The 56750-nt window shown below is 60.5% G+C and carries 47 protein-coding genes and 1 other annotated feature; of the genes, 44 read left to right on the top strand and 3 right to left on the bottom strand.

Annotation, left to right across the window (positions count from 1 at the left end; genetic code table 11):
• Positions 1 to 180: 180 nt before the first annotated feature.
• The 28 genes from GXN74_RS08535 (at position 181) to GXN74_RS08400 (ending at position 29618) form a co-directional block, all read left to right on the top strand.
• Positions 181 to 975 carry a 5-deoxy-glucuronate isomerase gene (locus tag GXN74_RS08535; protein WP_162370509.1) on the top strand — a complete coding sequence of 265 codons (795 nt, stop codon included), beginning with the start codon at positions 181 to 183 and terminating at the stop codon, positions 973 to 975.
• Between the two features lie 51 nt (positions 976 to 1026).
• The gene (gene iolE, locus GXN74_RS08530; RefSeq protein WP_162370508.1) at positions 1027 to 1926 is read left to right on the top strand and encodes a myo-inosose-2 dehydratase; all 900 of its coding nucleotides are present in this window, start codon (positions 1027 to 1029) and stop codon (positions 1924 to 1926) included.
• 259 nt (positions 1927 to 2185) lie between these two features.
• Positions 2186 to 3730 (top strand): acyl-CoA carboxylase subunit beta, encoded by a 1545-nt coding sequence (locus GXN74_RS08525; protein ID WP_425481844.1) that lies wholly within the window; start codon positions 2186 to 2188, stop codon positions 3728 to 3730.
• A gap of 84 nt (positions 3731 to 3814) precedes the next feature.
• Positions 3815 to 4888 (top strand): transaldolase family protein, encoded by a 1074-nt coding sequence (locus tag GXN74_RS08520; RefSeq protein ID WP_212505740.1) that lies wholly within the window; start codon positions 3815 to 3817, stop codon positions 4886 to 4888.
• Between the two features lie 21 nt (positions 4889 to 4909).
• The gene (iolD, locus tag GXN74_RS08515) at positions 4910 to 6850 is read left to right on the top strand and encodes a 3D-(3,5/4)-trihydroxycyclohexane-1,2-dione acylhydrolase (decyclizing) (protein WP_162370506.1); all 1941 of its coding nucleotides are present in this window, start codon (positions 4910 to 4912) and stop codon (positions 6848 to 6850) included.
• A gap of 124 nt (positions 6851 to 6974) precedes the next feature.
• On the top strand, positions 6975 to 8600 hold the full coding sequence (locus GXN74_RS08510; RefSeq protein ID WP_246208641.1) for a glutamine--tRNA ligase/YqeY domain fusion protein: 1626 nt from the start codon (positions 6975 to 6977) through the stop codon (positions 8598 to 8600).
• Positions 8601 to 8604: 4 nt separating this feature from the next.
• Entirely contained in the window at positions 8605 to 9513 is a 909-nt protein-coding gene (locus GXN74_RS08505) for a DNA-3-methyladenine glycosylase family protein (RefSeq protein WP_162370504.1), read from the top strand.
• A 152-nt stretch (positions 9514 to 9665) separates the two neighbouring features.
• Positions 9666 to 9950, top strand: coding sequence for a co-chaperone GroES (gene groES / locus GXN74_RS08500; protein ID WP_162370503.1), 285 nt, complete (start codon positions 9666 to 9668; stop codon positions 9948 to 9950).
• Between the two features lie 19 nt (positions 9951 to 9969).
• Positions 9970 to 11595, top strand: coding sequence for a chaperonin GroEL (gene groL, locus GXN74_RS08495; protein ID WP_162370502.1), 1626 nt, complete (start codon positions 9970 to 9972; stop codon positions 11593 to 11595).
• A 188-nt stretch (positions 11596 to 11783) separates the two neighbouring features.
• Positions 11784 to 13244 carry an IMP dehydrogenase gene (gene guaB / locus GXN74_RS08490; RefSeq protein WP_162370501.1) on the top strand — a complete coding sequence of 487 codons (1461 nt, stop codon included), beginning with the start codon at positions 11784 to 11786 and terminating at the stop codon, positions 13242 to 13244.
• Between the two features lie 49 nt (positions 13245 to 13293).
• The gene (locus GXN74_RS08485) at positions 13294 to 13815 is read left to right on the top strand and encodes a thermonuclease family protein (protein WP_343032809.1); all 522 of its coding nucleotides are present in this window, start codon (positions 13294 to 13296) and stop codon (positions 13813 to 13815) included.
• Positions 13816 to 13831: 16 nt separating this feature from the next.
• Positions 13832 to 14548 carry a purine-nucleoside phosphorylase gene (deoD, locus tag GXN74_RS08480; RefSeq protein ID WP_162370499.1) on the top strand — a complete coding sequence of 239 codons (717 nt, stop codon included), beginning with the start codon at positions 13832 to 13834 and terminating at the stop codon, positions 14546 to 14548.
• A 37-nt stretch (positions 14549 to 14585) separates the two neighbouring features.
• Positions 14586 to 15530, top strand: coding sequence for an AEC family transporter (locus GXN74_RS08475; protein WP_162370498.1), 945 nt, complete (start codon positions 14586 to 14588; stop codon positions 15528 to 15530).
• 118 nt (positions 15531 to 15648) lie between these two features.
• The gene (gene phoU / locus GXN74_RS08470) at positions 15649 to 16311 is read left to right on the top strand and encodes a phosphate signaling complex protein PhoU (protein WP_162370497.1); all 663 of its coding nucleotides are present in this window, start codon (positions 15649 to 15651) and stop codon (positions 16309 to 16311) included.
• Between the two features lie 28 nt (positions 16312 to 16339).
• Positions 16340 to 17056, top strand: coding sequence for a winged helix-turn-helix domain-containing protein (locus tag GXN74_RS08465; protein WP_162370496.1), 717 nt, complete (start codon positions 16340 to 16342; stop codon positions 17054 to 17056).
• Between the two features lie 11 nt (positions 17057 to 17067).
• Positions 17068 to 18822 (top strand): HAMP domain-containing sensor histidine kinase, encoded by a 1755-nt coding sequence (locus GXN74_RS08460; RefSeq protein WP_162370495.1) that lies wholly within the window; start codon positions 17068 to 17070, stop codon positions 18820 to 18822.
• A 114-nt stretch (positions 18823 to 18936) separates the two neighbouring features.
• Entirely contained in the window at positions 18937 to 19965 is a 1029-nt protein-coding gene (locus GXN74_RS08455) for a 3-deoxy-7-phosphoheptulonate synthase (protein ID WP_162370494.1), read from the top strand.
• A 21-nt stretch (positions 19966 to 19986) separates the two neighbouring features.
• On the top strand, positions 19987 to 20679 hold the full coding sequence (locus GXN74_RS08450) for a DUF554 domain-containing protein (RefSeq protein WP_162370493.1): 693 nt from the start codon (positions 19987 to 19989) through the stop codon (positions 20677 to 20679).
• Between the two features lie 58 nt (positions 20680 to 20737).
• Positions 20738 to 20973: a binding site (T-box leader), on the top strand.
• Positions 20974 to 21111: 138 nt separating this feature from the next.
• A complete protein-coding gene (gene leuA, locus GXN74_RS08445) occupies positions 21112 to 22773 on the top strand; it encodes a 2-isopropylmalate synthase (protein ID WP_162370510.1) in 1662 nt (553 codons plus the stop codon).
• 12 nt (positions 22774 to 22785) lie between these two features.
• Positions 22786 to 23697, top strand: coding sequence for a carbohydrate kinase family protein (locus tag GXN74_RS08440; RefSeq protein WP_162370492.1), 912 nt, complete (start codon positions 22786 to 22788; stop codon positions 23695 to 23697).
• Positions 23678 to 24646, top strand: coding sequence for an aromatic acid exporter family protein (locus GXN74_RS08435; protein ID WP_162370491.1), 969 nt, complete (start codon positions 23678 to 23680; stop codon positions 24644 to 24646). The genes GXN74_RS08440 and GXN74_RS08435 overlap by 20 nt, the downstream gene beginning before the upstream one ends.
• Positions 24643 to 25359, top strand: a complete 717-nt coding sequence (locus GXN74_RS14855; protein WP_162370490.1) for an HAD family hydrolase — start codon at positions 24643 to 24645, stop codon at positions 25357 to 25359. Before GXN74_RS08435 ends, GXN74_RS14855 begins: the two co-directional genes overlap by 4 nt.
• Positions 25356 to 25565, top strand: coding sequence for a YwbE family protein (locus GXN74_RS14485; protein WP_162370489.1), 210 nt, complete (start codon positions 25356 to 25358; stop codon positions 25563 to 25565). Before GXN74_RS14855 ends, GXN74_RS14485 begins: the two co-directional genes overlap by 4 nt.
• On the top strand, positions 25562 to 26269 hold the full coding sequence (locus tag GXN74_RS08420) for a M48 family metallopeptidase (RefSeq protein ID WP_162370488.1): 708 nt from the start codon (positions 25562 to 25564) through the stop codon (positions 26267 to 26269). Before GXN74_RS14485 ends, GXN74_RS08420 begins: the two co-directional genes overlap by 4 nt.
• Positions 26270 to 26369: 100 nt before the next feature.
• Complete coding sequence (yfcE, locus tag GXN74_RS08415) at positions 26370 to 26912, top strand: phosphodiesterase (protein ID WP_162370487.1); 543 nt, start codon at positions 26370 to 26372, stop codon at positions 26910 to 26912.
• 24 nt (positions 26913 to 26936) lie between these two features.
• Positions 26937 to 27440 carry a hypothetical protein gene (locus tag GXN74_RS08410; protein ID WP_162370486.1) on the top strand — a complete coding sequence of 168 codons (504 nt, stop codon included), beginning with the start codon at positions 26937 to 26939 and terminating at the stop codon, positions 27438 to 27440.
• Between the two features lie 17 nt (positions 27441 to 27457).
• Positions 27458 to 28081 carry a Maf family protein gene (locus GXN74_RS08405; RefSeq protein ID WP_162370485.1) on the top strand — a complete coding sequence of 208 codons (624 nt, stop codon included), beginning with the start codon at positions 27458 to 27460 and terminating at the stop codon, positions 28079 to 28081.
• Complete coding sequence (locus GXN74_RS08400) at positions 28041 to 29618, top strand: FGGY-family carbohydrate kinase (RefSeq protein WP_162370484.1); 1578 nt, start codon at positions 28041 to 28043, stop codon at positions 29616 to 29618. The genes GXN74_RS08405 and GXN74_RS08400 overlap by 41 nt, the downstream gene beginning before the upstream one ends.
• A gap of 85 nt (positions 29619 to 29703) precedes the next feature.
• On the opposite strand, the gene argS is transcribed toward GXN74_RS08400, so the two are convergent.
• A complete protein-coding gene (gene argS, locus GXN74_RS08395) occupies positions 29704 to 31455 on the bottom strand; it encodes an arginine--tRNA ligase (RefSeq protein WP_162370483.1) in 1752 nt (583 codons plus the stop codon).
• Between the two features lie 86 nt (positions 31456 to 31541).
• Positions 31542 to 34154: a transglycosylase domain-containing protein gene (locus GXN74_RS08390; RefSeq protein WP_162370482.1), complete on the bottom strand. Its 2613-nt coding sequence runs from the start codon at positions 34152 to 34154 to the stop codon at positions 31542 to 31544.
• Positions 34155 to 34322: 168 nt separating this feature from the next.
• Between GXN74_RS08390 and dapF the strand changes: the two genes are divergently transcribed.
• From dapF to GXN74_RS08325, 13 genes are all read left to right on the top strand, one after another.
• On the top strand, positions 34323 to 35156 hold the full coding sequence (gene dapF, locus GXN74_RS08385; RefSeq protein ID WP_162370481.1) for a diaminopimelate epimerase: 834 nt from the start codon (positions 34323 to 34325) through the stop codon (positions 35154 to 35156).
• 11 nt (positions 35157 to 35167) lie between these two features.
• Positions 35168 to 36406 carry an LL-diaminopimelate aminotransferase gene (locus tag GXN74_RS08380; protein WP_162370480.1) on the top strand — a complete coding sequence of 413 codons (1239 nt, stop codon included), beginning with the start codon at positions 35168 to 35170 and terminating at the stop codon, positions 36404 to 36406.
• Between the two features lie 57 nt (positions 36407 to 36463).
• A complete protein-coding gene (gene glnA, locus GXN74_RS08375; RefSeq protein ID WP_162370479.1) occupies positions 36464 to 37795 on the top strand; it encodes a type I glutamate--ammonia ligase in 1332 nt (443 codons plus the stop codon).
• Between the two features lie 25 nt (positions 37796 to 37820).
• On the top strand, positions 37821 to 38390 hold the full coding sequence (locus GXN74_RS08370; protein ID WP_162370478.1) for an ANTAR domain-containing response regulator: 570 nt from the start codon (positions 37821 to 37823) through the stop codon (positions 38388 to 38390).
• A 179-nt stretch (positions 38391 to 38569) separates the two neighbouring features.
• On the top strand, positions 38570 to 40669 hold the full coding sequence (locus GXN74_RS08365; RefSeq protein WP_162370477.1) for a glutamine synthetase III family protein: 2100 nt from the start codon (positions 38570 to 38572) through the stop codon (positions 40667 to 40669).
• Between the two features lie 186 nt (positions 40670 to 40855).
• On the top strand, positions 40856 to 41809 hold the full coding sequence (locus GXN74_RS08360; RefSeq protein ID WP_162370476.1) for a PfkB family carbohydrate kinase: 954 nt from the start codon (positions 40856 to 40858) through the stop codon (positions 41807 to 41809).
• Between the two features lie 10 nt (positions 41810 to 41819).
• A complete protein-coding gene (locus GXN74_RS08355; RefSeq protein ID WP_162370475.1) occupies positions 41820 to 42470 on the top strand; it encodes a YigZ family protein in 651 nt (216 codons plus the stop codon).
• A gap of 83 nt (positions 42471 to 42553) precedes the next feature.
• Entirely contained in the window at positions 42554 to 44518 is a 1965-nt protein-coding gene (locus tag GXN74_RS08350; RefSeq protein ID WP_162370474.1) for a fructose-1,6-bisphosphatase, read from the top strand.
• A gap of 23 nt (positions 44519 to 44541) precedes the next feature.
• On the top strand, positions 44542 to 45465 hold the full coding sequence (locus GXN74_RS08345; RefSeq protein WP_162370473.1) for a YegS/Rv2252/BmrU family lipid kinase: 924 nt from the start codon (positions 44542 to 44544) through the stop codon (positions 45463 to 45465).
• Positions 45466 to 45481: 16 nt separating this feature from the next.
• Complete coding sequence (locus tag GXN74_RS08340; protein WP_162370472.1) at positions 45482 to 46792, top strand: MFS transporter; 1311 nt, start codon at positions 45482 to 45484, stop codon at positions 46790 to 46792.
• A gap of 28 nt (positions 46793 to 46820) precedes the next feature.
• On the top strand, positions 46821 to 47576 hold the full coding sequence (locus tag GXN74_RS08335; protein WP_162370471.1) for an exodeoxyribonuclease III: 756 nt from the start codon (positions 46821 to 46823) through the stop codon (positions 47574 to 47576).
• 427 nt (positions 47577 to 48003) lie between these two features.
• Positions 48004 to 49929 (top strand): threonine--tRNA ligase, encoded by a 1926-nt coding sequence (gene thrS / locus GXN74_RS08330; RefSeq protein WP_162370470.1) that lies wholly within the window; start codon positions 48004 to 48006, stop codon positions 49927 to 49929.
• Between the two features lie 82 nt (positions 49930 to 50011).
• The gene (locus GXN74_RS08325) at positions 50012 to 50935 is read left to right on the top strand and encodes a BsuPI-related putative proteinase inhibitor (RefSeq protein ID WP_162370469.1); all 924 of its coding nucleotides are present in this window, start codon (positions 50012 to 50014) and stop codon (positions 50933 to 50935) included.
• Between the two features lie 99 nt (positions 50936 to 51034).
• Here GXN74_RS08325 and GXN74_RS08320 read toward each other — a convergent pair whose 3' ends face one another.
• Positions 51035 to 53152: a sodium-translocating pyrophosphatase gene (locus GXN74_RS08320; RefSeq protein ID WP_162370468.1), complete on the bottom strand. Its 2118-nt coding sequence runs from the start codon at positions 53150 to 53152 to the stop codon at positions 51035 to 51037.
• A 220-nt stretch (positions 53153 to 53372) separates the two neighbouring features.
• Between GXN74_RS08320 and nudC the strand changes: the two genes are divergently transcribed.
• The 3 genes from nudC (at position 53373) to guaA (ending at position 56472) form a co-directional block, all read left to right on the top strand.
• Positions 53373 to 54161: an NAD(+) diphosphatase gene (gene nudC / locus GXN74_RS08315; RefSeq protein ID WP_162370467.1), complete on the top strand. Its 789-nt coding sequence runs from the start codon at positions 53373 to 53375 to the stop codon at positions 54159 to 54161.
• An 11-nt stretch (positions 54162 to 54172) separates the two neighbouring features.
• Positions 54173 to 54814: an HAD family hydrolase gene (locus GXN74_RS08310; RefSeq protein WP_162370466.1), complete on the top strand. Its 642-nt coding sequence runs from the start codon at positions 54173 to 54175 to the stop codon at positions 54812 to 54814.
• 122 nt (positions 54815 to 54936) lie between these two features.
• The gene (gene guaA, locus GXN74_RS08305; protein WP_162370465.1) at positions 54937 to 56472 is read left to right on the top strand and encodes a glutamine-hydrolyzing GMP synthase; all 1536 of its coding nucleotides are present in this window, start codon (positions 54937 to 54939) and stop codon (positions 56470 to 56472) included.
• Positions 56473 to 56750: the final 278 nt, after the last annotated feature.

Below are 56750 nucleotides of genomic sequence, written 5' to 3'. Positions count from 1 at the left end.
CGGAACCTGGGGCGGGAACATCGCCTCCGAGAACATCACCTACAAGCATTTCATCAACGTGACCTGGGTCTCCTCGCCCATCACCCCCGTCATCCCTTCCGATGAAGAGCTGTTCGGCGATGTGATGAACAAGTAGTCGACCCGATAGGGAACCTGTCCACCCGACAAAGGAGGAACATAATGATCGTACATCAAAAAGGGGAATTTGCCGAGGGATACAACGCAATCACCGCATACGAAGGCCCCCACGCGGACATGCAGATGGACTTCGGCATCATCCGGCTGTCCGCCGGAACGGCCTACAGCAACAAGGAAGAAAAGGAAAGGGCATTCCTGCTGATCGAAGGGTCCGTGAAGCTGTCCTGGGACGGTAAGGAAGAGACCGTCACCAGGAACAGCTGCTTCGATGAGAATCCGATCTGCCTGCACGTGCCCAAGGGAATGGAAGTCCGGTTCACCGGCATGGCCGACAACACGGAAATCTGCTGCGAGGCCGTGCATAACGACAACGTGTTCGAGGCGAAGCTCTACACCCAGGACATGTGTGTCAGCGACATTTTCGGCAAGGACGAGTTGGGCAACACTTCCATCCGGACGGTGCGGACGGTGATCGACGATTCCATCGCCCCCTACTCCAACCTGGTCATCGGGGAAGTCATCAACCATCCGGGGAAATGGTCTTCCTACCCTCCCCACCACCATGTGCAGCCGGAAGTCTACCACTACCGTTTCCTTCCCGAGACAGGATTCGGCGTGAGCATCATCGGCGACCAGGCGGAAGTGATCCAGCACAAGAGCACAAGCTGTGTGCCGGGCAACCTGGTGCACCCCCAATGCAGCGCCCCGGGATATGCCATGTACTACATCTGGCTGATTCCCCACACCAAGGAGAAGCGCTGGCTGAAAGACCGCACATTCGACGAGAAGCACACCTGGATGCTCCAGCCGGACGCGAAAATCTGGGAACCCAAATAACAAGACAACAAGACAACTATTCCATAAACAAAGAAAAGGAAGGTAACGAATATGCTGGATCCTAACAAAGTGAAATTGGCCATTGCCCCCATCGCCTGGACAAATGATGACATGCCTGAATTGGGCAAAGAAAACACCTTCGAGCAGTGCGTCAGCGAAATGGCCCTTGCCGGATTCACAGGAAGCGAAGTGGGCGGAAAATACCCCACAGACCCCAAGGTGCTCAAAAAGGCCATCGACCTTAGGGGCATCCAGATCTGCAACGCATGGTGCTCCACCTTCTTCACCTCCCAGCCGGAAGAATACACCATCGAAGCCTTCATCAAGCAGCGGGACTTCCTGTATGAAGCCGGTGCACGCATGATCGGCTGCTCCGAGCAGGGCAACAGCATCCAGGGAACCACCAAATCGGTGTTCGACGAGAAGCCCGTCTACACGGAGGAGGAGTGGGTCAAGGTCACCCAGGGAATGAACAAGCTGGCGGACCTCGCCGCGGAAAAAGGCATGAAGCTGAGCTACCACCACCACATGGGAACCGGTGTCCAGACACCTGCGGAAATCGACAAGTTCCTGGAGATGACCAACGACAACGTGCTTCTGCTCTTTGACGCCGGCCACCTGGTCTATTCCGAAGGCAACCAGGAAGCGGCCGTGGCGGTCCTGAAGAAGCACATCGGCCGTGTGGGCCACGTGCATCTGAAGGATGTCCGGATGGAGAAGGTCAACGAAGTGAAGGCCAAGAAGCTCAGCTTCCTGGAAGGCGTGCGCATGGGCACATTCACAGTGCCTGGGGACGGGGACACCGATTTCACCCCCATCTTCGAAATACTGGAGCAAAACAACTATGAGGGATGGATGGTTGTGGAAGCCGAGCAGGATCCGGCCATCGCAAACCCCTTCGAGTACGCGTTGAAGGCAAGAGCCTACATCAAGGAAAAGACCGGACTGTAAACCGGAAACAGACAGCGGAAACACCATAGAATAGGAAAGTTTGTCCGGCCCGTTTGGATAAACTTTCCTAAATCTATGAAAGAAGTTGACAAAAAGGCCACAAACAAATACAATAAAAGAGACCTTATTTTGGTGAAGTCAACATCATCATGGTGCAAGGAATGAAAAGTGACACTATACAATGCGAAGCGGTTACTTCAGAAAAGACGTACGGCTGAAATAACTGCCAAATCAAACGGGAGGTATGTCAATGAGTGACATGAAGGTTAAAATCCAGGAACTGCAGCAGAAGAAGGCGCAGCTCCAACAGGGTGGTGGTCCAGAGAAGATCGCACGGCAGCACAAGGCCGGGAAATTGACGGCAAGGGAGCGGATCACCATGCTGCTGGACGAGGAGTCCTTTGTTGAAGTCGGCGCTTTCATGAAGCACAGGACCACGGATTTTGGACTGGACAAGACGGAAGCCCCTGGAGATGGAGTTGTTACAGGTTATGGTACCATCGAAGGAGCCCTGGTGTATTTGTTTGCACAGGACTTTACTGTGCTGGGAGGTTCGCTGGGTGAAGTGCATGCCCAAAAGATCTGCCAGGTCATGGACCTTGCCATGAAGATGGGAGCGCCGGTGATCGGACTCCTGGATTCCGGCGGAGCCAGAGTGCAGGAAGGGATCGATGCATTGTCCGGATTCGGGAACATCTTCTACAGGAACACGCTGGCATCCGGCGTCATTCCCCAGATTTCCGTCATCATGGGCCCCTGTGCCGGCGGTGCCGTGTATTCCCCCGCCATCACGGACTTCGTCTTCATGGTGGACCAAACAAGCCAGATGTTCATCACCGGACCCGATGTCATCAAGGCCGTGACGAACGAGGATGTGACCAAAGAGCAGCTGGGAGGGGCCTTGGCCCACAACAGCAAGAGCGGCGTGGCGCATTTCAGATACGGCAGCGAGGCGGATTGTCTCCAGGGTGTGCGCCGGTTGGTGCAGTACCTTCCAGCGAACAATGAGGACGGGGCGGTATTGACGGCGACCTCCGACGACCCGAACAGGAAGAGCGAATTGCTGGAAACCCTGGTTCCCGACAATCCGAACAAGGCCTACGACGTGAAAGACGTCATCAACGAAATCGTGGATTTGGGAAGCTTCTTTGAAGTCCATGCGGAATACGCCAAGAACATGGTGGTCGGATTCTCCAAGATGAATGGGGAAACCGTAGGCATCATCGCCAGCCAACCCAAGGTGCTGGCCGGTTCCCTGGATGTGAACGCCTCCGACAAGGCGGCCCGCTTCATCCGTTTCTGCGACGCGTTCCGGATCCCCATCCTCACCCTGACGGACGTGCCCGGCTACTTCCCGGGTGTGGCCCAGGAACACTCGGGCATCATCCGCCATGGGGCAAAGCTCCTCTTCGCCTATGCGGAAGCCACCGTGCCCAAGATCAACATCATCCTGCGCAAGGCCTATGGCGGCGCCTACATCGCCATGAGCAGCAAGCATCTGGGAGCGGACATGGTACTGGCATGGCCCACCGCGGAGATTGCGGTCATGGGAGCCCAGGGCGCGGCCAACATCATTTTCCGCAGGGACATCGAAAATGCGGAAAATCCCGAATCCATGCGGGCGGAAAAGATCCAGCAGTACCAGGAAAGCTTCGCGAACCCCTATGTGACGGCTGGCAGAGGCTATGTGGACAGCGTGATCGAACCCGCCATGACCAGACCTTATGTGATCGCATCCCTGGAGATGCTCCGCAGCAAATTCGAGAAACGGCCGAACAAGAAGCACGGCAACATCCCCCTCTAAAGGCATCTTAAGAACCAGCAAAATAGACAACCATCCACCCATCACGAAAGCTGATGCGCATGCATCAGGGAAAGAAGGTAAAGAATGTCCGATAAAACACCAAAACTCCTCGAAATGACACAAAAGACCATCACAGAATACTGGAACGACTCCTGCTCCCTGAAAGAGCTGACCTACGCCCTGGAAAAAGGAGCCGTAGGCGCCACAACCAATCCCGTCATCGTGAAGAGCGTTCTTGAATCCGAACTGGACAACTACGAAGAGCGGATCAGGGAACTGGTCGAAGAGATGCCCCATGCCACGGAAGACGACATCGCCTGGAAGCTGAACGAAGAAATGGCCATCACAGGCGCCAAAATGCTGCGGCCCCTTTTCGACGAGTCCAAAGGCCAGAAAGGCCGCATCTCCATCCAGACCAACACCAAATTCTGGCGCGACCCCCAAAGGCTGCTGGAGCAGACCCTGCACTTCCAGACCCTTTGCCCCAACATCCAGGTGAAAATGCCCACCACGAAGGCAGGCATCTGGGCCTATGAGGAAGCCACCTACCACGGCGTGAGCATCAACGCGACCGTCAGCTTCACCGTACCCCAGGCGATTGCAGTGGCGGAAGCCGTAGAGCGCGGACTGAAGCGCAGGGAAGCGGAAGGCAAGGACACCAGCGAAATGCGTCCTGTATGCACCATCATGGTCGGCCGTGTGGACGACTGGCTGCGCCAGGTCGCCGACAAGAAGCTGATCGCCATCGACCCCGAGTGCTACGACTGGGCGGGAGTGGCTGTCATGAAGAACGCCTACAAGATCTTCAAGGAAAAAGGATACCGCACCCAGCTGCTGGCGGCTGCCTACAGGAACCACTACCACTGGTCCCAGTTCATGGGCGGAGACGTGTCCCTGACCATCCCCCACAAATACCAGGTGCGTTTCAACAACTCCAACGTGGAAATCAAGAACTACATGGACGAGCCCGTGAAGGCGGAGTACCTCGAGCAGCTGAAGGCCAACTTCCCCGATTTCATCAAAGCCTACGAACCCGACGGCATGACAGTGGAAGAGTTCGACACCTACGGACCGGTCAACGCCACGCTGATGCAGTTCTCCAAAGGATATGACGACCTGATCAACATCATCCGCAAATTCATGATCATCATCAAATAATCGAGCATTGGAGGCCAAGGAATGAGTACAATTAGATTGACGGTAGCCCAGGCGCTGGTGAAGTTCCTGAACAACCAATACGTGGAAGTGGACGGAGTAGAGCAAAAATTCGTCAAGGGCATCTTCACCATTTTCGGGCATGGAAACGTGCTCGGCCTGGGACAGGCCCTGGAGCAGGACCCGGGAGACCTGATCGTGCACCAAGGCAGGAACGAGCAGGGCATGGCCCATGCCGCCATGGGATACGCCAAGCAGCTGAACAGGAAACAGATTTGCGCCTGCACCTCTTCTGTGGGACCCGGAGCGGCCAACATGGTCACAGCGGCCGCCACGGCCACAGCCAACAGGATTCCCGTCCTGTTCCTGCCCGGTGACGTATACGCCACCAGACAGCCTGACCCGGTGCTGCAGCAGATCGAGCAGTTCCACGACCTTTCCATCAGCACCAACGACGCCTTCCGGGCGGTCAGCAAATACTGGGACCGTGTCAGCAGGCCCGAGCAGCTGATGACCGCCATGATCCACGCCATGCGCGTGTTGACGGATCCGGCGGACACAGGCGCGGTCACCATCGCCCTTCCCCAGGACGTGCAAGGGGAAGCCTACGACTATCCCGAGTACTTCTTCAAGAAGCGTGTGCACAGGATCGAGCGCAGGATTCCCACGGAACCCATGATCCAGGATGCGGTTTCCCTGATCACAACGAAGAAGAAGCCCATGCTGATCTGCGGCGGCGGCGTGCGCTATGGGGAAGCGGCAGCGGAATTCCAAAGCTTCGCGGAAAAATTCAACATCCCCTTCGGCGAGACCCAAGCCGGCAAGAGCGCCATCGTTTGGGACCACGAGCTGAACCTGGGCGGCATCGGTGAGACGGGCTCCCTGGCGGCGAACACCATCGCCAAGGAAGTGGACCTGGTCATCGGCGTGGGCACCAGATACACCGACTTCACAACCTCCTCCAAGTGGATTTTCCAGAACCCCGAGGTGGAATTCGTGAACATCAACGTGGCTTCCTTCGACGCCTACAAGCTGGACGCCGTCAAGGTGGTGGCGGACGCCAAAGTGGCGCTGAAAGCCCTGGAAGAGGCCCTGGTGAAGGCCGGATACAAATCCGCCTACACCACGGAAATCGCCGAGGCAAGGAAAGCCTACATCGAAGAGATCGACCGCGTCTACAGCGTGGAATACACAGGCCCCGGTTTCGTACCTGAAATCGCGGACCATATCGACAGGGAAGCCGTTTTCGCCGAATTCCAGAAGATCACTGGCTCCTGCCTGACCCAGTCCAGGGTCCTGGGCGCCTTGAACGAATTCCTGGGTGAGAACGACATCATCGTCGGCGCATCCGGAAGCCTTCCCGGCGACCTGCAGAGGGCTTGGCGCCCCAAAGCACCCGGAAGCTACCATATGGAATACGGTTATTCCTGCATGGGCTACGAGGTCAGCGCCTCCCTGGGCGTGAAGATGGCGGAACCCGACAAGGAAGTCTACACCTTTGTGGGCGACGGCTCCTACATGATGCTCCATTCCGAGCTGCCCACCTCCATCCAGGAGAAGAAGAAGATCAATGTCATCCTTCTGGACAACATGACCTTCGGCTGCATCAACAACCTGCAGATGGAGCACGGTTCCGACAGCTTCGGCACGGAGTTCCGCTTCAGGAACGAAGAAACAGGCAAGCTGGACGGCGGATTCGTCCCCGTGGACTTCGCCATGAACGCGGCGGGCTACGGCTGCAAGACCTACACCGTAAGGACATTGGAAGAGCTGATGGCGGCGTTGGAAGACGCCAAGAAGCAGACCGTATCCACGCTGCTGGACATCAAGGTCCTTCCCAAGACCATGATCCACAAGTATTTCTCCTGGTGGCGCGTAGGTGTTGCGGAAGTGTCCGAGAGCGAAAAGATCCAGGGTGTCTACGACAACCTGGTGAAAAACATCGACAAGGCAAGAAAATACTAATAGACAGGCAGGCGGCGGGACTTTCGGGTCCCGCCGCTTTTCTGTCCAAGACCTTGCGCAAACGGCGGATCCTGTGTTAAAATGGTGGTTAATGTATAGCGGTAGAAGCTGCAAGGAGGATGCAATGGAAAGCAAGAACTTTATCGAACACATCATTGACGCGGATCTGGCCAAGGGAACCTGCAAGGAAGTGGTCACCCGTTTCCCGCCGGAACCAAACGGATTTCTGCATATAGGCCATGCCAAGGCGATCACCACCAATGCGGTGATTGCGGAGAAGTACAACGGAAAGTTCAACCTGCGCTTCGACGATACGGACCCTTCCAAGGAGAAGAGCGAATATGTGGAAGCCATCAAGGAGGATGTGGCATGGCTGGGAGCCGATTATGACGGACGGGTCTATTATGCCTCCGGCTACTTCGACCAGCTCTACGAGAAGGCGCTGGAACTGATCAGAAGAGGCAAGGCGTTCGTCTGCGACCTGAACGCCGAAGAGATGCGGGAGTACAGGGGGACCTTGACGGAGCCGGGGAAGGAAAGCCCCTACCGCCAGCGGAGCATCGAGGAGAACCTGGACCTCTTCCAGCGGATGAAGGACGGGGAATTCCCGGACGGCGCCAAGGTGCTTCGGGCCAAGATCGACATGGCCTCCCCCAACATGAACATGCGGGATCCGGCCATCTACAGGATCGCCCATCTCCACCATTACGCCACAGGGGACAAGTGGTGCGTGTATCCCCTGTACGACTTCGCCCACCCCATCGAGGACGCCCTGGAAGGGGTGACCCACTCCCTCTGCGGACTGGAGTTCGAAGACCACAGGCCCCTCTACAACTGGGTGCTGGAGGCCCTGGAATGGCCCAATCCCCCCAAGCAGATCGAGTTCGCGGAGCTGGACCTCTCCAACACCATCCTGGGCAAGCGGAGGATCCGCCCCCTGGTGGAATCCGGCATCATCGACGGATGGGACGACCCCCGGCTGGCCACCATCAAGGGCCTGCGCAGGAGGGGCTACACCAAGGAAGCCATCCGCGGCTTCTTCGGCATGATCGGACTCTCCAAAAGCAAGAGCAGGGTGGACATCGCCATGCTGGAGCATGCCCTACGGGAAGACCTGAAGATGAAGGTCCCCCGGATCATGGTGGTGTCCAATCCGTTGAAGGTGGTCGTCACCAACTGGGAAGAGGACCGGGTGGAGTACCTGGAGTCCCCCAAGAACCTGGAGAACGAGGACTTGGGCACCCGTCTGGTCCCCTTCACCAGGGAAATCTACATCGACCGGGAGGATTTCATGGAGGTGCCGGAGAAGAAGTACAAGCGCCTGTCCCCCGGCGTGGAGGTCCGGCTGATGAACGCCTATTTCGTCACCTGCAACGAGGTGGTGAAGGACGCTGACGGCCAGGTGGTGGAGCTGCGCTGCACCTACGACCCCGCCACCCGGAGCGGATCCGGATTCAAGGAAAGGAAGCCCAAGGGGACCATCCACTGGGTTTCCGCAACCCTGCACAAGGAAGCGGAGCTCCGCCTGTTCGGCCATCTTTTCCTTGAGGACGGGAACGGCGAGCCCCAATACAACGAGAAATCAAAGGTCGTGATTCCACGGGCGTATGTGGAAATGGCGGTTGAAGACGCCCAGCCGGAGGACAAATTCCAGTTTGTCAGGAACGGCTACTTCTGCGTGGACAACAAGGACTCCACGCCGGAGCGTCTTGTCTTCAACCTGGCGGTTTCCCTGAAAAGCTCCTATTAGGACCATGGAGCACGACTTCGCGTCTGGAAATCCCCTGTCCATCCCCATGGATCCAGGGGATTTTTCACTGGAACGGACACTGGAGACGGGACAAAGTTTCCGGCACCGGAAGCTGGGTGCGGGCCACTACCTGGTCCAGGCTTCCGGACGGGTGCTGGAGTTGCGCCAGGAGGGGGGGAGGCTTTCTGCCTGGTGCGCCCCGGAGGAATGGGAGGCGCTCTGGAAAGGGTATTTCGACCTGGACCGGGACTACGCTTCCCTGCAGAGACGCCTTTCGGACAAGGATGAACACCTCCGCCGGGCCATCGGGGAAAACCGGGGGCTGCGCCTCCTGCGGCAGGAACCCTGGGAGATGCTTGTGACCTTCATCCTTTCCCAGAACAACCACATCCCCAGGATCAAGGGGCTGGTGGAGACCCTCTGCAGGACCTACGGGAAGCCCTTGGAATGGAGGGGGGAGACCTGCTGGACCTTTCCAAAGGCGAAGGCCCTGGCGTCCGCCACCGAGGAGGAGCTTCGGGAGCTGCGCCTGGGCTTCCGCGCCCCCTATGTGCTGGACGCCGCCAGGAAGGTCCATGCCGGAGAGGTGGACCTTGAAGGTGTGGCCTTCCTGGAGGACCGGGAGGCCCTGGAGGCCCTCCGGCGGATCAAAGGGGTGGGGAGGAAGGTGGGCGATTGCGTCCTCCTTTTCGGCTATGGTAGATGGACGGTATTTCCGGCGGACGTATGGGTCGCCCGGGTCATGGAGCACTGCTATGGGGAGGCGGTAGCCCGGGAAGGGCTGCAGGCCTTCGCCGCCCGCTATTTTGGGGGAGAAGGGGGCTATGGGCAGCAGGTGCTGTTCGAGTATGCCCGGACCCACAAGATAGGAATAGAAAAAAAGAGAAAAATAGAGAAAAACAAAGAATTATGAAGTTATTTGTTGATAAAAGCCCTGCATCGCGCATTTACACATGGAGCAGGGAGTTGCATTTTGTCCGACTTCTTATTAATATAGGAGATGGAATTAGCACTCGACAGATATGAGTGCTAACAACATAAAAACAGAACAGGAGGAAAGTTTATATGAAGTTAGTGCCATTAGGAGACAGAGTGGTGATCAAGCAGCTGGAAGCGGAAGAAATGACCAAATCGGGCATCGTATTGCCTGGACAGGCCAAGGAGAAGCCACAAGAGGCGGAAGTGGTTGCGGTCGGTCCCGGAGGCATGGTGGACGGCAAGGAAGTGGCCATGCAGGTGAAGCCCGGCGACAAGATCATCTATTCCAAATACGCAGGCACGGAAGTGAAACTGGAAGGCGAAATGTACATCATCGTGAAGCAAGGCGACATCCTTGCCATCGTAGAATAGAGAGCAGGAGGAGATACCAATGGCAAAAGAGATCAAGTACGGAGCAGAAGCAAGGGCGGCGTTGGAAGCCGGCGTGAACCATCTGGCGGACACCGTGAAGGTGACCTTGGGACCCAAGGGAAGGAACGTGATCCTGGACAAGAAATTCGGTGCCCCCCTCATCACCAACGACGGTGTGACCATCGCGAAGGAAATCGAGCTGGATGACCCCTTCGAGAACATGGGAGCCCAGATTGTGAAGGAAGTGGCCACCAAGACCAACGACGTGGCAGGCGACGGAACCACAACCGCGACGGTGCTGGCACAGGCCATGATCGTGGAAGGCATGAAGAACGTGGCTGCAGGCGCCAACCCCATCATCCTCCGCAGGGGAATGAAGAAGGCCACGGATGTGGCGGTGCAGTCCGTGCAGCAGCAGAGCAGCAAGCTCCAGGGCAAGGACCAGGTGGCCAAGGTCGCGGCTATTTCCGCCGGAGACGACGAGGTGGGCAATCTGATTGCGGATGCCATGGAGAAGGTCTCCAACGACGGCGTCATCACCATCGAGGAGTCCAAGACCATGAACACGGAACTGGAACTGGTGGAAGGCATGCAGTTCGACAGGGGTTACCTGTCCGCCTACATGGCCACCGACATGGACAAGATGGAGGCCCTGCTGGACAACCCTTACATCCTGATCACAGACAAGAAGATCAGCAACATCCAGGAGTTGCTTCCCGTTCTGGAGCAGATCGTGCAGGCCAGCGGCAAGCTGCTGATCATCGCTGAAGATGTGGAAGGGGAAGCCTTGGCGACCCTAGTGGTCAACAAGCTCCGCGGCACCTTCAACTGTGTGGCGGTGAAGGCTCCCGGATTCGGGGACCGTAGGAAAGCCATGCTGGAGGACATCGCCAAGCTGACCGGCGGACAGGTGGTCTCCGAAGAGCTTGGACTGGAACTGAAGGAAGCCACCCTGGACATGCTGGGGCGCGCCAAATCCGTCAAGGTCCAGAAGGAAAACACCATCATCGTGGACGGCATGGGAGACAAGGCCGACATCGAGGGCAGGATCGGACAGATCAAGAAGCAGATCGAGGAAACGACCTCCGATTTCGACCGGGAGAAGCTCCAGGAGCGTCTTGCCAAGCTTTCCGGCGGCGTAGCCGTCATCAAGGTGGGCGCGGCCACAGAAACCGAAATGCAGGAGAAGAAACTGCGCATGGAAGACGCCCTGGCGGCAACCCGCGCAGCGGTGGAAGAAGGCATCGTGGCCGGAGGCGGTACCGCATACATCCACGCCATGAAGGAAGTGGATGCCCTGGTGGAGACACTGGAAGGGGATGAAAAGACAGGCGCCAGAATCATCCTGAAGGCCCTGGAGGAACCCCTCCGCCAGATTGCGACCAATGCGGGACTGGAAGGTTCCGTCATCGTGAACAAGGTGAAGGAGAATGCCGAAGGCTTCGGATTCAACGCCTTGACGGAAAGATATGTGGAAATGATCGCCGAAGGCATCATCGACCCCGCCAAAGTTACCCGTTCCGCACTGCAGAACGCGAACTCGGTGGCCTCCACCCTGCTGACTACGGAATCCGTGGTCGCGGACGTGAAGAAGGACGAACCGGCGATGCCCATGGGCGGCGCCGGCGGCATGGGAATGATGTAAGAAGGACATACAGGGCACAACCAGGGGGAAAGCCCCCGGACCTTTTGGAAAAAGAGGTTCCGGGGGCTTTCCCCCTGCAGTTTGCCGTCCCGCCGGTATTGACAAACCGGGGCTTTTTTGCTAAAGTCTTAATCACTATAACCCTTTATCAACCGAACAGACCGTATGGAATTGAAAGAGAGGCTGCTATGCAGAAAATCATTAAAGAAGGCATAACTTTCGACGACGTGTTGCTGGTCCCGGCCCGCTCAGCCGTCTTGCCGAAAGAGGTGGACCTGTCCACCTGGCTGACCAAGGAAATAAGGCTCAACATCCCTCTGATGAGCGCAGGCATGGATACGGTGACGGAGTCCAGAATGGCCATTTCCATGGCACGCCAGGGAGGCATCGGCATCATCCACAAGAATATGCCCATAGAACAGCAGGCGACGGAAGTGGACAAGGTCAAGCGCTCCGAGAACGGCGTCATCACCGACCCCTTCTATCTGCATCCGGAGCATTATGTACATGAGGCAAACGCCCTCATGGCCAAATACCGGATCTCCGGGGTGCCCATCACCGAGGAAGGCAGCAAGAAGCTGGTGGGCATCCTGACCAACCGGGACCTTCGGTTCGAAACGGATTTCAACAAGCGCATCCGGGAAGTGATGACGGCGGAGAACCTGATCACGGGCCCCATCGGAACGACCCTGGAGGAAGCAAAGCAGCTCATGGGCAAGCACAGGATCGAGAAGCTGCCGCTGGTGGACCAGGAAGGGAACCTCTCCGGCCTGATCACCATCAAGGACATCGAAAAGGCCATCCGGTATCCGGAATCCGCCAAGGACAGTCAAGGCCGCCTGCGCGTTGGCGCCGCCGTCGGAGTGTCCAAGGACCTGATGGACCGTGTGGGGGCCCTGGTCCGTTCCAAAGTGGACGTGATCGTCATCGATACGGCCCACGGCCACTCGGAAGGGGTGCTGAAGGCCGTACGGGACGTGAAGGCGGCCCACCCCACCCTCCAGGTCATCGCCGGCAACATAGCCACCGCACAGGCCACCAGAGACCTGATCGAAGCCGGTGTGGATGCGGTCAAGGTGGGCATCGGCCCCGGATCCATCTGCACCACCCGTGTGGTCGCCGGTGTGGGGGTTCCCCAGATCACCGCCATCAACGACTGCGCGGAGGCGGCGAAGCCCTACGGCATCCCGATCATCGCGGACGGAGGCATCAAGTACAGCGGCGACATCGTCAAGGCGCTGGCCGCCGGCGGAAGCGTCTGCATGCTGGGAAGCCTCTTTGCAGGCTGCGAGGAAAGCCCCGGCGAGACGGAACTCTACCAGGGCAGGAAATACAAGGTCTACCGGGGCATGGGTTCCATCGGTGCCATGGAGAAGGGGAGCAAGGACCGGTACTTCCAGGACGACGCCAAAAAGCTTGTGCCGGAAGGCGTGGAAGGCCGTGTGGCCTACAAGGGTTCCGCGGAAGACACCGTATTCCAGCTGATCGGCGGCCTCCGTTCCGGCATGGGATACTGCGGAGCCCCCAACCTGCAGGAGCTGACGGACAAGGCGGAATTCATCAAGATCACCGCGGCGTCCCTGAAGGAAAGCCATCCCCATGACATCCAGATCACCAAGGAGGCCCCCAACTATAGCTCCAGCAACTGATCATAGGAAAGGGAAAAAACTGCTGTCAGCCATAACAGCAGTTTTTCTCGTGCTCGGCGTTTTTTATGGAGGCCAGGCCAGCGGCCTCCATAGGGAGCTGCTGGCCGCCCTGCTGGGCATGGAGGCCGCCTATGGCCCCCTGGAGACGGGGGTCGTGGCCAGGGTCGTGGATGGGGATACGATCCTGGTGCGCCTGGGGGGCGGGGAAGAGGTGCGGGTCCGGCTGATCGGCGTGGATACCCCCGAATCGGTGGGACGGTACGCGTCGGATCCGGAGCCTTATGGGAAGGAGGCCGCCGCCTTCACCAGGGAGCGCCTGGAAGGCAGGGTGGTGCACCTGGAGAAGGACGTGAGCGACACGGACAGGTACGGGCGCCTGCTGCGCTATGTATGGACCGGAAAGCCGGAGTCCGGGGATTGGGAAGAGGACATGTTCAACGCCGTCCTTGTCAAGGAGGGGTATGCAAGGGTGGCGACCTTCCCTCCGGATGTGAAGATGGCGGACCGGTTCCTGGAATTGGAGAGGACCGCGAGGAAAGGGGACAAAGGCCTATGGGCATTTGAGCCATGAGAAGGAGGAGAAGAGGATGATACCCACACCGCATATCGAAGTCAAGGAGCAAGGAGTCATCGCCAGCACCGTGTTGATGCCGGGGGACCCCCTGCGCGCCAAGTTCATCGCAGAGAATTACCTGGAGGATGCCGTCCAGTTCAACCAGGTCCGGGGAATGTACGGCTACACAGGTACCTGGAAGGGCAAAAGGGTTTCCGTCATGGGGTCCGGCATGGGGATGCCCAGCATCGGGATCTATTCCTACGAGCTGTTCGCCTTCTACCAGGTGGAGAACATCATCCGGGTGGGCTCCTGCGGGGCCTATGCCCCGGAACTGAAGCTCTACGACGTTCTGCTGGCCACCGAGGCCTGGTCGGAATCCACCTACGCCAAGGTCCAGGGAGGGGTTGAGGGGCAGGTCCTGCCCGCCAGCGAAGCCCTGAACAAGAAGCTGGTCCAGGCCGCCGAAGGGCTGGGGATTCCCCTGCGCACCGGAAGGATCCATTCCTCTGACGTGTTCTACCGGCAGGACCACGAGGCCTTCAAGGACATCCGGGACAAGGAGGGCTGCATCGCGGTGGAGATGGAAAGCTTCGCCCTCTTCGCCAACGCCAGGATATTGGGCAAGAAAGCCAGCTGCATCCTGACGGTCTCCGATTCCCTTGCCACCCGGGAGGCCACCACCAGCGGGGAGCGGCAGCGCTCGTTCACAAAGATGATGGACGTAGCCCTCCAGGGGGCGGTCCTCTAGAGGACCGCAATGAGGAGAGAGGAAGAGGAGAGTATAAATGAATGAGCTCATCGTAAAAACAATGCCCATCTTTCTATTCATAGGGATGGGCTATTTTTTCAAGACAACGCAGTTCCTGACCTCGGAGCAGATGGGGGCCCTGAAGAAGCTGGTGGTGAACATGGTCCTGCCGGCCGTCCTCTTCCTGACCTTCCTGCGGATGGAAATCGGCCTCCAGGTGCTGGGGGCCACCCTGGGGATCATCCTCATGTGCTCCATCTTCATGGGGCTGGGCTATCTGCTGAACCTCACCGGACTGCTGAAGAACCCCACCGTCCCCTTCATGATGACCTCCTTCGCCTTCGGTTTCCTGGGCATCGCCCTCTTCGCCACCGTGTTCGGGGAGGAGAACCTCCAGTACATCGCCCTCCTGGGGATTGGCCACGAGCTTTTCGTCTGGACCCTCTATGTCCTGTTCATGAAGGTCCGCCTGGGGGAGGAAAGGGTGACCGCCGCATTCCTGATGGCGTTCCTCCGCTCCCCCATCATCCTGGGGGTGGTGCTGGGGATCCTCCTGAATGTGGCCGGCCTGTACGGACCCCTCCAGGCAAGCCTGTGGGGCCAGGGGATCCTTTCCACCATACAGATGGTCACCGCCCTTTCCAGTCCCCTGATCTTCTTGATCGTGGGGCACGGAATTGCCTTCGACAGGAAATACATCCTCCAAAGCTTCTGGTACACCGTCCTCCGGTACCTGCTGATCTTCTCCGCAGGCTACCTCTTCAAGTTCCTGGTGCTGGACCGTTTCCTGGAGCAAAGCCAGCTGATGGACTACGCGTTCTTCGTCTTCCTGCTGCTGCCCCCGCCGGTCTCCCTGCCCATCCTGATCGCCAGCTATAGCAAGAAACAGGAGCATGTGGACCTGACCAACAACATGGTGGTCTTCAGCACCATCGCCAGCCTGCTGCTCTTCATGGGCTTCGTCGTCTGGAAAGGCATCTGAACACTTTACAGGAACTTTACAATGCAATCACGTGGCTTTTACCTCGGAATGGTAGAATATGCTGATTCGAAGAAGCCCGCCATCCGGGACGGGAACCATACAAACACAGGAGGAGCATATGCCCATACGTTATGAATTCGACAAGGAACTGAACACCCTGCACAAGGACCTGGTGAAGATGGGGGCCCTGATCGAAAAGTCCATCGACGACACCATGGAGGCCCTGCGGAAGAACAACCTGCCATTGGCCGCAGAGGTCATGGAAAGGGACGACGAGATCGACCGGATGGAGATGGAGATTGAAAAGGAGTGCTTCACCATCGTGGCCAGGCAGCAGCCCATCGCCACCGACCTGCGGGACGTGGCATCCATATTGAAGATTGTCACGGACCTGGAGCGGATTGGTGACCATTGTGAGGACATCTGCTCCTACATCGTGAAGAACAGCGAAATCGGGTACGTGAAACCCCTCCCCCCGATCTTCCTGATGGCGGAAAAGGTGAAGAGGATGATCCGGGACACCATCGACGCCTTCATCCGGAAGGACGAGGTCCTGGCGGCAGAGGTCTGCGAAAGGGACGACGAGGTGGACGAATTCTTCCGCAGCATCGTGGACGACCTGGTGGAGGCCATCGAACAGGACCCCACCAAGACAAGACAGAACATCTACTACATCTTCATCACAAAGTATCTGGAACGGATGGCGGACCATTCCACCAACATCGCGGAATGGGTCCTGTATTTCGTCAGCGGTGAGCGCACCAAGCCCCAATCGAAATAACTGCAGGCACAGGAAGGAGGGGACCTGTTTGGCCCAATTGAGAATCTTGACCATTGACGACGAAGAGCATATCCTGGAGCTCCTCCGCTATACCCTGGAGAAGAACGGGGACCTGGTCTTTCAGGCCTTGGACGGGGAAAAAGGGCTGGAGATCCTGGATAGGGAAGCGGTGGACCTGGTGCTCCTGGACCTGATGCTGCCCGGCATGGACGGGCTGGAGGTCCTCCGCAGGATCCGCAGCCACCCCCGCCACGGGAACGTGCCGGTCATCATGCTGACGGCCAGGAACGAGGAAATCGACACGGTCCTGGGGCTGGAGATGGGAGCTGACGACTACATGGGCAAGCCCTTCGGGGCAAGGGAGCTCCAGGCCAGGATCAAGACGGTCCTGCGCCGGACCCAGCCCCAGGAGCCGAAGGAACAGGAGAAGGAACCGGGAGAGAAGGAAACGGTGGCAGCCTACAAGGACCTGCGCATGGACAGGGAGAAAAGGGAGGTCCTCCTCCGAGGGGAGCTGCTGGAGCTGCCCCTGAAGGAGTTCGAGCTCCTTTTCCTGCTGCTGAAGAACCGGGGGAGGGTCTTCGACCGGGAGCAGTTGCTGGAGAAGATCTGGGGCTATGAATACTATGGGGAAACCAGGACGGTGGATGTCCACATCCGGAACCTGCGCAAGAAGATCGAATTGGACGACGCACATCCCGAATACATCAGGACCGTCCGGGGCGTGGGGTACAAGATCGGCTGAGGGAGGACCACATGCGTAAAAAACTGCTTGCCTTGCAAATCGGTGTGGTAGCCCTGGCGCTGCTCATCGCGGCCCTCTTTTCCTGGAGGAGCCTCTACGCGGACCTCCAGACGCGGACCGCCAACGAGACCAGGACCCAGATGACCCTGGTCCAGGGGATCCTGCGGGAGGCCGGGATGGACAGCCCCGAAGAGTACCTGTCCCTGGTGGAGAACTACGGAAGCAAGATCAATTCCAGGATCACCATCATGGACCCGGAAGGGACCGTGCTGGCGGACACCCATATGGACTACGAAAAGATGGAGAACCACCGGTGGAGGGAGGAGGTGGCCGCCGCCCTCCAGGGCAGCGAGAGGACGGCCCTCCGCTACAGCGCCACCCTGCAGGAGTACTACTATTACTTCGCCGCTCCCCTGGAGATGGGGGAAGGAACAGGGGTCCTGCGCATCTCTGTTCCCATGCTGCAGGTCCGGGGACTGGTCTGGGACCTGCTCAACGGGGTGCTCCTGGGAATCGGCGTGGGAGGTGCCGTGGCCATGGCCACCGCCTGGGTCTTCACCCGCAGGTTCATGGAACCGGTGGAGGAGCTCACGGACACGGCCCTGTCCATCACCCAGGGGAACTACGACGAGAAGATCCGGATCCGCCGGACGGATGAGATCGGGGTCCTGGTGGACGCCTTCAACCAGATGACCTATACCTTGAACAAGAACCGCTGGCAGCTGGAGGAGAGGAACGCGGAACTCCAGTCCGTGCTGTCCAGCATGGAGACGGGGATGGCGGCCATCGGCGGCGACTACCGGTTCATCCTGCACAACCAGAACTTCCTGCGCCTCCTGGGGCTGGAGGAGACGGACGTCACGGGGCAGGAGTTCTACGCCGCCATCCGGAACACGGACCTGTTCTCCCTGGTGGAGGACGCCCTGGACAAGGAAGACTACCGGAACATGGAAATCACCATGAAAAGCGGCGGACCGGATCGGATCCTGCGGCTAACGGCCAACCCCATCCGGACGACGACCCAGGGGCCCTACCCCTACGGCGTGCTGGTCATGGTGGAGGACGTGACCCAGATCCGGAAGCTGGAGAACATCCGGAGGGATTTCGTCTCCAATGTGACCCATGAGCTGCGGACACCGCTGACCTCCATCCAGGGGTTCGTGGAAGCCCTCCGGGAGGGGGCCATGGAAGACCCAGCCACCGCCCGACGGTTCCTGGAGATCATCGAGATCGAGGCCGAGAGGCTGAACACCCTCATCGCCGACATCCTTTCCCTGGGGGAGATCGAGACCATGGGGAGGGAGAAGGTCCTGCGGATCATCCCCGTGGAGGAAGTGGCCAGGGAGGTGATGGACCTCCTGGAACAGAAGGCGGAAGACAAGGGGATCGAGCTGGTGCTGGAAGTGCAGGAGGGGGTGCGGCCCTATCCCTGCAATCCGGACCGGATCAAGCAGCTCCTGATCAACCTGGTGGACAACGGCATCAAGTACACGGAGCAGGGGCGGGTGACCCTCCGGTTGAAGGAAGGCTTCAAGGCCCTGCGGATCGAGGTGGAGGATACGGGCATCGGCATCGGGGAAGAGCACCTCCCCCGGCTCTTCGAAAGGTTCTACCGGGTGGACCGGGGGCGCTCCAGGAACATGGGGGGCACGGGGCTGGGGCTTTCCATCGTGAAGCACATCGCGGAACTCTACAAGGGAAGCGTCCGGGTGGAGTCCACCCCCGGCAAGGGGACCACCTTCAAGGTGAAGCTGCCCCGCTCCTGACCGGAAGGGGCCCGGGAAGGGCGGCAACCGCTTGACAAAGACCTCCAATAGTAGTATAACTATTCCTAAATGGAAATTTGTGAAAAGGCCGCTTTCAGGCCTGGAGGAGGAAGCATGGGTTTAACATATGTCAGGCAGTTGCCAAGCCCCGAGGAAATCATCGCCGAGGCTCCCGTCTCGCCCGCCGTCCGGGAGGCGAAAGCCGCCAGGGACGCCAAGATCAAGGAAATATTCACCGGCGGGAACGACCAGTTCCTGCTGATCGTGGGCCCCTGCAGCGCAGACAACGAGGATGCGGTCAGGGATTACATGGGCCGACTGGCGGGACTGCAGGAAAAGGTGAAGGACAAGATCCTCATCGTGCCCCGGATCTACACCAACAAGCCAAGGACCACCGGAGAAGGCTACAAGGGAATGATGCACCAGCCCGACCCCAACGACAGTGCCAACATCGTGGAGGGCCTGAAGGCCATCCGAAGACTGCATCTGCGGGTTGCGGAGGACACGGGGATGACCGCGGCGGACGAGATGCTGTATCCCGAGAACTACGCCTACCTTTCGGACATCTTGAGCTATATCGCCGTGGGTGCAAGGTCCGTGGAGAACCAGCAGCACCGGCTGACGGTCAGTGGCGTGGAAGTTCCCGTGGGGATGAAGAACCCCACCAGCGGCGACATCACGGTCATGCTGAACGCCATCAAGGCGGCCCAGATCGGACACAATTTCATCTTCCGGGGGCATGAGGTGGAAACCACCGGCAACCCCCTTGCCCACGCCATCATGCGGGGGTACGTGGACCAGTACGGAAGGAACTTCCCGAACTACCACTACGAGGACATCGTCTATCTGATCGAAAAATACCTGGAGCGGGACCTGTCCTTCCCCAGCATCATCATCGACACGAACCACGCCAACTCCAACAAGAAATACCTGGAGCAGCCCAGGATTGCCTATGAGATCGTCCGGAACAGGCACTACGACCCGACCCTGAAGAAGCACATCAAGGGACTGATGATGGAAAGCTATATCGAGGGCGGCTGCCAGGGCGTGGGGGAAGGCGTCTACGGAAAATCCATCACGGACCCCTGCCTTTCCTGGGAAGACACGGAGCGCACGGTCTGCACCATTGCGGACAAGCTGTAGGCCGGAGAGGGAGGTGCGGACATGATCGGAACGTTCGTCAATGTGGGCACGGTGGTGGCAGGAAGCCTGATCGGACTCCTGCTCCATGCCAGGCTTTCGGAGCGGGTGACGAAGATCGCCTTCCAGGCCATCGGCCTGTTCACCCTGATGCTGGGGCTCCAGATGGCCCTCCAGGTGCAGAATGTCCTGGTGATGATTTTCGCACTGATCATCGGATCGGTGTCGGGAGAGCTGCTGGATGTGGAGGCCGGTTTCAACAAGGCGGGGGACCAGGTGAAGAGGATCTTCAAGTCCAGCCACGACCGGTTCACGGAAGGCATCGTGACCGCTTTCCTGCTCTTCTGCATGGGGTCCCTGACCATCCTGGGGGCCATACAGGAGGGGACGGGGCACGCCCCCACCCTGTTGTTGACAAAGTCCATCATGGACGGATTCGCTTCCATTGCCCTGTCCTCCACCCTGGGGATCGGCGTCCTCTTCTCCGCCATCCCCCTGCTGGTCTACCAGGGAGGCCTGACCCTTTTCGCAGGACTCCTGGAGAACGTGCTGGACGAGGCCTTCATCCAGGAGGTGGTGGCCTGCGGCGGCATCCTGCTCATGGGTCTGGGCTTCAACCTGCTGGAGATCAAGCGGATCAAGGTGGCGAACATGCTGCCCAGCCTGCTGGTGGTGGTCCTGCTGCTGGTCTTGACGGGATTCTTCCAGGGGGCATAGGCCTTTTGGCCTTGACAAAGACGCCGGAATGGTGTATGATACATTAAACTTTATCTCAAGAAAGACGATGAAGGGGAGCAGTAGCGGTTGTAGAGCTTTCAGAGAGCCGGCGGCAGGTGTGAGGCGGCAGCGAAGCGATGGTGAACTAGCCCTGGAGTCACGTGCTGAAGTAGCAGTAGGCATTGTCGGGTTCGACCGTTATATCGAGGAGATATGCAGGTATCTTGCTAAGTGCGCCTTGTCATGGGGCGAATTGGAGTGGTAACGCGGAAGGACAGGTCTTTCGTCTCTGGAATCAGGGATGGAAGGCCTTTTTATATGGCATGGAAGTTCGTCCAAGCCCGCTTGGGACCAACTTTCATGCCATCGTCTGAACGCATACGCAGTATGCGTTCTTATTGCATCGATTGCAGGAGGAGAACGGCCATGAGCATGAATCATCAGAAGTACAGACCCTACCAGTTTTTTGTAAAGGATTTCGCAGAGAGGACATGGCCTTCCAAGACCGTGGAGAAGGCCCCCGTCTGGTGCAGCGTGGACCTGCGGGACGGCAACCAGGCCCTGCCTGTGCCCATGGGCATCGAAACCAAGATCGTCTTCTTCAAGATGCTGAAGCAGATGGGATTCAAGGAGATCGAGGTGGGATTTCCCTCCGCTTCGGAAACGGAGTACAATTTCCTGCGCAGGATCATCGAAGATGGCCTGGTGGACGACGACATCAGCGTGCAGGTGCTGACCCAGGCCAGGGAGCACCTGATCGCCAAGTCCTTCGAAGCCCTGAAGGGCGTGAAGAAGGCCATCGTCCACGTCTACAACTCCACCTCCGTCCAGCAGCGGGAAGTGGTCTTCGGCAAGTCCAAGGAGGAGATCGTCGAAATCGCCAGGGAAGGGGCCGCCCTGCTGAACAAGTACGCGGCCATGTACCCGGAGACGGAGTTCACCTTCGAGTATTCCCCGGAAAGCTTCACCGGCACGGAGCCCGAGTACGCCCTGGAGGTCTGCAAGGCGGTGATGGACGTCTGGAAACCCACCCCCCAGCGGAAGATGATCATCAACCTGCCGGCGACGGTGGAGATGGCCACCCCCAACGTGTATGCGGACCAGGTGGAGTGGTTCTCCAGGAACATCCCCAACAGGGACAGCGTCCTGATCAGCATCCACACCCACAACGACCGGGGGACCGGTGTGGCGGCCTCCGAACTGGCCCTGCTTGCCGGAGCGGACCGCATCGAGGGAACCCTGTTCGGGAACGGGGAGAGGACAGGGAACGTGGACATCCTGGTCATGGCCATGAACCTCTTCACCCAGGGGATCGACCCCGGCATCCGGGTCGGGAACATCGACGAGATCGTTTCCATATACGAGGAATGCACCGGCATGACGGTCCATGACCGCCATCCCTATGCGGGCAAGCTGGTCTACACCGCTTTTTCCGGTTCCCACCAGGACGCCATCCGGAAGGGCTTGCTGGCAAGGAAGGACAGGCCGGAGGACTTCTGGGACGTGCCCTATCTGCCCATCGACCCGGCGGACGTGGGACGGGAGTACGAGGCCATCATCCGGATCAACAGCCAGTCGGGCAAAGGCGGCGTAGCCTACATCCTGGAATCGGAGTTCGGCTACAAGCTTCCCAAGGCCATGCATCCGGAAGCCGGCGCCCCCGTGCAGAAGGTGACGGACGAGACGGGCAAGGAACTTGCCCCCTCGGAAATCTTCGGCATCTTCCAGAAGGAGTTCGTGAACAGGACGGGCCGGCTGGAGCTGGTCCACTACACCTATGAGTTCAAGGACGGGGAAGAGGAGCGGGTGAAGATCAAGGCGGAAATCAAGCTGGACGGGGAGACCCTCCACATAAAGGGGCACGGGAACGGTCCCGTCTCCGCCTTCTTCGAAGGCCTGCAGAAGGTGGCCTTCGAGGACTTCCGCTTCCTGACCTATGAGGAGCATGCCCTGGGGGGAGGGGCCAGCGCCCAGGCCGCGGCCTACATCCAGCTGGAGAACGGAGCGGGGGTCCGCAGGTTCGGCGTGGGGACCGACTCCAGCATCGACAGCGCATCCATCCGGGCCATCGTAAGCGCCATCAACCGTTTCTAGAAGGAGGCCCCCATGAAGGTTTTGTGCATCGGCCATTCGGCCTACGATTTCACCCTTCCCCTGGAAGGCTATCCCGTGGAGAACCAGAAGTACGAATTGCACAGCATCCAGGAATGCGGAGGAGGGCCGGCAGCCAATGCCGCCTTCCTTTTGGGCGTTTGGGGGATGCCGGCTTCCTATGCCGGCAAGCTGGGAACGGACGTTTACGGGGAGAAGATACGGAGGGAGCTGGAAGCGGCGGGGGTGGACCTGGAGCCCAGCGACCTGGACCCGGACTTCAAGACCTCCAGCAGCTTCATCCTCATCAACGGGGAGAACGGAAGCAGGACCCTGATCAATTACAAGCCACCGAAGAATCCCCCACTTGCCTGGAAGCGGGGATTGGACAAGGGCTGGAGCACCCTCCTGATGGACGGGCATGAGCTTGCGGCCTCCCTGGAGGCCATGGAATGCCTCCCGTCGGCCGCCACCATCCTGGACGCCGGCTCCGTGCGGGAAGGGACCATGCGCCTGGGGGCGGTGGTGGATTATCTGGTCTGTTCCGAGGTCTTTGCCTGCACCCTGGCGAAGATGCCTGTGGGCGGGGATCCCTGGGACATGGTGCCCGCCCTGGAGGCTGCGGAGGCCCTGAACCCCAACCAGGTGGTGGTCACCCTGGGGGAAAGGGGTTGCCTCTACCGTCTGGAGGGGACCGTCCGCCACATGCCCGCCGTACCGGTGGCTGCGGCGGACACCACCGGTGCAGGGGACATCTTCCACGGGGCCTTCGCCTTCGGGATTGCCCGCAACCTGGGGCTTGCGGCCAGCCTGGCCATCGCCACCTGCGCCGCCGGAATGTCGGTGGAGAAGCTGGGGGGCAGGAGCTCCATCCCCTCCCTGGAAGAACTCAGGAAAAGGTTCCCCCATGTGGTTCCTGCTCTTTAGAGCCGCGAAGAAGACCCTGGGATTCCTCCTGGCGGTGGGGGTTGCGGAACTGGCGGGCTTGGAGTTCTCCCTCTCCGCAGGGGTCATCACCCTGCTGATGTTCCTGGATCCGGTGCGCCAGAGCCCCCGGACCGCTTGGCAAAGGGTGGCCACTGCGGCGGCGGCCCTGCTGCTGTCCAGCCTGGCCTTTAGGACCTTCGGCTTCAACCTGGCGGCCTTCGGGGGCTTCCTGTTCCTGTTCGTGGCGGGGGTCCTGGCCGCCAGGGCCAATGCGGGCCTGGTGGTGAACACGGTGCTGGTCACCCATGTCTACGCCCTGGAGCGGGCGGACCTGCCCGTCCTGGCCAACGAGATGGGGCTCATGCTGGTGGGGGTGGCCACGGCCCTCCTGCTGAACCTCTACATGCCCAGCACGGAGAGGATCATCCGGGAACTCATCGGCGACCTGGAAGGGCAGCTTAGGGCCGTGCTCCTGCACATGGGAAGCCAGCTGGAGAACCAGTGCAGGCTGGACACGGAACAGGTTTCCCTGGAGGCCCTGGAGGAGACCATCCAAAGGGGCAAAGAGAAGGCGGAAGCCTTCATCAACAGCGACTACCTCCACAACCGGCAGTACTATCTTGCGTATTTCCGGATGCGGGAGGAGCAGCACAACCAGCTCCGCCACATGTGCCGGCATTTCGACGTCATCCATGTGGCCCGGGAGCAGGGCAGCGTCCTGGCCAGGTTCACCGAACGGCTGTCGGCGGCCATCGCCGAGGAGAACTCGGGGGAGGAGCTGCTGGAGGAGATCGGAAGGCTGAAGGCCTTCTTCAAGACCCAGCCCCTCCCCGCCAGCCGGGAGGAGTTCGAGAACCGGGCCTCCCTGTACCAGTACCTGAACGACCTGGAGGCCTTCGTCTCCATCAAGCGCCGGTTCGTACTGGGATACCGGAAGGAGGAAGCATGATCAGGACAATCGCATTCGACTGCATGGAGACCCTCATCGACATGGACCTCCTGCCCGGAAAGGACGACTATTTCCTCTGGGGGCTGGAGGGTTCCGGGCTGGAGCGCTTGAGCGGCCTGGACCGGGAAGGCCTCCTTATGGCCTACCGGGAAGCCGCCCTTGCCCTGGAGGCGGAATTCCAAGGACTGCGGGAATATCCCTTGCGGGCCAGGTACGCGCGGGTGGCCGAAAAGGTCCTGCCCGGACTGGACCGCAGGGGAATCCTGGCCATGGCTGCGGAGATGGAAGAGCGATTCATGGGGATTTACGGAAGCCACTGCTATGTTTCCGGGGAGAAGCGGAAGGCGCTGGAAGCCTTGGCAAAGGAGCTTCCCCTGCATGTCCTCTCCAACTTCAAGGTGGAGGGGGGAATCGCCCGGCTTCTGGAGCGCTGCGGGGTCGGGGAACTGTTCGCCGGCATCCACACCTCCATGGAGGCGGGATGGCGCAAGCCCCACCCCAGGACCTACGCCTACCTGGCGGAGAGGACGGGATTCGCCTACGGGGAGACCCTGTTCGTGGGGGACGACCGGGAATGCGACTATCTGGCTCCCCGGGCCTTGGGCATGCAGGCCCTCTGGTACCGGCAGGGGGTCCGGACAAAGGGGCCGGAGGAAATCGGAAGCTTCCTGGAGATCGGGGAGCGTTTGGGAAGAGGAGGTACAGGACAGTGAATGGAAAGAACAGGGAAGAGGTCAAGGTCGGGGCCCTGGTGGACATCGTATTGAAGAAGGACCAGCGGACGGGGAAACTGACCCGGGGGCATGTGAAGCGGATCCTCACCAACAGCAGGACCCATCCCCACGGGATCAAGGTGATGCTGGTGGAGGGGGACGCGGTGGGGCGGGTCCAGGGGATTGTGGAGGAGGCGGGAAAATGACGCTCACATACGAAGGAAAGGAAATCGGCTTCTCCCTCACCTACCGGAAGCGGAAGACCATCGGCATCCACATCGACGTCTACGGGCATGTGGAGGTCCGGGCCCCCAAGGGATGCCCGGAAGCGGCCATCCTGGAAGTGGTGGAGAACAAGGCCCCCTGGATCCTGGAGAAGGTGGGGGAGATGAAGGAGCGGACCGCGGGCCATCGGCCCAAGGTCTACGACCACGGGGAGCGCTTCCTCTACCTGGGGGCGGACTACCCCATCCAGGTCCTGGAAGAGCCGGAAATCCCCAAGAACACGGTGGAATTCGATGGACGGACCCTCCATGTCCGGGTGCGGGAGCACAGGGACGAGGAGGTCCGGGGAGCCCTGCTTAGGTTCTACAGGCAGCGCTGCAAGGCCCTGGTGGAGGAGCGGATCCGGGAATACCAGCGGCATTTCCAGGTGAAGCCCACCAAGATCAAGATCTGCGACTCCAGCAGCTACTGGGGGACCTGCAACTCCAAGCGGGAGCTGAGTTTCCACTGGAAGCTGGCCATGACCCCCCTGGCGGTGGTGGACGCCATCGTCGTCCACGAGATGGCCCACCTGCACCACATGAACCACGACAGGTCCTTCTGGAGGCTGGTGGGAAAGGTCTTGCCCGACTATGGGGAACGGAAGGCGTGGCTGGACAGCAGCAGCTGGAAGATGACGATCTGACGGGCCGCAAATTAATCGGGGGAAAAGGCTGTTGCACGTTGCCATAAAAAACAAACCGGGTTATAATGGAAAAAAGCGAAATGAACAAAAGGAGTTCCTGATGAAATTGATGGTTCTGTCGGACATCCATGGGTCCGACTTCTATTTGGAGAAGGCCTTGGCCCGTTTCGAGGCTGAGGCGGCGGCGTATCTGCTGGTGCTGGGGGACTTCCTCTACCATGGACCCCGGAACCCCCTGCCGGAAGGCTACGACCCGAAGGCGGTGATTGCCCGGTTGAATCCGCTGAAAGGGAAGATCATTGCCGTGCGGGGGAACTGCGACGGGGAAGTGGACCAGATGGTCCTGGAATTCCCCATCTTGTCGGACCAAAGCACGGTTTTTTATGGGGGACGGAGGATCTTCCTCCACCACGGACATCATTTCAGCGAAGAGAACCTTCCGCCCCTGGTGCCGGGGGACGTGTTCCTGCAGGGGCACACCCACATCCCTACGGTCCACCAAAAGGCCGGCATCCACATCCTGAATCCGGGGTCCGTCGCCTTGCCCAAGAACGGCACCCCCCACAGTTACGGGGTGCTGGAGGAGGACGGTTTCAAGGTGAAGGACCTGGAGGGCAAGACCTTCCTGGAGACGAAATGGTAAGGAAAGGACCGGGAGGAGCAGCGGATGGAGAATAAGAAGGTGTTGGGCAGGATGGCGTGCATGGGGCTTCTGGTCCTGCTGTTTTTTTCCGGTTACTACAACTACCGGCAATATTATGAGAACCAGGCGAACCGGCAGGCCATCGAGATCCTGCAGGCCAGCCAGTACGCCACGGCGGAAGGGCTGGCTCCGGAGGTCCTGGAGGTCCAGTTCCTCGACATGCAGGGGAACGACGCCATGCGGGACGGCTGGGTGACCCCGGGGGCGGATGGACGGCTGGAGATTCGGATCCGGTACAAGGGGCAATGCGACGCCGTCGAGATCTTTTCCACCCCCTCGGGCACGGAGACCTATGAGCTCCAGAGCCTGGCTGCCCGGTTCGAGGTGGCGGGGGATGCGAGCCTGGAGGAGCAGGAGGCCAGCTACGTCTGGGAGATCCCCCAAGGCACCATGGCCCATTTCTGGCTGGTTGCCATGAACAAGAACATCGGAAGGCGGACGGAAATATTCAACATCATCATGGAATAGGGAAGGAGCGGGAAGGGATGAAGCACAAGATCCTATTGGCGTCCCAGTCGCCCCGCCGCAAGGAAATCCTCAGGAATCTGGGGATTCCTTTTTCTGTGCGGCAGAGTTGGTTCGACGAGGACCTTTGCCTGGAAAGGTCGGAGGATCCGGTGGAGCTGGTGGAGGCGCTGGCCAGGGGCAAGGCGGCCGGAGCGGCGGAAGACGTGCGCCCGGGAGAGCTTGTCCTGGGGGCCGACACGGTGGTGGTGTTCGAGGGAAGGATCCTGGGCAAGCCCAGGGACAGGGCGGAGGCCCTGGAGTTCCTCGGGAGGCTTTCCGGCAGGGAGCACCTGGTGGTTACGGGAATCGCCCTTCTGGACCCGGTGGGGGGACGGGAGTTCGTCTCCCACGGGGTCACCAAGGTGCGGATGCGCCCTTTTGCCAGGGAGGAGATGGAAGGCTACATAGGGACCGGGGAGCCCCTGGACAAGGCGGGGGCCTACGGCATCCAAGGCTATGGGGCCGTTCTGGTGGAAGGGATCGAAGGGGATTACTTCAACGTGGTTGGCCTGCCTGTGGGGAAGCTGCTGGAGGGTCTGCGCGAAATGGGGGTGGATTACTTTGCGTGGTTGGGGGAAAAAGGGATGGGTTCTGGCCATTGACGTGGGCACCCAAAGCGTGAAGGCCTTGGTCTTCGACCGGGAAGGGAACACCCTGGCCGCAGCCAGGCGGGCCTATGGGCCCACTGTCTCCGGCAGGCCGGGGCTTGCGGAGCAGGACCCCCAGGTGTTCTGGGACGCCATGGGGGAGGCCGTCCGGGAGATAGGAAAGACCTCTGGGGAGGTCCTTGCCAAGGTGGACACGGTCTCCCTGACCACCCAACGGGATACCTGTGTCCTGTTGGACGGGGAAGGGAAGGTCCTTAGGCCGGCCATCTCCTGGGCGGACCAGAGGACCGTCCCCAGGCACAAGCCCGTTCCCTGGCCCTATGTCCTGGGGACGGCGCTGACCGGCATGTGGCCGGTGGTGAAGACCATGAGCCGCCACTGCCATGCCCATTGGATCCAGGAACGGGAACCGGAGGTCTGGAAGAGGACCCACCGGTTCCTCCTACTTTCCGGCTATTTCAACTTCCGCATGACGGGGCGGTTCCTGGACTGCCCCGCCAACCAGGTGGGGCACATCCCCTTCAACTACAGGAAGTTCCGGTGGGAATCCCCCTGGGGCCTGAAGGCGTGGGTATTCCAGATTCCCCGGGAGAAGCTGTGCCGCCTGGTGGAGCCGGGAGTTCCCATCGGCCCCCTGCTGCCCTCCGTGGCCGGGGAGCTGGGGCTGCCTCCGGGGGTCCTTGTCCATGCCGCGGGCTCGGACAAGGGGTGCGAGACCCTGGGGGTGGGGTGCCTGGAGGAGGGGAGGGCGGCCGTCTCCCTGGGGACCAGCGCCACCATCCAGACCACCGCAGGCCGCTATTACGAGACGGAGCGGTTCATCCCCCCTTTCCCCGCCGTGGTCCCTGGGTCCTACAACCCGGAGGTCCAGGTGTACCGGGGCTACTGGATGCTCAGCTGGTTCAAGGGGGAGTTCGCCCGGGAGGAAGTAGGGGAGGCCCGCCGGCTGGGGATCGCCCCGGAGGAGCTCCTGAACAGGAGGCTTGCGGAGGTCGGACCCGGCAGCGGCGGACTGGTCCTCCAGCCCTACTGGAAGCCGGCGCTGAAGAGGCCGGAGTCCAAAGGTACCATCCTGGGCTTTTCAGACCACCACACCCGGTTCCACCTCTACAGGGCTATCCTGGAGGGGATCGGCTTCGCCCTGCTGGAAGGAATGAAGAAGATGGAAAGGAAATCCGGCGTCCGGATCCGGGAGATCCGGCTGTCCGGGGGCGGCTCCCAAAGCGGGGAAATCTGCCAGATCACAGCAGACATCTTCGGTCTGCCGGTGGTACGGATCCAGACCGCTGAGGCGGCGGCCCTGGGCGCGGCGGTGGCCGCCTATGCGGCCAAGGGGGATTTCGCCTCCTATGGGGAGGCGGTGGAGGCCATGGTCCACGTGCGGGACGTCTTCCAGCCGGACCCCGCAAACGCCAGGCTCTACGCCTCCCTCTACAGGAAGGTCTACAGGAAGGTCTACGGACGGGTGGGACCCCTCTGCAGGGCCCTGGACGCCATCCTGCCGGCGATGGGACCGGAAGGGGAACGATGAAAAACTCCATGAAAAAAAGCGCTCCAGGCCATTTGAAATGGCTTGGAGCGCTTTTTTGTCGCCGGTCCGGCATCCCTAAGGGTCGTCACATCCGCTCAGGAACTTCCAGTCCCAGGATGTCCAGGCAGATGCCGGACACCTTTTTGGCCAGCAGGAGCAGGGAGACCCAGCTCTGCTTCCGTTCCAGGTCCTTTTCGTTCAGGATGTGGTGGGCGTGGTAGAACCCGTTCAGCAGGGTGGAGAGTTCGTAGACATACTCGCAGACCACGCTGGGGGCCCGCTCGATGAACGCGGTCTCCAGGGCATGGGGGAGTTCCCCGACCTTCAGGAAGATCTGCCTCTCCACCTCGCTGGCGGCGGGAAGGATGGGGCCGGGGACGGTCCCTTCCAGCTTGCTCAGGATGTTGTTGATCCGCACGTTGGTGTAGAGGATGTAGGGGCCGGTCTTGCCTTCGAAGGAAGAGAACTTGTCCAGGTCGAAGATGTAGTCCTTCATCCGGTAATTGGAAAGGTCGGCGAACTTGAGGGTGGCAAGACCCACCTTGTGGGTCACCTCTTCCACGTCCAGACCTTCCTTGTCCAGGATCTTCTCCCGGGCGTTGTTCTCCACCATGTCGATCAGGTCCGAAAGGCGCAGCACGCCGCCCTCCCTGGTCTTGAAGGGCTTGCCGTCCTTCCCGTTCATGGTCCCGAACCCGATGTGCTCCAGCTTCGTGTGCTCGGCCACAATCCCGTGGTCGGTTGCGCAGCGGAAGACCTGGAGGAAATGGTTCGCCTGGCGGCTGTCCACCACATACAGCACATAGTCGGGGTCGAAGTCCTTGGCCCGCTGGTACAGGGTGGCCAGGTCCGTGGTCCCATAGAGGATGGAACCGTCGGACTTATAGATGATGATGGGGGGAATCTCCTTCTTGTCGTCGGGACGCCCCACATCCACCACCATGGCCCCCTGGCTTTCGTACAGGGCGTTCTGTTCCTGGAGGATTTCGATCACGTCCTCCACATAGGCGTTGCTGGTGCTCTCTCCGTACCAGAGGTCGAAATCCACGCCCAGCCGGGCGTAGTTCTTGCGGATGTCCCCCAGGGACAGGTCCACGATGTGCTTCCAGAGGGCCACGTAGCCACGGCGGCCGTTCTGGAGGTCGAAGGTGGCCTCCTTGGCGGCGGCGTTCACGGCCTCGTCCTCCTTGGCCAGCTTGCTCACCATGGGATAAATCTCTTCCAGGTCTTCCAGGGTGAAGGGGGGCTCCGAGGGATACGCGCCGCTGTAATTCTCGTCGAAATAGGGCAGGTCCGGCTGGCGACGCCGGATTTCCGAAATCACCATGCCCATCTGCAGGCCCCAGTCCCCCAGATGGATGTCGCCGATGACCTCGTGCCCCAGGAAGCGGGACAGGCGCTTGATGGATTCCCCGATGATGGCGGTCCGCAGATGGCCCACATGGAGGGGCTTTGCGATGTTGGGTCCGCCGTAGTCCAGCACGATCGTGTAGGGGGACGGGGCAAGCCCTACCCCGGCCCGTCCGTCGGTGCGCAGATGGTCCATGGCGGAAGCCAGGAAACTGTCCTGGAGGGTGAGGTTGATGAAGCCGGGCTTGGCCACCTCCGCGGACTGGAGGATGGCGTCCGCGCCTTCCAGCCCCTTCAGCCGGGCGACCACTTCCTCCGCAAGGACGAAGGGAGGTTTCTTGTATTGTTTGGAGGCGCTCATGCATCCGTTGCATTGGAACTGGCAGAGCTCCGGCCGCTGGGATTTCACCACCACCGCATAGGACTTGTCGTATCCGGCCTGGGTGAAGGCCTCCTGCAGCAATTCGGTCAGGTTTGTAGTCAACATTTTATCGCTCCTTTAAGTATGATGCCGTCTTTCTTATTATAGTGGCAGTCTGTACAAATGCAAGGGTTTCTTTGATGGATCCGGGGTCATTGGCCGAAGTCCACCGGATCCTGGGGGAGCGCCTCCGGCGTTTCCTCCTTCGGCGGTGTGATGGGCTGCAGAATGGGGCCGTGGAAATTGCAGTAGGTTCCGGGAAGCTGGTATCTGGCGTCGGCGATCCTCGGAGGACTGCCTCCCGCCCAGGCTTCCGGATTCACAGGTTCCGGCCGCTTGATGAATACCTTGGGCTGGCGGGTGTGTTCCGGACAGTACTGGGTGGCCAGCAGGCCGGAGACGGTGCAGACATCCGCCGCTACATGGACGTCGCAACTTTCGGTGGGTTGGGTGCCTTCCACGAAGTACTCGTAGCGCACGGTCCCGCCCCTGGGGTCGGCCGAGCACAGGGAGGTGGGGAGCTTGCCCGATTCGTTGCAGACCGGGGCCTGGACGATTCCCGGGGGGATGGTGAACTCCTTGTAAGGCAGCCCGTCGTGGATCCTGTCCATCACGTCCCTCCAGATGAACTTGTGGTATCCCTGGAGATAGGCCATCCTGGCGGGGGTGTCGTACCCCATCCAGATGGTGGCCGCATAGTAGGGGGTGTATCCCGCGAAGACAACGTCATAGTTGTCCGAGGTGGTTCCCGTCTTCCCTGCTACGGCCATGGTGTTCCGTTGGAACTGGACCTGGGTGGCCGTGCCGGTCTTCACCACGCTTTCCATGGCGCTGGTAAGCAGGAAGGCGGTGGTCTCCTTCATGACCGTATGGGTGACGGGGACCTTCTCCAGCAGCACATTCCCGTTGTGGTCCAGCACCTGGGTGTAGAAGACGGGCTCCACATAGATCCCCTTGTTTGCGATGGTGCCGTAGGCCGCATTCAGCTCCAGGGGGGTAACCCCGCTGGTGAGTCCTCCCAGAGGGAGGGACAGGGTCTTGTCGGAAAAGGTCTTGCCCCCCAGGACCACGTCGTCCACCAGGGTGGTGAATCCCATCTTCAGCAGGTATTCGTATCCCAGCTGGGGGGAGATGTCATGGATGGTCCGGACGGCAAGGATGTTCATGGAGTCGGCGATGCCTTCCCGGACAGTGGAAAGCCCCCTGTAGTTGAAGGCGGCCGAGGGGGTGTCGTACCAGTTCTTCGGGATGTAGGCCGGCGCCGTGCCGTAGCGGAATATGGTGGGCACGTCGTCCAGGACCGTGGCCAGGGTGTATCCCTTCACGTCGATGGCGGGGACATAGGCCGCCAGCACCTTGAAGGTGGAGCCGGGCTGCCGTTTGGCCTGGGTGGCGCGGTTGAACGTCTGGTTGCCGGTCTTGGGCCCCCGGCCCCCGTTCAGGGCCTTCACATGGCCGTTGTGGTAGTCGGAGATGACCATGGCTGCCTGGGGTTGGGGGATGTAATTGACCGTCTCCCCCAGGACGTCCGCCTCCTCTGCCTGCCATTCCTCCAGCCATTGGGCCCGCAAGGCCTCCTTGAAGCTTTCGGCCGCCTGCTGGGTGGGGAACTGCTGCTCCTTGTAGAGGTTCTTGACCCCCGCCTCCGTGCGCAGGCTCAGGCTGACCATCGCCTTGACGGCATAATCCTCCTTGTGGGGAGGGAAGCTGGACTCGTCCAGGAAGACCTCGTCCAGGGTCTTTTGAATCTGCAGGTTCTGGGTGGTCTGGATACGGAGGCCTCCCCGGTAGATCAGCTGGTAGGCCTGGTTTTCCGTGTAGCCCTTCATGACCCGGAGGTCTTCGGCCACACGCTGGATGACTTCGTCCACGAAATAGGAATGGCGGTTGTTCTGGACGGTGCTCTCCTGTACCAGCTGGATATGGTCATAGACGTCCTCCGCCTCGGCGGCCGCCCGCTCTTGGGGGGTAATGTAGCCCAGTTCCTCCATCTTGGCCAGTACCGTCAGCTGGCGGACCCGGTTGTTCTCGGGATTGGCGACCGGATCGTAGAAGGACGGCCGCTGGGTGATGCCGGCGATGGCTGCGGCCTCGGCGATGGTCAGTTCCCCCACGTCCTTGTTGAAATAGGTGTTCGCGGCGGACTGGACGCCGTTGGTTCCCCGGCCGCAGGCCGCCGTGTTCAGGTAGTACTCAAGGATCTGTTCCTTTGTCATCTTCTTTTCCAGCTCCACCGCAAGGTACTGCTCCTGGATCTTGCGTTCCCAGCTCTTCTGGGTGGAGAGGACGTTGTTCTTGATCAGCTGCTGGGTGATGGTGCTGGCCCCCGAAGCCTTCAGGTCCCCTTCCTCCAGGTTGCTGAAGATGGCGCGGACGATCCCCTTGGCGTCGATGCCGTTGTGCTCCCAGAAGCGCTCGTCTTCTATGGCGATGAATGCGTTCCGCACATGCGCAGGAATCTGTTCGTATTCCACATAGATCCGGTTGGCTTCCGCGGCATGGAGACGCTGGGTCTCCACCCCGTCGTCCGCATACAGGATGGTCGCATAGCCCCTGGGCTGGACGTCCGCCAGGGACGTTTCGGGCGCCGAGTCGATGATGGCGTTGACCGCCCCCAGACCTCCCATGAAACCGCCCGCACCTCCCAGGACAAGGGCGAAAACCAGAAGCTTCACGGCCGACGTGCCCACCAGGTTCTTGAGTCTGGTGGAAGTGGAATGCAGCCTCTGCTGCTTTTGGATGCTTGCGTGTCTTCCGAAATTCATGAGGACCTCCTTTCCTTCCGTGGTTCTTCTTGCATTATAGCAAACATGGGGAGGGGAAGGAAGAAGAAAGTGGAAACTCCCCCTTGCACAGGGGAAAACGATGGTGTATAATAGTGTTATTAATCGGAACTACTAAAACAATTGAAATGAAACGATTGGGGTGAAAAGATGAAATTTACAAAGATGCATGGATGCGGCAACGACTACGTCTATGTGAGCGGATTTCAGGAAACCATAGAGGATTACCCGGCCATGGCCAGGAAGGTGAGCAACCGGAATTTTGGGGTGGGTTCGGACGGACTGGTGGTCATCCTGCCGGGAACTGCAGGAGACTTCCGCATGCGGATGTTCAATCCCGACGGGTCCGAAGCGGAGATGTGCGGAAACGCCATCCGCTGCGTGGGCAAATACGTCTACGACAAGGGCATGACCAGGGAGAAGGTGGTCCGGGTGGACACCCTGGCGGGCTTGAAGGTGTTGGAACTTACGGAGGAAGATGGTACAATAGCAAAGGTAAGGGTGGACATGGGCGAGCCTGTCCTTGATCCGGTCAAGATTCCCGTAGCCAGCGACGCCCAGCCGGTGCTGGCGGAAGTCGTGGAAGCTTCGGGCCGGAGTTTCCCCTTCACCTGCGTCTCCATGGGCAACCCCCATGCGGTGACCTTCGTGGAGGACACCGACGCCTTCCCGGTGGAGGAGATCGGACGCCAGGTGGAAGTGGACGCGAAGTTCCCCAGGAAGACCAACGTGGAATTCGTCCAGGTGCTGGACCGGGAGACGGTGAAGATGCGGGTCTGGGAGCGGGGGACAGGAGAGACACTGGCCTGCGGCACCGGGGCCTGCGCAACGCTGGTGGCCTGCGTGCTGAACGGGAAGACGGAGCGCAAGGCCACCGTCCGTCTCCTGGGAGGAGACCTTTTCATCGAATGGGATGAGGCAACCAACCATGTATTCATGACAGGACCTGCGACCCTTGTGTTCGAAGGGGAGTTGCACGTATGAGGGAGGAACCTATGGAAGAGACATTCGTACAGGAACTGATCGCCGACAGGATCGGCGGAAACCAATTCGGAAAGAGCACGGTGATCTACAAGTTCGAGAAGATCAAGCGGGCCCGCATGGCGGCCATGGCGGAACATCCGGATGTTCCCATCATCGACATGGGCGTGGGGGAACCGGACGCCATGGCGGACGCGGGGATCGTAAGGCGGCTGGCCGAAGAGGCGGCCCTCTGGGAGAACAGGAACTATGCGGACAACGGCATTCCGGAATTCAAGGCGGCCGCGGCCAGGTACATGGAGCAGGTGTACGGGGTGGAAGGCATCGACCCGGAGACGGAAATTGTCCACGCCATCGGCTCCAAGCCGGCCCTGGCCATGATGGCCCAGGCTTTCGTGAACCCCGGGGACGTGGTGCTGATGACCGTGCCGGGTTATCCGGTGATGGGAACCATGGCCGGGTGGCTGGGTGGATCCGTCCATGAGATGCCCCTTCTGGAGAAGAACAAGTTCCTGCCGGACCTGGACGCCATTCCTGAAGACGTGCGCAAGAAGGCGAAGCTCCTCTACCTGAACTACCCCAACAATCCCACGGGAGCCTCGGCGACCAAGGCCTTCTTCAAGAAGGCGGTGAAATTCGCCAAGGAGAACAACATCCTTGTGGTCCAAGACGCGGCCTATGCGGCCCTGACCTTCGACGGCACACAGCCCCTGAGTTTCCTCAGCGTTCCCGGCGCCAAGAAGGTGGGCGTGGAAATCCATTCCCTCTCCAAGGCCTACAACATGACGGGCTGGCGCATGGCCTTCGTGGTGGGCAACGCCAAAGCCGTGGCGGCCTTTGCGGCCGTCAAGGACAACAACGACTCCGGGCAGTTCAAGGCCATCCAGAAGGCGGCCATCTACGCCCTGGAACACCCGGAAATCACCAGGATGACGGCCGAGAAGTATTCCAGGAGGCATGAGATGCTCGTGTCGGTCCTTAGGGAGCTGGGGTTCAAGGTCCAGAAACCCAAAGGATCCTTCTACCTTTATGTGGGAGCGCCCAAAGGCGTCAAGGGCGGCATGGAATTCGCCAACGCGGAAGACTTCTCCCAGTACCTGATCCGGGAAAAACAGATTTCCACCGTGCCTTGGGACGATGCGGGAGCTTACGTGCGCTTCTCCGTCACCTTCCTGGCCATGGACGAGGCGGAAGAGCGGCAGGTCATGGAGGAAATCCGCAGGAGGCTGTCGGACACGGAATTCGTATTTTAATATAGGAAGCCGGTCGGACCCCGGCTTGGCCGGACCTTTAGACGATAGGAGGCTGTCATGAACAAGAAGATCTATACGAAACAGTACATCAAGCAGCTGGTGAAGCAGGAGGACGTGAAGTTCATCCGCCTGCAGTTCGTGGACATCCTGGGGAGCCTGAAGAATGTGGCGATCACATCCGAACAGCTGGACCGGGCCCTGGACGGGGAAATCCGTTTCGACGGATCCTCCATCGAAGGGTTCGTCCGGATGAACGAATCGGACATGTATCTGATTCCCGACCTGGAGACCTTCGCCGTGTTCCCCTGGCGTCCCCACCAAGGCAAAGTGGCCAGGCTGATCTGCGACATCTACAAGGCCGACGGCACACCTTTCGGGGGGGATCCCAGGATTGTCCTGAAGAACGTGCTGGAGGAGGCCAAGTCCATGGGATACGCCCTGCAGCTGGGCCCCGAGTTCGAGTTCTTCCTCTTCCATACGGACGAGAACGGAGACCCCACCACGGTCACCCACGACAAGGGGGGATACTTCGACCTGGGTCCCATGGACCTGGGGGAGAACGTGCGGCGGGACATGATCATGACCCTGGAGGAGATGGACTTCGACATCAAGGCATCCCACCACGAGGTGGCGCCCGGGCAGCATGAAATCGACTTCGAGTCCGCGGACCTGCTGACCGCGGCGGACAACATCGCCACCTTCAAGCTGGTGGTGAAGGTCATTGCCCAGAAGCACGGCCTGCACGCCACCTTCATGCCCAAGCCCATCTACGGCATCGTGGGCTCCGGCATGCACTGCAACCTGAAGCTGCTGGATGAGCTGGGCTGCAACGCCTTCTACGGCAAGGACGACCCGCTGAAGCTTTCCCAGGAAGCCTACTGGTTCATGGGCGGCCTGGTGGCCCATGCCAAAGCCATCACGGCGGTGACCAACCCCACCATCAACTCCTACAAGCGGCTGAAGCCGGGATTCGAGGCCCCCGTCCAGATTGGATGGTCCACCTCCAACACAAGCCCCCTGATCCGGATCCCCTCCGCCAGGGAAGACAATGTCTCCATCGAGCTGCGCAGCCCCGACCCCTCCACCAACCCCTATCTGGCGGCGGCGGTCATCCTAAAGGCCGGGTTGGACGGCATCCGGAACAGGATTGCCCCTCCGGCCATGCTGGAGCAACACGAGACCCCCGGCCCCTTTTCCATCCTGGATTCGGACAAGACCCTTCCGGACACGTTGAAGGACGCCATGATGGCCCTTTCCAAGGATGAAGTCATCAAATCCGCCTTGGGCGAGGCTTACGACAGCTACCTGAAGGCAAAGAGCATGGAGTGGTACGACTACATCTCCCAAGTGCACGAATGGGAAGTGAAGAAATACATTTCCAAGTACTAACCCCGCTTAAAAAGAGGATGATGACATGGGTGTACGCGTTTTGATCGGTTCCAGCAACCAGAAGATATTGAAGCAGCTGGCCCAATTCCTGGCGGAGAACGGCATGAGTGTGATGGGGGAAACGGCTGACGGTTTTGACCTGTTGCGCCGCGCGAACACCATTTATCCGGATGTGGTGGTGGTGGACTACAACATCAAGGGGATCAACGGCCACGAGGTGTCGGAGCTCCTGGTGGGGGACAAGACCTGCCCGGTCATCGCCCTGGTCGCCGAATTGGAGCTGGCGGCGTTCGTGAACCTGAACCAGGATCCGCTGTTCGTCCCCCTGGTGAAGCCCTGCGGCAAGCAGGCGCTGGTAAACACCATCCACCTGCTCTCCAAGACATCCAAAAGCATCCGGGACCTGGAGGACCAGGTCCAGGACATGCGCAAGGAAAAGGACAGCAAGCAACTCCTGGCCAAGGCGAAGAAGCTGCTGATGGAACACATGGAGATGACGGAAGAGGAGGCCCACCGCCGCATCCAGAAGCAAAGCATGGACAAGGGCCTGGCCAAGGTGAAGATTGCCGAGGCAATAATTTTGATGTACGAGTAAAAAAAACTTGCAAAATGGAACGGCATGTGATAGAATTTTTACTAGTTGAACAAAACTATAAAGCACCAACCATACTGTTTTGGAACAATGGCGTTCTCAGGGCATCTCCCGAGTGCGCCTTTTTTGATGGAAGCGCAGGGCCCTGCGGAACTGTCTTGACGATTGAAGGAGGACAAAGCATGAACGGCAACAAGAAGGTTACAGAAATTTTCGGTACAAGCGTATTCAATGAAAGTGTGATGAGGGAAAGGCTTCCCAAGGACACCTACAAGGCATTGAAGAAGACCATCGACTTCGGTTATCCCTTGCAGCCCGCAGTGGCGGACGTGGTGGCATCGGCCATGAAGGACTGGGCCATCGAGAAAGGCGCCACCCACTACACCCACTGGTTCCAGCCCATGACAGGCAAGACTGCGGAGAAGCACGACTCCTTCATCGAGCCCACCACGGACGGCCGGGTGATCATGGACTTCTCCGGCAAGCAGCTGATCCAAGGGGAACCGGACGCATCCTCCTTCCCCAGCGGCGGGCTGAGGGCCACCTTCGAAGCCAGGGGATATACCGCCTGGGACTGCACCTCCCCCGCCTTCATCCGGGACGAGACGCTGTTCATCCCCACCGCCTTCTGCTCCTACACAGGGGAAGCGCTGGACAAGAAGACTCCCCTCCTGCGTTCCATGGAAGCCATCAACGTCCAGGCCCTGCGTGTGCTGCGCCTGTTCGGCGACGAGGACACCACCCGGGTGCTGACCACCGTCGGACCCGAGCAGGAATACTTCATCGTGGACAAGAAGCTGTTCCAGCAGAGGAAGGACCTGATCTTCGCCGGAAGGACCCTCTTCGGAGCCAGACCTCCCAAGGGCCAGGAAATGGAAGACCACTACTTCGGAAGCATCAAGGAACGTATCAACGAGTTCATGAAGCAGATCGACGAAGAGCTCTGGAAATTGGGTGTCCTGTCCAAGACCAAGCACAACGAGGTGGCACCCGCCCAGCATGAGATGGCGCCCATCTTCTCCACAACCAACATCGCCACGGACCACAACCAGCTGGTCATGGACGTGATGATCCGGGTTGCCAACCGCCTGGACCTGGCATGCCTGCTGCATGAGAAGCCTTTCGCCGGGGTGAACGGATCCGGGAAGCACAACAACTGGTCCCTGTCCACCAACAAGGGACAGAACCTCCTGAACCCCGGGGACACGCCCCATGAGAACACCCAGTTCCTGACCTTCCTGGCTGCCATCATCGCCGCCGTGGACGAGTACGCGCCCCTCCTCAGGATGAGCGCCGCCAATGCGGGGAACGACCACAGGCTGGGAGCCAATGAGGCGCCTCCGGCGATCATCTCCATCTTCCTGGGAGAGCAGCTGACCGACATCGTGAACCAGATTGAAGCCGGAGAGCTGAAGGCCTGCAAGGATCCCGGCGTGCTGGACATCGGCGTGCAGACCCTGCCCCATTTCGTCAAGGACGTGACCGACAGGAACAGGACCTCCCCCTTCGCCTTCACAGGCAACAAGTTCGAATTCAGGATGGTGGGATCCTCCCAGTCCATCTCCGGAGCCAACATCGTCCTCAATACCATCGTCGCGGAACAGCTCAAGCGGATCGCCGACGAGCTGGAGCAGGCGGACGACTTCAACGGAAAGCTGAAGGAAATCATCACACGCCTGGTCAAGAACCACAGCAGAGTGGTCTTCGACGGGGACGGATACTCCGACGAGTGGGTGGAGGAAGCCGCAAGAAGGGGACTTCCCAACATCAAGACCACCGTGGAAGCCCTGACCTACTTCGACGAGCCGGCATCCGTGGAGCTCTTCACGACCCATGGGGTCTTCACCGAAGGCGAAATCATGGCCCGCCAGGAAATCATGTTCGAAGAGTACGCCAAGACCATCAACATCGAGGCGCTGACCATGATCGAAATGGCCAAGAAGGAAATCATCCCTGCCTGCATGGATTATGCGACGACCTTGGCGGATTCCATCAACACCATCCGCGCGGCCTCTTCTGCTGCGGACATCTCCGTGCAGGAGGACCTGCTGGTCAAGGTGTCTTCCCTGACGGCCCAGGCCCAAGCCAAACTCAACGGACTGCTCCAGGTTCTGGAAGAGACGGTGGAGATCGAAGAAATGGAAGAAAAAGCGGCGGCCTACAAGGACAAGGTGTACGCCGCGATGACAGAGCTGCGCAAGCCCTGCGACGAGCTGGAAGGCCTGGTCTCCGAAGAGTACTGGCCGATCCCATCCTACATCGACCTTCTATTCAGGGTTTAACCTGTAGAAGCATATAAGTAAAAGCCTAGAAACCGTGGACCATCCCTGTGGCCACGGTTTCGTCCTGTCCTGGCCCGGATTTCCCCCTCCGGGGGGAAGTATTCCCGCCGGGGATATTGAAAAATCCCGCCGAATCCGCTACACTGGTTAGGAATAGAGACGAATGCGGGAAGAAAGAGGAAAAGGATGATATTGACAATCACTTTGAACCCCACGGTGGTCAAGACCGCCTATGTGGACGGGCTCCAGCTGGACGGGGACAACCTGATCACCAAATACCAGATGGCGGTGGGGGACTGCGCGGTGTATTCCGCCTACATCATCAAGCTGCTGCAGGGGGACCCCTATGTGCTGGGGTTCGCGGGCGGGATCAGCGGCCGGTTCGTGAAGAGCTATCTGGACAAGAACAACATCAAGTCCGACTTCAACTGGAAGGACCAGGAGACCAGGTCCGCCATCATCGTGAAGGACACCAGGACCGGCCAGGAGACCACGCTGGTGGACCAGACCATGCGCTTCACCCCCACGGACTTCAAGAACTTCAAGCACAAGTTCCGGAACCATTTCCAGGAATGCGATGTCATGGTCCTGAACGGGGACTCCACCAACGAAAGCATCATCAGCATGATCGAGGAGATCATGCTGATGGCCAACCAGCACAAGAAGGTCATCGGTGCGGTGGAGGGGTCGGAAATCAAGCATCTGCTGGAGAAGTCCCCCTATGCCCTGGTGGTGGGGAGGGAGAACCTGGCCTCCATCGACATCGGCGCCGACCTGGGGCCCCTGGAGGTGGTGGAAGCCCTGCGCGGACTGCTGGTCCGGCACAAGGTCCACTACATCGTATTCAACGACGAGGTGGAGCTGTACGGGATCTCCAGGAAGAAGATCTGCAAGGCGGAGTATGCCAAGGCGAAGGACATCCACGACCTGAACAGCCTGAAGAGCGCCATCGTGGGTGGGGTGGCCGTGTCCGTGAAGCGCGGCTACGAGTTCGAGAAGATGCTGAAGCTGATCATGGCCATCAAGTACAGCGTGGATTCCGCCCGTTTTCCCGAGGTCTGCTCCAGGAAGGATGTGGACCTGCTGATGAACAAGGTGAAGCTAGTGGAGATCTACAACAGCCAGGCGGGATACCATTAAGGAGGGGACCATGGAAAGAGCGTACAAGACCATCCTGGGGCCGGTGGAGGCGGAGGTGGAGGTGAAGAAGTCCAGGTTCCTCTGCTTGCTGGCGCCGGTGGGGACCGAAGAGGAGGCGGCGGCCATCCTGGAGGAGACAAGGAAGCGGCACCATGGGGCCAGGCACAACTGTTATGCCTTCCGCCTGGCGGGCGGGCAGGGCCTGGAACGGTACAGCGACGACGGGGAGCCGGCACAGACGGCGGGCCTTCCCATGCTGGACGTGCTCCGGGGACAGGGGTTGGAGAACGTGCTGGCGGTGGTGACCCGTTATTTCGGAGGCACCCTGCTGGGGACGGGAGGCCTGGTCCGGGCCTATACGGACGCCGTCAAGGAGGCGCTGGAATCTGCAAAGGTCTGCACCAGGGAATGGTATGCGGTCCTGCGGCTGGAGGTGGACTACAGCCTTTCGGGCAAGATGGAATACGCCTTCCACCAGGAAGGGGTCCATGTGGAAGCCACCGACTACAGCGACCGGGTGGCGTACACCCTCCACGTGCGGGCCGCAAGGGCGGAAGGCTTCCTTTCGGACATGGTGCAGCTGACCAGCGGACAGCTGGAGGCGGAGCGGCTGAAGGAGGGCTACGGATGGGAGACGGAGGGGAAAGTGGTCCTTGCATGAGACAACCCCAAAGGCTATAATGGACAGGCAGACAACGGTCCGCAGGCCGGACGAGGTAGAGAAGGAAGACGAGGAGAGCGCGCATGAAGACTGAACTGAAGGAAACCATGGACCCCACCGAGTTGAAGTACCTGAAGCTGTTGGCCAAACAGTTCCCCAACATCCAGGACGCCAGCCGGGAAATCATCAATCTGGAGGCGATCCTGAACCTGCCCAAGGGGACGGAGCATTTCCTTTCCGACATCCATGGGGAGGTGGAGCCCTTCCTGCACATCCTGAAGAGCGGATCGGGGATCATCCGGAAGAAGATCGACGAGATCATGGGGTCCACGGTTTCCCAAAAGGAGAAGAACGGCCTGGCGGCCCTCATCTACTATCCCCAGGAGGTGCTGGAGCGGCAGCTGGTGCTGGAGCCGGACCTGAACGACTACTATGAGGTGACCCTTCACCGGCTGGTGCTGGTCTGCAGGGAGGTTTCCTCCAAGTACACCCGCTCCAAGGTGCGGAAGGCCCTCCCCAAGGGGTTTGAATACATCATGGAGGAGCTGCTCCATGAGCAGGAGAACGAACCCAACAAGTTCCAGTACTATGACAAGATCATCAAGACCATCATCGAGATCGGCCAGGCCCAGCCCTTCATCGTGGCCCTCAGCGAACTGGTCCAGCGGCTGGCCATCGACAGGCTCCACATCATCGGGGACATCTACGACCGGGGATCCGGGGCCAGCGTCATCATGGACAAGCTGATGGGCTACCATTCCGTGGACATCCAGTGGGGCAACCACGACGTGGTCTGGATGGGGGCCTGCGCCGGCTCCACCCTGTGCATCGCCAACGCCATCCGGATCAGCGCCCGGTACGGGAACCTGGACGTCATGGAGGAGGACTACGGAATCAACCTGCTCCCCCTGGCCAAGTTCGCCCTGGAGACCTATCCGGAGGTGGAGGACCAGTTCCTGCCCAAGTCCAAGGAACCCCTGCTGGAGCAGGAGGCGAAGATGATCGCCCAGATGCACAAGGCCATCTCCGTCATGATGTTCAAGCTGGAGGGGCAGTTCATCCTGCGCAACCCGGAGATGGGCATGGACGACCGGCTCCTGCTGGACAAGATCGACCATGCCGCCGGGACGGTGGAGGTGGGGGGCAAAACCTATCCCATGAACTGCAGGGTGTTCCCCACCCTGGACCCGGCGGACCCCCATGCCCTCACCCCGGAGGAGGCGGAGGTGCTGCAGAAGCTCCGGTCCTCCTTCGTGGGGAACGACAAGCTCCAGCAGCATGTGGATTTCCTCTTCTCCCACGGCAGCGGCTATCTGGTCTTCAACAACAACCTGCTCTACCACGGCTGCATCCCTTTGGACGAGGACGGGGAGTTCGCCAGCGTCCGGCTGGGCACCAAGTCCTACAAGGGCAAGGCCCTACTGGACAAGTTCGAGAAACTGGCCCGGGAGGCCTACGGCAGAAGGCGGGAGATCGGGGAGCAGCAGGAGCTGGACATCTTCTGGTACCTTTGGACCGGCCCCTACTCCTCCCTCTTCGGGAAGAAGGCCATGACCACCTTCGAACGGTATTTCATCGAGGATCCGGAGGCCCACAAGGAGGAGAAGAACCCCTACTACACCTTCATGGAGGATGAGGCGTTCTGCAAAAAGGTGCTCAGGGAGTTCGGTCTGGAGGACCCCAGGGCCAGGATCGTGAACGGCCATGTTCCGGTGAAGGTGCGCAAGGGGGAGTCTCCGGTGAAGGCCAACGGCAGGCTGATCGTCATCGACGGAGGCCTCTCCAGGGCCTACCAGAAGGTCACGGGGATTGCGGGCTACACCCTGATCTACAATTCCCACGGCATGCTGATCGCTGCCCACGAGCCCTTCCAGTCGGCCAAGGATTCCATCGAGAACGGGACGGACATCGTCTCCTCCCTGTCCATCCTGGAGAACTACCCCGGACGGCTCCGGGTGGCGGACACGGACGTGGGGAAGATGCTCCAGGAGGACGTGGAGGACCTGAAGAAGCTGCTGAAAGCCTACCAGCTGGGATTCATCAAATAGAAAAGTGGCAGGGGGTGCAAGGGATGAAAGGATATGTTTTGCTTGTATACAATCCAGCTGCGGGGAGCCAGGTGTTTCCCGCCAAGCTGGACTATGTGGCGGAGGTTTTCCAGGAGAAGGGTCTGGAAGTCCGCCTGTACCGCACGGGGAGGGAAGAGACCTATGGCGGGGTGTTCGAAGGCAGGGACCTGGGCGGCTGCAAGGCGGTCCTGGTGGCCGGCGGGGACGGAACCGTCAATGCGGTGGTGAACCGGATGCAGGGGCTTGGAGAGCCCTACCGGGACATCCCCCTGGGGATCATCCCCGCAGGCACGGCCAACGATTTCGCTTTCCATCTGGGGATCCCCAGCAACATCAGCGAAGCGGTGGACCGCCTGGGGGCCCTGCAAAGCAAGGACATCGACCTGGGCCATGTGAACGACCGGTTCTTCATCAACGTGTGCAGCGGGGGACTGCTCACCACCATTTCCCAGTACGTGGACCCGGAACTGAAGAACACCCTGGGGAAGCTGGCCTACTATCTGAAGGGGGTCCAGCAGCTGCCCAGGTTCAAGAAGCTGGATTTCACCATCACCACGGAACACTGGAGCCGGGAGGAGGAACTGTACCTGTTCCTTGTCCTGAACGGTAGCAGCGCCGGAGGCTTCAACGCCATCGGTCCGGACTCCTCCGTGGAGGACGGGCTACTGGATTTCGTAGGGGTCCGGGCCTGCCCCATCCAGGACATCCCCCTGCTGTTCGCGAAGATCCTGATGGGGGACCACCTGAACGACCGGAACATCCTGCATTTCCGGGCGGAACGGATCACCATCGATTGCAAGACCTGCCTGGAAGGCTGGGTGGAGGAGGCGGAGGGGACCGGCCAGTCCGACGTGGACGGGGAGGCCGGCCCCGACTTCCCCCTGGAGATCCGTGTGTTGCCCGGCAGGCTGAAGATACTGTACTAGAGACAAGGAGAACAAGATGTCGCTTTTTGCATGGAAAGACAGATTCGCAGGGGAGGACTCCGAGGAGAGGAGCCGGCGCTTCTTCGTATTGGAGGGGATCACGGGCATCACCCATCTGTCCCTGACCTCGGGGGCCTTCCTGGCCGGATTTGTTAGCATGTTGGGAGGATCGGAGCAGATCAACGGCTTCATCGGGGTGATCCCCGCCATAGCCGCTTTTTTTCAGCTCTTTTCCTCCCTTATCTATGAAGGGAGCGCCCACCGGAAGAGGGCCATCTTCCGCACCGCCCTCATCTACCGGATCCTGATTGCGGGACTCTACCTGCTTCCGGTGGCCCTGCTTCCCCTGGGCATCAGCCTGCCGGTGTTCATGGCCATGTACATGGGGGCCTACGCCATGAACGGCCTGCTGGCCCCCGCCGTCTCCGACTGGATGGTCCGGCTGACCCCCATGGCCATCCGGGGACAATACTTCGCGGGCAGGGAGCGGCTGGCCATGCTGGTCTCCGCCGTGCTGACCATCCTCCTGGGATTCGTACTGGACCACGCCAAGGCCGGCCCCCGGCCCGCCGCCGGTTTCCTGGTGGTGGGAGGGGTGCTGGGGGTGCTGAGCCTCCTGAACCTGTACTCCCTGAAGAACGTTTCGGAGGTGGACCGGGGGGATGCGGTCCGGAAGTACACCCTCCGGGAAGTGGTGTCCACCCCCCTGGCCAGCCCCAACTTCCGCAGGATGATGGTCCTCTTCGCCCTCTGGAACCTGGGCCTCCAGGTGGGGGCGCCCTTCATCCCCGTATACATGGTGACCCGGTTGGACCTGTCCTACACCTACATGATGGTCCTGACCGTGGTGGGGACGGTGGCCAGGGTCTCGGTCACCAACATGTGGGGCAGGCTGGCGGATAGGAAGTCCTGGTTCCTCGCCGCCAAGCTCTCCATGGGCCTGCTGGCCCTGGTCCACTTCGGCTGGGGATTCGTGAATCCGGGCAACCAGGCGGTGCTGGCGCCCCTGCTCTTCACGGCCAACGGTTTCGTCTGGGGGGGCATCGGCATCTCCATCTTCAACCTGCAGTTCCTCTTCGCCAAAAGCCAGGGCAGGATCCTGTACCTGGGGACGAACGCGGCGGTGGGCGGCCTTTTCAGCCTGCTCTCCGTCCAGGCCGGCGCCTGGATCACCAAGCTCCTGGAAGGGCGGGAGGTCGCCCTCCTGGGTCTGCGCTTCAACAACCTGCAGGCGGTCTTCCTGCTTTCCGGCCTCCTGCTGGCGCTTTGCCCGCTGTTCATCACCTTTTTCCTGGAGACCAAGGCGGGAGAGGTGGAAAGGGACTAGCACACAGGACATCTCGAAAGGAGAACATATGAAACTCGTATCATGGAACGTAAACGGAATCAGGGCCTGCCTGAACAAGGGCTTCATGGAATACTTCCAGGAGGCGGACGCCGACCTGTTCTGCCTCCAGGAGACCAAGGTGGTGGAGGGCCAGGTGGAGCTGGACCTGCCGGGCTACAGCCAGTACTGGAACTACGCGGTGAAGAAAGGCTATTCCGGCACCGCAGTCTTCACCAAGAAGGAGCCCCTCTCCGTGTCCTACGGACTGGACCTGGAAGAACACGACCAGGAGGGCAGGGTGATCACCCTGGAGATGGAAGACTTCCACCTGGTCAACGTCTACACCCCCAATTCCAAGCGGGGACTGGAGCGCCTGGACTACCGGATGGAGTGGGAGGAGGCCTTCAAGGCCTATCTGAAGGGACTGGAGCGGGTGAAGCCGGTGGTGGTCTGCGGGGACCTGAACGTGGCACACAAGGAGATCGACCTAAAGAACCCTTCCACCAACCGGAGGAACGCCGGCTTCACCGACGAGGAGCGGGAGAAGGTCGGCAACCTCCTGGACGCCGGCTTCATCGACACCTTCCGGCATTTCTATCCGGACAGGGAGGGGGCCTATTCCTGGTGGTCCTACATGGGCAAGGCAAGGGCCAACAACACGGGGTGGCGGATCGACTACTTCCTGGTGTCGGAGGCTTTGGGGGACCGGCTGCTGGATGCGGAAATCCACATGGAGGTCCTGGGCAGCGACCACTGTCCGGTGGTCCTGCAGTTGAAGGACTGAAGAGGGAGGGCGCCAAGCAGGTTCCCCCTTGACAAACGTCTCCGGGATGATATAATTGAAAGACGAATACGATGATGAGCCCAGTACGCCGGGGAACAAGCCAGAGAGGGAATCGCCGCCGCAGACCGGAGGGTCGGGGCGGGGCTGGAAGATTCCTCTTGGGAACCGGTTGGAAGACCAGCTCGGAGTGGCTTTAATGCAGCCCGTTGATCACGTTACAATCGAAGGAAGAGGCTGGCGACAGCCATAAGGGTGGAACCGCGGGTAGAGCCCGTCCCTTGCGCAGGCAAGGGATGGGCTTTTTATAATGCACTTGGGAAAGTTCGTCCAAGCTTGTTTGGGACCAAACTTTCCCAAGTGCAGTCTGAATGCATACGAAGTATGCGTTCTAGTTCACAATTGCCAGAGAAGAAGGAGTGTCGAGCATATGGAGATCAAGCTGAAGGATGGAAGCGTGTTAAGCTTTGAGGAGCCGAAGACGGCGTACGAGATTGCGGAAGGGATCAGCGAGGGGCTGGCCAGGATGGCCTGCGCAGCCATCGTGGACGGAGAGATGGTGGACCTGCGGACGGTCCTGGACAAGGACAGCGAGCTGCAGATCGTGACGTTCAACGACCCGGAGGGAAGGCATGCCTTTAGGCACACGGCCTCCCATGTGCTGGCCCAGGCGGTGAAGCGCCTGTATCCGGAAACCAAGCTGGCCATCGGGCCGGCCATCGAGAACGGCTTCTACTACGACTTCGACCGGGAGACCCCTTTCGGTCCGGAGGAGCTTGCGGCCATCGAGAAGGAAATGAAGAAGATCGTGAAGGAGGACCTGGCCATCAGCCGGTTCGAGCTGCCCCGGGAGGAGGCCATCGCCTTCATGCGGGAGAAGGGGGAAGACTACAAGGTGGAGCTCATCCAGGACCTGCCGGAGGACGCTCCCATCTCCTTCTACCAGCAGGGGGAGTTCGTCGACCTCTGCGCCGGACCCCACCTCATGAGCACCAAGCCGGTGAAGGCATTCAAACTGACCTCTGTGGCGGGAGCCTACTGGAGGGGAAGCGAGAAGAACAAGATGCTCAGCCGGATATACGCCACCGCCTTCTCCAAGAAGGCCGAGATGGACGACCATCTGGCCAAGCTGGAGGAGGCCAAGAAGCGGGACCACAGGAAGCTGGGCAAGGAGCTGGAGCTGTTCGCCCTTCTGGACGAAGGTCCCGGGTTCCCCTTCTTCCTGCCCAAGGGAAGCATCCTGAAGAACACCCTGGTGGACTTCTGGAGGCAGATCCACACCAAGGCGGGCTATGCCGAAATCAGCACCCCCATCATCCTGAACAAGGAGCTGTGGATCCGTTCCGGCCACTGGATGCACTATAGGGAGAACATGTACACCACCGAGATCGACGAGCAGGAATACGCGGTGAAGCCCATGAACTGCCCGGGTTCCATGCTGGTCTACAAGACCAGGCAACGCTCCTACAGGGACTTTCCCCTGCGGGTGGGCGAGCTGGGCCTGGTCCACCGCCACGAGATGTCCGGCGCCCTCCACGGGCTCATGCGGGTCCGCAGCTTCACCCAGGACGACGCCCACATCTTCATGACCCCGGAGCAGATCAAGGACGAGATCAAGAACGTCATCCGACTCATCGACGAGGTTTACAACGTCTTCGGCTTCACCTACAAGATGGAGCTGTCCACCCGGCCGGAAAAGAGCATGGGCAGGGACGAGGACTGGGAAACAGCGACCCTGGCGCTCCAGGAGGCCATGGACGAGAGCGGCCTGACCTACAAGGTGAACGAAGGGGATGGGGCCTTCTACGGACCCAAGATCGACTTCCACCTGGAGGACTGCATCGGCCGGACCTGGCAGTGCGGCACCATCCAGCTGGACTTCCAGCTGCCCGAGCGGTTCGAGCTGGAATACGTGGGCAGTGACGGGGAGCGGCACAGGCCCATCATGATCCACCGGGTGGCCTTCGGCAGCATCGAGCGGTTCATCGGCATCCTGATCGAGCACTTCGCAGGGGCCTTCCCCACCTGGCTCTCCCCGGTGCAGGTGAAGGTGCTGCCCATCTCCGAGAAGTTCCACGACTACGCGGCCTCCGTGCGGGACGAGCTGGCCCGGGCCGGCATCCGGGTGGAGCTGGACGACCGGGCCGAGAAGATCGGCTACAAGATCCGGGAAGCCCAGATGGAAAAGGTCCCCTACATGCTTGTGGTGGGGGAAAAGGAGGAGCAGGAGGGGACCATCTCCGTGCGCAGCAGGGTCCAGGGCGACCTGGGGACCTCCCTTCTGTCTGCCTTCCTCCAGTCCGTGCAGGAAGAGGTCGCGACCAAATCCCTGGGCGGGAATTCGAATCCGAAATAGGGAAAACGGGAACCTTCCGCCGGGTGTTTGCGTCCTAAGGATATGGGAAGCAAACACCTGACACAAGCAGGAGGGAATTGAAATGAAAGACAAGCTCAGAACCGTTTTAATGCTGATGGCGGCCCTGGCGGTCCTGGCAGCGGGAACCCCGGCCAGGGCCCAGAGCCTGCCCTTCACGGACATTTCGGATGTCCAGGGGAAGGAGGCCATCGTCGCCTTGTACGAAAAAGGACATGTGAAGGGCGTGGGGGGCGGCCTGTTCGCCCCAAACGCGCCCATGACAGGGGCCCAGGCTGTCCAGCTCCTGGTCAACGCCCTGGAGCTGGACTTGGACGGGGTCCGCTTCGTCAAGGAGCCCCTGGCAACGGACCATTTCATCCATGCGAATGACGGCGCCTGGTATGCCCCGGCGATGATCGTCGCCGCAGTCAACGGATTGGAGTTCCCCGCCGACCTCCGGCCGGACCAGGCGCTCACCAGGAAGGAGTTCCTCCATCATCTGTCCGGTGCGATGGGAATTGGGGCTGATGTCTTGGACGCCGGAAGCGGATCCGATCCAACGGACGTCCTGCGGAGGTCCGAAGCGGCAGTCCTGCTGGTGCAGGCGCTGGCCTATGCGGAAGGGAAGACGGGGACCGGCGGTCTGGAGCACAGCCTGACGGCGACCCCGGTGGAAGACGGATTCCTGCTGGAGTTTTTGATCGTCAACCGTGGGGAGGCCCAGACGCTGACCTATTCTTCCGGCCAGCAGTTCAACTACATCGTCCATGACGGAAACGGAGAGGTCGTCTACAACTGGGTGATCGACAAGTCCTTCCTCATGGCCATCATCGAGCAGCCCCTGGCCAAGGACGAGGAGTTCCTGCTGACGGACACCTGGAACCTTGCGGACAACGCCGGCAACAGGCTTCCAGCGGGGGAATACCGCATCGTCTTCGAATCCAGCTTCTCCCTGGGGGACACCCCGGTGACGATTTCGGACGAGGTTACGGTGGTAATCGAATGACATTGCGAATAAAGAAAACGTGCCGGTTGCGGCTTGGACCTCGGGTCCCCGCAACGGGCACGTTTTCTTGCGTTATAGGAATGATCTATCCGGAAGGGGCTAGAACAGGGAGAAGCGGAGGATGACCCCGGCGAAGACGATGGCCACCATGGAGAGAAGCTTGATCAGGATGTTGATGGAGGGGCCGGAGGTGTCCTTGAAGGGGTCCCCCACCGTGTCCCCCACCACCGCCGCCTTGTGGCTGGAGGAGCCCTTTCCGCCGTAAGCACCGGCCTCGATGTGCTTCTTGGCGTTGTCCCAGGCGCCCCCGGCGTTGGCCATCATCACCGCCAGGAGGAAGCCGGTGGCGGTGGCGCCCCCCAGGAGGCCGGCCACCCCTTCCACCCCCAGGACCAGGCCGGTCAGGATGGGGGCCAGGATGGCCAGAGCCGCGGGGGCCAGGATCTCCCGCTGGGCCGCCCGGGTGCAGATGTCCACGCAGGCGGCGTGGTCCGGAGCCGCCGTCCGCTCCATGATCCCGGGAATCTCCCTGAACTGCCGCCGGACCTCCGCCACGATCAGCTCCGCGGTCTTGCCCACGGCGTTCATGGTCAGGGCGGCGAAGAGGAAGGGGAGGGTGGCTCCCAGGAGCAGCCCCATGAGGACCCGGGGGTTAAGGAGGGACAGGTCCATGGCGGCCCTTGTGCCGTCCGCAAGGAGAAGCCGCTGGACCTGGTCCTGGAAGGCGGCGATCAGGGCCAGGGCGGTCAGGGCGGCGGAGCCGATGGCGAAGCCCTTCCCCGTGGCCGCGGTGGTGTTCCCCAGGGAATCCAAGGCGTCCGTCCGGTCCCGGACCTCCGGGGGCTGGCCGGACATCTCCGCGATGCCCCCCGCATTGTCCGCCACCGGCCCGTAGGCGTCGGTGGCCAGGGTGATGGCCAGGGTGCTGAGCATGCCCACCGCGGCGAGGCCCACCCCGTACAGGCCCAGGTTGAAGTTGGCGCCGCCCCCGGCCAGGAAGAAGCTGGCGCCGATGGCTCCGGCCACCACCACCACCGGAAAAACGGTGGAGCTCATCCCCAGGGAGAGCCCCCGGATCACCACGGTGGCGGGGCCGGTCTGGCTGCTGGCGGCCAGGTTCCGGGTGGGGGTGTAGGAGGCGGAGGTGTAGTATTCGGAGGAGAGACCCATGAGGATCCCCGCAAGCAGGCCGGAGAGGATGGAGGCATAGACGCCCAGGAGGTCGGGGCCCAGGATCAAGAGGACCAGGAACCAGCCCAGGACGGCGGTGAGGAAGGTGCTGGCATAGACCCCCCGGCGGAGGCTTCGCAGAAGCGCCTTCTGGTCCGCCCCTTCCCTGGTGCGGACCAGGAAGGTCCCCAGGATGGAGGCCAGGAGGCCGAAAGCGGCCAGGAGTAGGGGGACCCCCACGCCCCCCAGGCCCAGCCCCGCGGCGGAGGCCAGGGCCATGGTGGATAGGATGGAGCCCACATAGGATTCGTACAGGTCGGCGCCCATGCCGGCCACGTCCCCCACGTTGTCCCCCACGTTGTCGGCAATCACCGCCGGGTTCCGGGGGTCGTCCTCGGGGATTCCCGCCTCCACCTTGCCCACCAGGTCGGCCCCCACGTCCGCTGCCTTGGTGAAGATGCCGCCCCCCACCCGGGCGAAGAGGGCCATGGCGCTGGCCCCCATGCCGAAGGTGAGCATGATGCTTGTAATCCGGGGCACCCGGAGACTGGTGTCCAGCTCCCGGTAGTTGCCGTTCAGGAAGAAGTACCAGAGGCTGATGAAGAGCAGCCCCAGGCCCACCACGCAAAGGCCGGTGACCGTCCCGCTGTCGAAGGCCACCCGTAGGCTCTTGTCGATGCTCTCCCTGGCGGCGGCGGCGGTCCGCACGTTGGCCTGGGTGGCGATCCGCATGCCGATGAAGCCGGCCAGGCCGGAGAAGAAGCCGCCGGTCAGGAAGGCCACGGGGACATAGGGGGCCAGGAAGCCGGCCGCGGCCAGGAGGGACAGCACCAGGGCCATGGCAACGAAAAAGAGGGAGACGGTGGTGTACTGCCGCTTCAGGTAGGCGCCGGCCCCTTGGCGGATGGCGGCCGCAATGCTTCGCATCTCTTCGGTCCCCTGGGGCAGCCGGAGGATCCGGAAAGACAGGAAGGCGGCAAAGCCCAGGGAGGCCAAGGCGCTGGCGGGCACAAGGAACAGGAGGGCTTCAAGGGTTTCGGTCTGCATGGTGCTCCGTCCTTTCTGTGGGGTCGGTTACCGCGGGAGGGCCTTTGCATCCGGGAAATTCTTCCCGGCTCTTGAGATGGCGGCCCCTCTCATGCTATGATAAGGGGGTGGAATCAGGAACCTTTCCGCGGAGGGGAATATTCTGAAAACACATGTGTTTTCCGGTCAATACCAGTATACACCAAATTGACATACAAGTGAACTGAAAACGGAGGTAGCGATGGTACAGGAAATGTTTTGGATGCTTTTTTCCCCGGAAGGGATCCTGGTCCTGCGGGACGGGGAGGGATATGCGTTTCCGGAGGGGGAGTGGCCCGCGGGCGGGCTGTTGCGCCAGGGATACGTGGGCGTGTACCAGGGAAGGGAAGTCCGTTGGGGGGAGCTGGCAAAGGGGTTCGATCCCCAGGCCTGGGTCGGGGAACGGGAGATCCTGTGGACAGACCTGCGGGCACTGGCCGGGATTGTGGACAGCGCCTGCTGGATGGCCGCAGGCAGGGCCTACCAGCTTATGGATTTCGAAAGGACCCACCTTTACTGCGGACGCTGCGGGACCCCCACGGAGAAGGTGCCCACGGAGAACGCCCGGGCCTGTCCGGCCTGCGGGCTGACGGTGTACCCCAGGATCGCTCCAGCCACCATCACGGCGATCCTTTCGGGGGACAGGATCCTCCTGGCCCACAACAAGCGTTTCGCCAACAACGTATACAGCCTGGTGGCGGGCTTCGTGGAGCCCAGCGAGACCTTCGAGGAGTGCGCCGCCCGGGAGATCCGGGAAGAGGTGGGGGTGGAGGTGGAGAACATCCGTTACTTCGGCAGCCAGACCTGGCCCTTTCCCCATTCCATCATGGTGGGCATGGTGGCGGACCATGCGGGAGGGGAAATCGTCCCGGACGGGGAGGAAATCGACGACGCTCGCTGGTTCGGGAAGGACGACCTGCCCAACCTGCCCCCCAAGGTGAGCATCGCAAGGAAGATGATCGACGCATGGCTTGCGGGCGTGCTGCGGTAGGAGGTGGAAGGATGATCGAGGGATTCATTTTCGACATGGACGGGGTACTGATCGACACGGAGGACTGCCATTTCAACGCCTGGGTGGATGTCATGAAGGGGGAAGGGATTCCGGTGACCCTGGAGACCTATCTGGAGAAGATCCAGGTCCAGGGGAGGCGCAGGGCGGTGGAGAACCTGATGGCCAATCCATCCGAGGAAACCATCGCCCGGCTCTCCGCCGCCAAGGAAGAGGCGTACCTGCGGGAGGTGGACAGGAAGAAGGAGGTCGTCTTTGGGGACGCCCGGCTTTTCCTGGAGAAGTGCAGGGACATGGGCATCCCCATGGGGGTGGCCAGCTCCTCCAGCCTGGCGGTCCGGATGCTGGAGCGGACCGGCCTGCTGGAATTCTTCCCGGTGGTGGTGGGCGGCGGGGACGTGAAGCGCCAGAAGCCGGAGCCGGACATCTTCCTGGAGGCGGCCCGGAGGTTGGGGATCCACCCTGAGCACTGCGTCGTCTTCGAGGATGCCAAGAGCGGCATAGAGGCCGCCCACCGGGCGGGGATGCATGTGGTGGCCGTGGACCGGCTGCACCTGCTGGACCCTTCGGAGCGGTTCCTGCGGATGGTCAATACCCTGGACGACCTGTCTCTGGAGCAGCTGCTGGGGGTCTGAACCTGTTTTTCCGAACATTTCCTTTTAAATATGAAAAAATGTTTGACACCCCATGGAATTCTCATGTATGATAATCGGATGAAAGCATCCATCAGCGATGATTTGAAGGAGGAAATACCTGTATGAAGCATGAACTCGTGATTGTCCTGGATTTCGGCGGGCAATACAATCAGTTGATAGCCAGACGCGTGCGCGAAGCCAGCGTGTATTGTGAAGTGTTGCCCTACGACACCCCCCTGGAGGAAATCAAGGCAAAGAACCCCAAGGGGATCATCTTCACCGGCGGCCCCAGCGTCGTCTACGAGGAGGACGCCCCGGTGGTGGGCCGTGAAGTTTTCGAGATGGGGGTCCCCATCCTGGGGATCTGCTACGGCTCCCAGCTGATGGGGCATGTGCTGGGCGGCGAGATCACCAAGGCGCCGCACAGGGAGTACGGAAAGACGGACATGGTGGTGGACATCGACGACGTGCTTTTTGAGGGTGTCTACAAGGATACGGTCTGCTGGATGAGCCACACCTACTACATCAGCAAACCCCCGGCGGGCTTCAAGGTGACAGCCACCACCGAGACCTGTCCGGTGGCGGCCATGGCCAACACGGAGAAGAAGCTCTACGGGGTGCAGTTCCATCCGGAAGTCATGCACACCCCCCAGGGCAAGGACATGCTCCACAATTTCCTCTACAGGGTCTGCGGATGCCAGGGGGACTGGATCATGAGCGATTTCGCCCAGGAGCAGATACAGCTGCTGAAGGAGAAGATCGGGGACAAGAAGGTCCTGGTGGGCCTGTCCGGCGGGGTGGACTCCTCCGTGGCGGCGGTGCTGATCCACAAGGCGGTGGGCAAGCAGCTCACCTGCATCTTCGTGGACCACGGACTGCTGCGGAAGAACGAAGGGGACGAGGTGGAGAAGACCTTCGGCGAGGAGTTCGACATGAACATCATCCGGGTGAACTGCAAGGACCGGTTCCTGGAGAAGCTGGCGGGTGTTTCCGATCCGGAGACCAAGCGGAAGATCATCGGCGAGGAGTTCATCCGGGTCTTCGAGGCGGAGGCCAAGAAGCTGGGCACGGTGGACTACCTGGCCCAGGGGACCATCTATCCCGACGTGATCGAGAGCGGGACCAAGAATGCGGCGGTGATCAAAAGCCACCACAACGTGGGCGGCCTGCCGGAGCATGTGGACTTCAAGGAGATCGTGGAGCCCCTCCGGGACCTGTTCAAGGACGAGGTCCGGGAAGTGGGGAGGGCCATCGGCATCCCCGAGTTCCTGGTTTCCAGACAGCCGTTCCCGGGGCCGGGTCTGGCGATCCGGATCATCGGCGACATCACGGAGGAGAAGCTGGAAATCCTGCGGGATGCGGACTACATCTTCCGGGAAGAAGTGGCCAAGGCCGGACTGCAGGACGAGATCTGGCAATACTTCGCCGTGCTGACGAACCTGCGGAGCGTGGGCGTCATGGGGGACGAGCGGACCTATTCCTACACCATCGCCCTGCGGGGGGTCACCTCCGTGGACGGCATGACCGCGGACTGGGCCCGGATCCCCTACGACGTGATGGAGAGGATGTCCAACCGGATTGTGAACGAGGTGCACAACGTGAACAGGATCGTGTACGACATCACCAGCAAACCCCCAGCCACAATCGAGTGGGAATGACCGCGAAAGCTTAAGAAGTGCAGCAACACAAGAGGCACCGTAGGGAAGAGAGCTTGCTCTCTTCCCTACGGTGCCTCTTGTGTTGCTATAGGGCGCAGCCCGCGTCCCTGAGCGCAGCAAAGCGGAGCACAGGGCCGGCACGGGGAGGAGTGGCGCAGCCCGCGTCCCTGAGCGCAGCAAAGCGGAGCACAGGGCCGGCACGGGGAGGAGTGGCGCAGCCCGCGTCCCTGAGCGCAGCAAAGCGGAGCACAGGGCCGGCACGGGGAGGAGTGGCGCAG

Source organism: Anaerotalea alkaliphila, from assembly GCF_010179735.1.
Classification (GTDB): domain Bacteria; phylum Bacillota; class Clostridia; order Lachnospirales; family Vallitaleaceae; genus Anaerotalea; species Anaerotalea alkaliphila.
This window is presented reverse-complemented; position numbering and strand designations above follow the sequence as displayed.

Excerpts from the sequence above, each read along its gene's own strand:
- GXN74_RS08535 (WP_162370509.1), top strand. The coding sequence starts at position 181 with ATGATCGTACATCAAAAAGGGGAATTTGCCGAGGGATACAACGCAATC.
- iolE (WP_162370508.1), top strand. The coding sequence starts at position 1,027 with ATGCTGGATCCTAACAAAGTGAAATTGGCCATTGCCCCCATCGCCTGG.
- GXN74_RS08525 (WP_425481844.1), top strand. The coding sequence starts at position 2,186 with ATGAAGGTTAAAATCCAGGAACTGCAGCAGAAGAAGGCGCAGCTCCAA.
- GXN74_RS08520 (WP_212505740.1), top strand. The coding sequence starts at position 3,815 with ATGTCCGATAAAACACCAAAACTCCTCGAAATGACACAAAAGACCATC.
- iolD (WP_162370506.1), top strand. The coding sequence starts at position 4,910 with ATGAGTACAATTAGATTGACGGTAGCCCAGGCGCTGGTGAAGTTCCTG.
- GXN74_RS08510 (WP_246208641.1), top strand. The coding sequence starts at position 6,975 with ATGGAAAGCAAGAACTTTATCGAACACATCATTGACGCGGATCTGGCC.
- GXN74_RS08505 (WP_162370504.1), top strand. The coding sequence starts at position 8,605 with ATGGAGCACGACTTCGCGTCTGGAAATCCCCTGTCCATCCCCATGGAT.
- groES (WP_162370503.1), top strand. The coding sequence starts at position 9,666 with ATGAAGTTAGTGCCATTAGGAGACAGAGTGGTGATCAAGCAGCTGGAA.
- groL (WP_162370502.1), top strand. The coding sequence starts at position 9,970 with ATGGCAAAAGAGATCAAGTACGGAGCAGAAGCAAGGGCGGCGTTGGAA.
- guaB (WP_162370501.1), top strand. The coding sequence starts at position 11,784 with ATGCAGAAAATCATTAAAGAAGGCATAACTTTCGACGACGTGTTGCTG.
- deoD (WP_162370499.1), top strand. The coding sequence starts at position 13,832 with ATGATACCCACACCGCATATCGAAGTCAAGGAGCAAGGAGTCATCGCC.
- GXN74_RS08475 (WP_162370498.1), top strand. The coding sequence starts at position 14,586 with ATGAATGAGCTCATCGTAAAAACAATGCCCATCTTTCTATTCATAGGG.
- phoU (WP_162370497.1), top strand. The coding sequence starts at position 15,649 with ATGCCCATACGTTATGAATTCGACAAGGAACTGAACACCCTGCACAAG.
- GXN74_RS08460 (WP_162370495.1), top strand. The coding sequence starts at position 17,068 with ATGCGTAAAAAACTGCTTGCCTTGCAAATCGGTGTGGTAGCCCTGGCG.
- GXN74_RS08455 (WP_162370494.1), top strand. The coding sequence starts at position 18,937 with ATGGGTTTAACATATGTCAGGCAGTTGCCAAGCCCCGAGGAAATCATC.
- GXN74_RS08450 (WP_162370493.1), top strand. The coding sequence starts at position 19,987 with ATGATCGGAACGTTCGTCAATGTGGGCACGGTGGTGGCAGGAAGCCTG.
- leuA (WP_162370510.1), top strand. The coding sequence starts at position 21,112 with ATGAATCATCAGAAGTACAGACCCTACCAGTTTTTTGTAAAGGATTTC.
- GXN74_RS08440 (WP_162370492.1), top strand. The coding sequence starts at position 22,786 with ATGAAGGTTTTGTGCATCGGCCATTCGGCCTACGATTTCACCCTTCCC.
- GXN74_RS08435 (WP_162370491.1), top strand. The coding sequence starts at position 23,678 with ATGTGGTTCCTGCTCTTTAGAGCCGCGAAGAAGACCCTGGGATTCCTC.
- GXN74_RS14855 (WP_162370490.1), top strand. The coding sequence starts at position 24,643 with ATGATCAGGACAATCGCATTCGACTGCATGGAGACCCTCATCGACATG.
- GXN74_RS08420 (WP_162370488.1), top strand. The coding sequence starts at position 25,562 with ATGACGCTCACATACGAAGGAAAGGAAATCGGCTTCTCCCTCACCTAC.
- yfcE (WP_162370487.1), top strand. The coding sequence starts at position 26,370 with ATGAAATTGATGGTTCTGTCGGACATCCATGGGTCCGACTTCTATTTG.
- GXN74_RS08410 (WP_162370486.1), top strand. The coding sequence starts at position 26,937 with ATGGAGAATAAGAAGGTGTTGGGCAGGATGGCGTGCATGGGGCTTCTG.
- GXN74_RS08405 (WP_162370485.1), top strand. The coding sequence starts at position 27,458 with ATGAAGCACAAGATCCTATTGGCGTCCCAGTCGCCCCGCCGCAAGGAA.
- argS (WP_162370483.1), bottom strand. The coding sequence starts at position 31,455 with ATGTTGACTACAAACCTGACCGAATTGCTGCAGGAGGCCTTCACCCAG.
- GXN74_RS08390 (WP_162370482.1), bottom strand. The coding sequence starts at position 34,154 with ATGAATTTCGGAAGACACGCAAGCATCCAAAAGCAGCAGAGGCTGCAT.
- dapF (WP_162370481.1), top strand. The coding sequence starts at position 34,323 with ATGAAATTTACAAAGATGCATGGATGCGGCAACGACTACGTCTATGTG.
- GXN74_RS08380 (WP_162370480.1), top strand. The coding sequence starts at position 35,168 with ATGGAAGAGACATTCGTACAGGAACTGATCGCCGACAGGATCGGCGGA.
- glnA (WP_162370479.1), top strand. The coding sequence starts at position 36,464 with ATGAACAAGAAGATCTATACGAAACAGTACATCAAGCAGCTGGTGAAG.
- GXN74_RS08370 (WP_162370478.1), top strand. The coding sequence starts at position 37,821 with ATGGGTGTACGCGTTTTGATCGGTTCCAGCAACCAGAAGATATTGAAG.
- GXN74_RS08365 (WP_162370477.1), top strand. The coding sequence starts at position 38,570 with ATGAACGGCAACAAGAAGGTTACAGAAATTTTCGGTACAAGCGTATTC.
- GXN74_RS08360 (WP_162370476.1), top strand. The coding sequence starts at position 40,856 with ATGATATTGACAATCACTTTGAACCCCACGGTGGTCAAGACCGCCTAT.
- GXN74_RS08355 (WP_162370475.1), top strand. The coding sequence starts at position 41,820 with ATGGAAAGAGCGTACAAGACCATCCTGGGGCCGGTGGAGGCGGAGGTG.
- GXN74_RS08350 (WP_162370474.1), top strand. The coding sequence starts at position 42,554 with ATGAAGACTGAACTGAAGGAAACCATGGACCCCACCGAGTTGAAGTAC.
- GXN74_RS08345 (WP_162370473.1), top strand. The coding sequence starts at position 44,542 with ATGAAAGGATATGTTTTGCTTGTATACAATCCAGCTGCGGGGAGCCAG.
- GXN74_RS08340 (WP_162370472.1), top strand. The coding sequence starts at position 45,482 with ATGTCGCTTTTTGCATGGAAAGACAGATTCGCAGGGGAGGACTCCGAG.
- GXN74_RS08335 (WP_162370471.1), top strand. The coding sequence starts at position 46,821 with ATGAAACTCGTATCATGGAACGTAAACGGAATCAGGGCCTGCCTGAAC.
- thrS (WP_162370470.1), top strand. The coding sequence starts at position 48,004 with ATGGAGATCAAGCTGAAGGATGGAAGCGTGTTAAGCTTTGAGGAGCCG.
- GXN74_RS08325 (WP_162370469.1), top strand. The coding sequence starts at position 50,012 with ATGAAAGACAAGCTCAGAACCGTTTTAATGCTGATGGCGGCCCTGGCG.
- GXN74_RS08320 (WP_162370468.1), bottom strand. The coding sequence starts at position 53,152 with ATGCAGACCGAAACCCTTGAAGCCCTCCTGTTCCTTGTGCCCGCCAGC.
- nudC (WP_162370467.1), top strand. The coding sequence starts at position 53,373 with ATGGTACAGGAAATGTTTTGGATGCTTTTTTCCCCGGAAGGGATCCTG.
- GXN74_RS08310 (WP_162370466.1), top strand. The coding sequence starts at position 54,173 with ATGATCGAGGGATTCATTTTCGACATGGACGGGGTACTGATCGACACG.
- guaA (WP_162370465.1), top strand. The coding sequence starts at position 54,937 with ATGAAGCATGAACTCGTGATTGTCCTGGATTTCGGCGGGCAATACAAT.